Origin of the sequence: Chloroflexus sp. (assembly GCF_034432675.1) — a bacterium.
Classification (GTDB): Bacteria; Chloroflexota; Chloroflexia; order Chloroflexales; family Chloroflexaceae; genus Chloroflexus.
Genome location: NZ_DAOUBI010000041.1, coordinates 1 through 54,268 on the forward strand (window position 1 = coordinate 1; position 54,268 = coordinate 54,268).

General features: G+C 55.0%; 44 protein-coding genes and 1 pseudogene. 27 read left to right on the plus strand and 18 right to left on the minus strand.

Annotation, left to right across the window (positions count from 1 at the left end; all coding sequences use genetic code 11):
• The first annotated feature begins 309 nt into the window (after window positions 1–309).
• The 3 genes from VAE55_RS03370 (at window position 310) to VAE55_RS03380 (ending at window position 2,811) form a co-directional block, all read left to right on the plus strand.
• Window positions 310–789, plus strand: a complete 480-nt coding sequence (locus VAE55_RS03370) for a hypothetical protein (RefSeq protein ID WP_322814402.1) — start codon at window positions 310–312, stop codon at window positions 787–789.
• 12 nt (window positions 790–801) lie between these two features.
• Window positions 802–1,908 (plus strand): PHA/PHB synthase family protein, encoded by a 1,107-nt coding sequence (locus tag VAE55_RS03375; RefSeq protein WP_322814403.1) that lies wholly within the window; start codon window positions 802–804, stop codon window positions 1,906–1,908.
• A gap of 162 nt (window positions 1,909–2,070) precedes the next feature.
• A complete protein-coding gene (locus VAE55_RS03380) occupies window positions 2,071–2,811 on the plus strand; it encodes a beta-ketoacyl-ACP reductase (protein ID WP_322814404.1) in 741 nt (246 codons plus the stop codon).
• A gap of 143 nt (window positions 2,812–2,954) precedes the next feature.
• Here VAE55_RS03380 and VAE55_RS03385 read toward each other — a convergent pair whose 3' ends face one another.
• Window positions 2,955–4,754, minus strand: a complete 1,800-nt coding sequence (locus VAE55_RS03385) for a 5'-nucleotidase C-terminal domain-containing protein (protein WP_322814405.1) — start codon at window positions 4,752–4,754, stop codon at window positions 2,955–2,957.
• 374 nt (window positions 4,755–5,128) lie between these two features.
• Here VAE55_RS03385 and VAE55_RS03390 point away from each other — a divergent pair, with 374 nt between their 5' ends.
• The 11 genes from VAE55_RS03390 (at window position 5,129) to VAE55_RS03440 (ending at window position 19,903) form a co-directional block, all read left to right on the plus strand.
• Entirely contained in the window at window positions 5,129–5,998 is an 870-nt protein-coding gene (locus tag VAE55_RS03390; protein WP_322814406.1) for a J domain-containing protein, read from the plus strand.
• 660 nt (window positions 5,999–6,658) lie between these two features.
• Window positions 6,659–11,260 (plus strand): glutamate synthase large subunit, encoded by a 4,602-nt coding sequence (gltB, locus tag VAE55_RS03395; protein ID WP_322814407.1) that lies wholly within the window; start codon window positions 6,659–6,661, stop codon window positions 11,258–11,260.
• A 445-nt stretch (window positions 11,261–11,705) separates the two neighbouring features.
• A complete protein-coding gene (locus tag VAE55_RS03400; RefSeq protein ID WP_322814408.1) occupies window positions 11,706–13,130 on the plus strand; it encodes a sugar transferase in 1,425 nt (474 codons plus the stop codon).
• Window positions 13,130–14,602 carry an O-antigen ligase family protein gene (locus VAE55_RS03405; RefSeq protein WP_322814409.1) on the plus strand — a complete coding sequence of 491 codons (1,473 nt, stop codon included), beginning with the start codon at window positions 13,130–13,132 and terminating at the stop codon, window positions 14,600–14,602. The genes VAE55_RS03400 and VAE55_RS03405 overlap by 1 nt, the downstream gene beginning before the upstream one ends.
• A complete protein-coding gene (locus VAE55_RS03410; protein WP_322814410.1) occupies window positions 14,599–15,561 on the plus strand; it encodes an NAD-dependent epimerase/dehydratase family protein in 963 nt (320 codons plus the stop codon). Before VAE55_RS03405 ends, VAE55_RS03410 begins: the two co-directional genes overlap by 4 nt.
• An 88-nt stretch (window positions 15,562–15,649) precedes the next feature.
• Window positions 15,650–16,705 (plus strand): lysylphosphatidylglycerol synthase transmembrane domain-containing protein, encoded by a 1,056-nt coding sequence (locus tag VAE55_RS03415; RefSeq protein WP_322814411.1) that lies wholly within the window; start codon window positions 15,650–15,652, stop codon window positions 16,703–16,705.
• 2 nt (window positions 16,706–16,707) lie between these two features.
• Window positions 16,708–17,862 carry a glycosyltransferase family 1 protein gene (locus tag VAE55_RS03420; protein WP_322814412.1) on the plus strand — a complete coding sequence of 385 codons (1,155 nt, stop codon included), beginning with the start codon at window positions 16,708–16,710 and terminating at the stop codon, window positions 17,860–17,862.
• 11 nt (window positions 17,863–17,873) lie between these two features.
• Entirely contained in the window at window positions 17,874–18,515 is a 642-nt protein-coding gene (locus tag VAE55_RS03425) for a phosphatase PAP2 family protein (protein WP_322814413.1), read from the plus strand.
• A gap of 60 nt (window positions 18,516–18,575) precedes the next feature.
• Entirely contained in the window at window positions 18,576–19,403 is an 828-nt protein-coding gene (locus VAE55_RS03430) for a methyltransferase domain-containing protein (RefSeq protein WP_322814414.1), read from the plus strand.
• A 17-nt stretch (window positions 19,404–19,420) separates the two neighbouring features.
• Window positions 19,421–19,642 (plus strand): hypothetical protein, encoded by a 222-nt coding sequence (locus VAE55_RS03435; protein ID WP_322814415.1) that lies wholly within the window; start codon window positions 19,421–19,423, stop codon window positions 19,640–19,642.
• A gap of 45 nt (window positions 19,643–19,687) precedes the next feature.
• Complete coding sequence (locus tag VAE55_RS03440) at window positions 19,688–19,903, plus strand: helix-turn-helix domain-containing protein (RefSeq protein ID WP_322814416.1); 216 nt, start codon at window positions 19,688–19,690, stop codon at window positions 19,901–19,903.
• Here VAE55_RS03440 and VAE55_RS03445 read toward each other — a convergent pair.
• The 3 genes from VAE55_RS03445 to VAE55_RS03455 all read right to left on the minus strand — a co-directional run bounded on the left by VAE55_RS03445 (window position 19,900) and on the right by VAE55_RS03455 (window position 23,225).
• Window positions 19,900–20,832: a sortase gene (locus VAE55_RS03445; RefSeq protein ID WP_322814417.1), complete on the minus strand. Its 933-nt coding sequence runs from the start codon at window positions 20,830–20,832 to the stop codon at window positions 19,900–19,902. The two genes, VAE55_RS03440 and VAE55_RS03445, sit on opposite strands and share 4 nt — an antisense overlap.
• A gap of 659 nt (window positions 20,833–21,491) precedes the next feature.
• Entirely contained in the window at window positions 21,492–21,980 is a 489-nt protein-coding gene (locus VAE55_RS03450) for a plastocyanin/azurin family copper-binding protein (RefSeq protein ID WP_322814418.1), read from the minus strand.
• A 117-nt stretch (window positions 21,981–22,097) separates the two neighbouring features.
• Entirely contained in the window at window positions 22,098–23,225 is a 1,128-nt protein-coding gene (locus tag VAE55_RS03455; protein ID WP_322814419.1) for a pseudouridine synthase, read from the minus strand.
• Window positions 23,226–23,390: 165 nt separating this feature from the next.
• On the opposite strand from VAE55_RS03455, the gene VAE55_RS03460 reads away from it, so the two are divergent.
• Complete coding sequence (locus VAE55_RS03460; RefSeq protein WP_322814420.1) at window positions 23,391–26,843, plus strand: AAA family ATPase; 3,453 nt, start codon at window positions 23,391–23,393, stop codon at window positions 26,841–26,843.
• A gap of 24 nt (window positions 26,844–26,867) precedes the next feature.
• Here the strand turns inward: VAE55_RS03460 and VAE55_RS03465 are convergent, their stop codons facing one another.
• The 3 genes from VAE55_RS03465 to pdxH all read right to left on the minus strand — a co-directional run bounded on the left by VAE55_RS03465 (window position 26,868) and on the right by pdxH (window position 28,844).
• A complete protein-coding gene (locus VAE55_RS03465) occupies window positions 26,868–27,359 on the minus strand; it encodes a septum formation initiator family protein (RefSeq protein ID WP_322814421.1) in 492 nt (163 codons plus the stop codon).
• Between the two features lie 71 nt (window positions 27,360–27,430).
• The gene (locus VAE55_RS03470; protein ID WP_322814422.1) at window positions 27,431–27,847 is read right to left on the minus strand and encodes a polymer-forming cytoskeletal protein; all 417 of its coding nucleotides are present in this window, start codon (window positions 27,845–27,847) and stop codon (window positions 27,431–27,433) included.
• 361 nt (window positions 27,848–28,208) lie between these two features.
• On the minus strand, window positions 28,209–28,844 hold the full coding sequence (gene pdxH, locus VAE55_RS03475; RefSeq protein ID WP_322814423.1) for a pyridoxamine 5'-phosphate oxidase: 636 nt from the start codon (window positions 28,842–28,844) through the stop codon (window positions 28,209–28,211).
• A 185-nt stretch (window positions 28,845–29,029) separates the two neighbouring features.
• On the opposite strand from pdxH, the gene VAE55_RS03480 reads away from it, so the two are divergent.
• Entirely contained in the window at window positions 29,030–29,470 is a 441-nt protein-coding gene (locus tag VAE55_RS03480) for a hypothetical protein (protein ID WP_322814424.1), read from the plus strand.
• 14 nt (window positions 29,471–29,484) lie between these two features.
• Window positions 29,485–30,717 (plus strand): glycosyltransferase family 4 protein, encoded by a 1,233-nt coding sequence (locus VAE55_RS03485; RefSeq protein WP_322814425.1) that lies wholly within the window; start codon window positions 29,485–29,487, stop codon window positions 30,715–30,717.
• Between the two features lie 640 nt (window positions 30,718–31,357).
• On the opposite strand, the gene VAE55_RS03490 is transcribed toward VAE55_RS03485, so the two are convergent.
• The 4 genes from VAE55_RS03490 to VAE55_RS03505 form a co-directional block, all read right to left on the minus strand.
• On the minus strand, window positions 31,358–32,107 hold the full coding sequence (locus tag VAE55_RS03490) for an amino acid ABC transporter ATP-binding protein (protein WP_012259082.1): 750 nt from the start codon (window positions 32,105–32,107) through the stop codon (window positions 31,358–31,360).
• 89 nt (window positions 32,108–32,196) lie between these two features.
• Window positions 32,197–33,429: an amino acid ABC transporter permease gene (locus VAE55_RS03495; protein WP_322814426.1), complete on the minus strand. Its 1,233-nt coding sequence runs from the start codon at window positions 33,427–33,429 to the stop codon at window positions 32,197–32,199.
• A 12-nt stretch (window positions 33,430–33,441) separates the two neighbouring features.
• Window positions 33,442–34,644: an ABC transporter permease subunit gene (locus VAE55_RS03500; RefSeq protein ID WP_322814427.1), complete on the minus strand. Its 1,203-nt coding sequence runs from the start codon at window positions 34,642–34,644 to the stop codon at window positions 33,442–33,444.
• A 225-nt stretch (window positions 34,645–34,869) separates the two neighbouring features.
• On the minus strand, window positions 34,870–36,030 hold the full coding sequence (locus tag VAE55_RS03505; RefSeq protein ID WP_322814428.1) for an amino acid ABC transporter substrate-binding protein: 1,161 nt from the start codon (window positions 36,028–36,030) through the stop codon (window positions 34,870–34,872).
• Window positions 36,031–36,322: 292 nt separating this feature from the next.
• Between VAE55_RS03505 and VAE55_RS03510 the strand changes: the two genes are divergently transcribed.
• Window positions 36,323–37,339 (plus strand): hypothetical protein, encoded by a 1,017-nt coding sequence (locus VAE55_RS03510; RefSeq protein WP_322814429.1) that lies wholly within the window; start codon window positions 36,323–36,325, stop codon window positions 37,337–37,339.
• A gap of 573 nt (window positions 37,340–37,912) precedes the next feature.
• Here VAE55_RS03510 and VAE55_RS03515 read toward each other — a convergent pair.
• From VAE55_RS03515 to VAE55_RS03535, 5 genes are all read right to left on the minus strand, one after another.
• A complete protein-coding gene (locus VAE55_RS03515) occupies window positions 37,913–38,680 on the minus strand; it encodes an MBL fold metallo-hydrolase (RefSeq protein ID WP_322814430.1) in 768 nt (255 codons plus the stop codon).
• Entirely contained in the window at window positions 38,680–39,336 is a 657-nt protein-coding gene (locus VAE55_RS03520) for a response regulator transcription factor (RefSeq protein WP_322814431.1), read from the minus strand. Before VAE55_RS03520 ends, VAE55_RS03515 begins: the two co-directional genes overlap by 1 nt.
• Before the next feature lie 77 nt (window positions 39,337–39,413).
• Window positions 39,414–41,609, minus strand: a complete 2,196-nt coding sequence (locus VAE55_RS03525; RefSeq protein WP_322814432.1) for a GAF domain-containing protein — start codon at window positions 41,607–41,609, stop codon at window positions 39,414–39,416.
• Between the two features lie 47 nt (window positions 41,610–41,656).
• Entirely contained in the window at window positions 41,657–42,403 is a 747-nt protein-coding gene (locus tag VAE55_RS03530) for a ScpA family protein (protein WP_322814433.1), read from the minus strand.
• A gap of 3 nt (window positions 42,404–42,406) precedes the next feature.
• Window positions 42,407–42,895 carry an HDIG domain-containing metalloprotein gene (locus VAE55_RS03535; protein WP_322814434.1) on the minus strand — a complete coding sequence of 163 codons (489 nt, stop codon included), beginning with the start codon at window positions 42,893–42,895 and terminating at the stop codon, window positions 42,407–42,409.
• A gap of 554 nt (window positions 42,896–43,449) precedes the next feature.
• On the opposite strand from VAE55_RS03535, the gene VAE55_RS03540 reads away from it, so the two are divergent.
• The 3 genes from VAE55_RS03540 (at window position 43,450) to VAE55_RS03550 (ending at window position 45,314) form a co-directional block, all read left to right on the plus strand.
• Window positions 43,450–43,701 carry a nucleotidyltransferase domain-containing protein gene (locus VAE55_RS03540; RefSeq protein ID WP_322814435.1) on the plus strand — a complete coding sequence of 84 codons (252 nt, stop codon included), beginning with the start codon at window positions 43,450–43,452 and terminating at the stop codon, window positions 43,699–43,701.
• 219 nt (window positions 43,702–43,920) lie between these two features.
• Window positions 43,921–44,466 (plus strand): TlpA disulfide reductase family protein, encoded by a 546-nt coding sequence (locus tag VAE55_RS03545; RefSeq protein WP_322814436.1) that lies wholly within the window; start codon window positions 43,921–43,923, stop codon window positions 44,464–44,466.
• Window positions 44,463–45,314, plus strand: coding sequence for a DUF2085 domain-containing protein (locus tag VAE55_RS03550; protein WP_322814437.1), 852 nt, complete (start codon window positions 44,463–44,465; stop codon window positions 45,312–45,314). Before VAE55_RS03545 ends, VAE55_RS03550 begins: the two co-directional genes overlap by 4 nt.
• Before the next feature lie 20 nt (window positions 45,315–45,334).
• On the opposite strand, the gene VAE55_RS03555 is transcribed toward VAE55_RS03550, so the two are convergent.
• On the minus strand, window positions 45,335–45,775 hold the full coding sequence (locus tag VAE55_RS03555; protein WP_322814438.1) for an Rrf2 family transcriptional regulator: 441 nt from the start codon (window positions 45,773–45,775) through the stop codon (window positions 45,335–45,337).
• Between the two features lie 232 nt (window positions 45,776–46,007).
• Here VAE55_RS03555 and VAE55_RS03560 point away from each other — a divergent pair, with 232 nt between their 5' ends.
• From VAE55_RS03560 to VAE55_RS03585, 6 genes and pseudogenes are all read left to right on the plus strand, one after another.
• On the plus strand, window positions 46,008–48,428 hold the full coding sequence (locus VAE55_RS03560) for a 3-hydroxyacyl-CoA dehydrogenase/enoyl-CoA hydratase family protein (protein WP_322814439.1): 2,421 nt from the start codon (window positions 46,008–46,010) through the stop codon (window positions 48,426–48,428).
• 267 nt (window positions 48,429–48,695) lie between these two features.
• The gene (locus VAE55_RS03565) at window positions 48,696–49,874 is read left to right on the plus strand and encodes an acetyl-CoA C-acyltransferase (RefSeq protein WP_322814440.1); all 1,179 of its coding nucleotides are present in this window, start codon (window positions 48,696–48,698) and stop codon (window positions 49,872–49,874) included.
• A gap of 161 nt (window positions 49,875–50,035) precedes the next feature.
• Window positions 50,036–50,332 (plus strand): annotated as a pseudogene (locus tag VAE55_RS03570) (hypothetical protein); the annotation flags it as partial.
• A gap of 813 nt (window positions 50,333–51,145) precedes the next feature.
• Window positions 51,146–52,318, plus strand: coding sequence for a galactokinase (gene galK, locus VAE55_RS03575; protein WP_322814441.1), 1,173 nt, complete (start codon window positions 51,146–51,148; stop codon window positions 52,316–52,318).
• 300 nt (window positions 52,319–52,618) lie between these two features.
• Window positions 52,619–53,557 carry an alpha/beta hydrolase gene (locus VAE55_RS03580; RefSeq protein WP_322814442.1) on the plus strand — a complete coding sequence of 313 codons (939 nt, stop codon included), beginning with the start codon at window positions 52,619–52,621 and terminating at the stop codon, window positions 53,555–53,557.
• Between the two features lie 25 nt (window positions 53,558–53,582).
• Entirely contained in the window at window positions 53,583–53,807 is a 225-nt protein-coding gene (locus tag VAE55_RS03585) for a hypothetical protein (RefSeq protein WP_012259545.1), read from the plus strand.
• Window positions 53,808–53,999: 192 nt separating this feature from the next.
• Here the strand turns inward: VAE55_RS03585 and VAE55_RS03590 are convergent.
• The coding region (locus VAE55_RS03590; protein WP_322814443.1) for a hypothetical protein at window positions 54,000–54,268 on the minus strand (269 nt) is incomplete at its 5' end.

The window sequence follows — 54,268 nt, forward strand, 5'->3', positions numbered from 1 at the left end:
CATCCGCGTGTGGCGTCGTTTGGAGTGCGGCAGCCATGCTGCCGCGCCAGCCGTGCTCACGATCTGGTGCGTGTAACGTCGTTGACCCGGCTGGTCACAATGAGATACCTTCCTTCATAGTAGATGTTTTTTGAAACAGGTTCTACTCACTCTACAGCTCCTCAACCCTGCGTGGACAGAGCTTTACCACACCCCGCCCCGAGAAGTGTATACTGCATGTAACCATCCTGTAACTACATCCACTACCCTACAAGCAGAACCGCGCATCTCAACGCGCCTTTATGGCGTGTCATTACAAGGAGATTGGCAATGACTCAGCCGCCAAATGGCTTTGATCCGAATGATCCCATCGGGAGCTGGCGCGCCTGGCGCGACGCCAGCCTAGAAGCATGGGCAAAAAGCCTGACCTCGATAGTCAATACCGAAACGTTCTCGCAGGCAATTGGCGCCCAACTCGATGCGCTTCTAGCTATCTCAGGGCCGGTACAGCAGGCCGTTCAACAGTATATGGAGCGCTATCTGGCTCAGGCTCAGCTTCCCTCCCGTAATGAGGTAGTGACCCTGGCCGAACGATTAACAAACATCGAATTTCGGCTCGACGACATGCAGGCTCAACTCGATGAATTGACTGACCTGGTGCGCAAGCTGGCAGTTGCGCAAACACCCACCGCAGTTGACGTTGGCGTGATTGATGAACGCCTGCGGGGTATTGAGGCACAACTGACCGCTCTTACCGCCGTCCGTCCCTCCGGTCGTAGCCGCAAGGCAACGACTGAAGACAAAGAGTAGGAGTATTTGATCATGACCAGTTCTGATGCTGCGCCAATCGATCTTGAGCGGATGACCGAGCAGTTGCTGAAAGAGATCGAGCGCACAACGAAGAGCAGTGATATGGCTGCTCGCATCGCTACCAATCGTATTCGGGTTGCTGTCGGTCAGACGCCTAAAGAGCAGATCTGGGCGTTGAACAAGATGCGTCTTTACCATTACTATCCGCAAGTACCACCGGAGCAGCGCAAACCGGTACCGATCTTGCTCGTCTTCGCTTTGATCAATCGACCGTATATCTTCGATCTGCGCCCCGGCAATAGCTTCGTAGAATACCTGCTCCAGCACGGCTATGAAGTCTATCTGCTCGATTGGGGTCGTCCAGGATTGGAAGATGCCCATTACGATTTTGAAGATTATTCGCTGAAGTTCCTGCCACGGGCAATCCGGGCGATGCAACGGCACAGCGGCAAGCGTGAGTTCTCGATGCTCGGATGGTGTATCGGGGCCACGATTGTCACAATTTACGCTGCGATGCGCCCCGATGACGGCCTGCGCAATTTGATCCTGCTTACCGCACCGCTCGATTTCAGCGACAAAGAGGGAAGTACCTTCAGTCGTTGGCTCAATACCGAGTATTACAACGTTGATGAACTGGTTCGCCAATTTGGCAATGTACCGGCAACCGTGATCGAATACGGCAACAAGATGCTCAAGCCGGTCGAGAACTACATCGGTACCTACCTCAAGCTATGGGATAACCTCGACAACCCAGCAGTCGTCGAGGCATGGCTGGCGATGAACACATGGGTGACGGATAACGTCGACTTTCCGGGTGCAGCATTCCGTCAGTGGGTCGTGGAATTTTTCCGCGAAAACCGCTTGATGGAGAACAAGCTCATGATGGAAGGGCGTGTGGTTGATGTAGCAAATATCAGGGCTAATCTCTTGAATGTGATTGCCGATAAAGATCACATCGTGCCCAATTGTCAATCACGCTCAATCATGGATCGGGTCGGAAGCAAAGATAAGAAATTGATCGAATTGAAAGGTGGTCATATCGGTATTATGGTCGGCAGTGGTGCCAGCAAACGTGCCTGGCCACTGATGGAAGCCTGGTTGAGCGAGCGTAGCACCTGACATCCCCTCATTTCGTTGATACGCACAGCGGTTGACATCGTCATCAGTAATGCTGACGATGTACCGTTTTGTGCTGTCAAGCTTTCATGCTTGCCGGTCTTTTCACCGGTTTAGTCTTTTGTGCCATTTTCGGCGTGGTTGCTTACTGAAAAGGAGAAAACAATGCGTCTCAGTGGCAAAGTAGCCCTGATTACCGGTGCTGGTCAGGGAATTGGACGGGCAACCGCCCTGTTATTTGGTCAGCACGGTGCCAAAGTTGCCGTTGCCGATATTAATGAGGAAGCAGCCCGGGCAACAGCACAGGCAATTGTCGACGCTGACGGAGAAGCCAAAGCGTTTTTCATGAACGTGGGCCAAGCATCCTCGGTGGAAGCTGCGGTAAAAGCAGTTGTTGAGTGGGCCGGTAGAATTGATGTATTGGTGAACAATGCCGGCATTACCCGCGATGCCCGGATGATCAAGATGACTGAAGAGCAATTTGATGCCGTGATTAATGTCAACTTGAAAGGCGTCTGGCTCTGCACCAAATACGTGGCTCCGATTATGATCGAGCAGGGTGGTGGCTCCATTATCAATGCAGCTTCCATCGTGGCGTTTGAAGGTAATTTCGGTCAGACCAATTATGTCGCTACCAAAGCCGGCGTAATTGGAATGACCAAGACCTGGGCCCGCGAATTTGGGCCGAGTGGCATCCGCGTCAATGCAGTTGCGCCTGGCTTCACCCAAACCGAGATGATTGCACACGTACCGGAAAAGGTACTCGAGGAATTCAAAGGCCGTACACCGCTACGTCGGTTAGGTACCGCCGAGGATATGGCCTACGCCTATCTTTTCCTTGCATCTGATGAGTCGAGCTTTATCACCGGTGAGGTATTACCGGTTGATGGAGGTCTCACACTTTAAGCGTAGTCACGAGCCGAACAGAAGTGGTACTGGCTTACCGTCAGTACCATAGCCTGGTTGTATCGGATTCCAGCCGACACCAGGCGTGGAAGAGCAGAGGGCGCGACTCGCGCCCCTCTGCCGTTGTTACGAACCAAACCACTTTAGTGAACTGTCTCTACGTCTGCGTCAGCCGCTTCCTTTTCGTGGCTTTCAGCGGCGGAGCGCTGCAAGGCCGCACCACCGGCCAGCGCGGCTGCACCCAATCCGGCCAGCCACGCCAGCGGTGCCAGTGCACCACCGGTGTTGGGTAACGTCGCCGGGGTCGGTGTAGTCGGCTGCGCTGGGGTGGTTACCGGTGCAGCGCCAACTACAATCCGGCCATCGACTGTCGGATTAAGCGGTGAGTTCGCCGCAATATACTCCTCTACCACATCGGCCAGGATAAAGCCAGTGTCTACCTGGTTGCGCCCACGGGTAAAGACGCTGTAGCCATCACCGCCTGCCAACAAAAAGTTATTAGTCACCACGATATAGTCGGCACCTGGATCAATCGGCGAGCCACCTACTGTTACGCTGGTAACCCGGCCACTTGCCGGGAGAGAAGGATCGTAAGTGAAGCGAATGCCGGCAACCTGCGGGAAGCGACCGGCACCACTCTCCACCTGGCTCACACCATTATTCAACGCCTCTATCACCTGCGCACCGGTCAGGGTGACCAGCGCCAGAGTGTTACCGAATGGCAACACTTCTAGGATTTGACCAACGGTGACCGGGCCGGTTGGGATCGAGGCACGGATACCACCACCATTCATAATCGCAATCGTAGCACCCGAATTGCGTGCTTTAGCCAGCATCGCATCGGCGATCAAATTCCCCAGATTGGTTTCACGCGAACGCACATTCGTCCGACTACCATCAAGCTCAACCGCTGTAGAGCCGACCACGCGTGCCCGCAGTTGCTCGATTGGACCACGGAAGACGGCGATCCGGTTCTCGAAACCCTGATCGGCGGTGAGTGATGGCACGATTTCGGTCGGGTTACCCTGCAGATCGATCACGGTACCGGAAGCGTTGAAGGCAACTGTTATATCACCCAACCAGCGCCCCCACTCCCAATCGGTCACCACAACCACTGGCTTCCCATCGGGACCGGCAATCAGTTCGGGGTACGGCGGTGTCTTAACATTGTTCATCGGTGCCATCGGTGTATGGGAGTGACCGCCGATAATCATGCTCATCCCCCCGACTTCACGAGCAATCTGGCGATCAACGTTAATTCCCACGTGGGTCAGGGCAATGATGGTAAACACCCCTTCGGCTTTCAAGGCAGCCACCTGTTGGCGGGCGGCTTCAATCGCCGACGTAAAGCTGACACCCGGCCCGGCATTTGAGAGCACACCGGTATCTTCCGGGGTCAGGCTGAAGATACCAATCTTCCTGCCATCTTTTTCAATAATGGTGCGTGGCTTGATCAGACCGGCCAGCGGATTACCGGCGGCAACGCTGATATTGGCGCTCAATACCGGAAAGTTGGCCCGGGTGATGAAATCGACCAGTGCCTGTGGCCCCTTATCAAACTCGTGGTTGCCAATGGCCATAGCCTCGTAGCCCATGGCATTGTAGAATTCGAGGTCGGCCATCCCATTGTACTGATTGAAGTACAGTGTTCCCTGAAAAACGTCACCGGCATCAACCAGCAAGGTTGGTAGTGCTGTTTCCCGGCGAATCTTGTCAATCAGTGCTTTACGACGTGAGACACCGCCGTGAACCGGGTTATTCCCGCTGAATACCGGTTCGATACGGGCATGGTGGTCATTGGTATGCAACACCCGCATACGAAAGACCGGATTCTCCTGCGCTAATGCCAACCGAAAGCTGCCGTCGCTATAGATCGACAGCAATGCACCAGCTCCCAGAGCGACCGTCCCCTTGAGAAACCGCCGACGCGAGATCTTTTCCATAGGACATGCTCTCCGTTTCAAGTCACGAACAACCAGAATCAGCCCTGACCACCAGGTGATAACCGATAGCCAGGCCGATCTTCCCAAGACACGCAAACCGCAAGGTGCAAACCGACGTTAAACCGAAGTGGGCATGCGCATAGTACCGTAGATGTGTCATTTTGGCAAGTGATAGAGAGACAATTTTTCTCTTTCTAATGCGCTTAATCTGTTTTTAACAGCGCTTACCGGTTCATACCTGTCTTGCCGAATATACACATATCTAACACAGGTTGTCTTGACGAGTGTGCAAAGCCTCTCTACAATCAAATGTAAGCCCTCAGCAGCCCAAGCCCGGTATGCTGCTCTTCTGTATCACGGTACGAGGCACATCTATGAAGGACTATTATCAGGTACTGGGGGTAAGCCGAACCGCCAGTGATGAGGAGATTAAGCAGGCGTACCGCCGTCTGGCGCGTAAGTACCACCCTGACGTCAATCCGGGCAATCCACAAGCCGAAGCACGCTTCAAAGAGATCAACGAAGCCTATCAGGTACTATCCGACAAAGAGCAACGTGCGAAATATGACCGCTTCGGCAGTGAATTTCGCCGTTATGAACAAACCGGGTTTGGTGGTTTTGATTACGGTAGTCAGGATTTTGCTGATTTATTTGAGACACTCTTTGGTCAGCGCCGCACAGCCGGTAGTGGGTTCAATGTACGTCTCGATGGGCAAGATATTGAACAACCGGTTGAGCTGACGCTTGAGGAAGCGTATAACGGTACCCAACGTACAGTTCAGTTTTCAAACCCGAATGGTACACCACGCACGATCACCGTAAAGATTCCCGCCGGCATCGATACCGGCAAACGGGTGCGCGTGCCTGGGGAAGGTGCGCCTGGTCTCAATGGTGGTCGGCGTGGTGATATCTACCTGGTCGTGACCGTCAAACCGCACGAGCGCTTTGAACGTAAGGGAAATGACCTGCACACGACTATCCCGGTGAGTATGTACACCCTGTTGCTGGGTGGACAAACCCAGATTCCACTGCTGTCAGGCAAAACCCTGACCCTGAATATTCCATCGCAAACCCAGAACGGACGGGTGTTTCGTATTGCTGGTCAGGGGATGCCGCTGATGCACAGCCACCAGTATGGCGATCTCTATGTTACCGTCAGTGCAGTTTTACCGACTAACCTTTCGCCACAGGCACGTAAGCTGGTGGAGGAATTGCAACAACTGACGGAAGGAGATAGGAGATAGGAAAGAGGTTTGTCTATCTGGGTAGCACGTAATTCACGGCGACACCCATTCCCGCACCGAATCCCACGTGTCACGTTCAGGCTCTAACCTGCATACAGGGCGCTCACCAACACTTCTCTTCGTGCCGGGTCACCATAACGTGTCGTTGCGCTCGTGATCGGGTATGGTGCGGTTGCGGCGGGTGACACCGTCTCGATCACGCTGTCTGGCACGCATTGATGAAACGCTGCTAACCAAAACCTCTGCCATTCAGTGATAATCGTTATGCCTCCATGATCAGCATAGACACGGTTTCCATTTGGTACTTTCGCACAAAATCGCTTGACATACTTGCCCAATATGCTGTATAGTATCTGGTAATAATCCACAATAACAGCGATGTATAATCGTACCGAGTGGTACAACACTCACACTCAAAGAAGTAGTGTGACTTGTTGAGAATACTTCCTTACTTTATCATCATAGTTTATCAAAATAATTAAGATTGGCTTGGTAGCCATTACGCATCGCCGTTGCAATACGGTAGATACGTAATACTTTACTGATTTAAAGAACGAGAGCGCGCTCGGCCCTTACCTCGCTGGAGAGGAGTGGTGAGCGCGTTTTTGTTATCTTTCATTACCTGGTATCCGTTGTATTTGTAACAGCAAGGAACGAGCAATGTATCTTCCCGCGCGAGACCCTGCCCGACTGTACGATCCACGCTTCGAGCACGATGCATGCGGGATCGGTTTTGTCGCTCGTGTTAATGGTCGGGATAGTCACTATATTCTTGAGCTGGCCCTGACGGCCCTGGGTCGCCTTGAACATCGCGGTGCCGTAGCCGATGATGCACGTACTGGTGATGGCGCCGGAGTGCTCACCCAGCTTCCCCGCCGGCTGTTGCGCCGGGAACTGGCGGCTAAGGGTATTGCGATAGCCGATACCGATCTCGCGCTGGCGATGCTTTTTCTGCCTACCGATCCCGATCAGTACGCGACGGCTTGCACGCTGGTTGAAGCAGCTCTGACGACCCACCGGTTACCATTGCTGTGTTGGCGTGAGGTGCCGGTTGATCCCGACATGCTGGGTGAACGGGCACGGTGCGCGATGCCGGCTATTCGCCAGGTGATCGTTGGTCGTCCGCAAGGTATGGACGACCGGACATTCGAGCGTACTCTGTTCCTGGCCCGCAAGACGATGGAGCGGAGCTTCCGCGATGCCGGTTTACCGGCATACGTACCCTCGTTTTCGTCGCGCACCGTTGTCTACAAGGGCTTGCTGTTAGGTTCACACCTGGCCGATTTTTATCTCGATCTGCGCGATCCTGACTTTACCACAGCTATCGCTGTCTACCACCAGCGTTACAGCACCAATACCTTCCCAACCTGGGAACGGGCGCAACCGTTCCGCATGCTGTCGCACAACGGTGAAATTAATACGTTGCAGGGTAATGTAAACTGGATGCGCGCCCGCGAACAGGCGATTACGCTCCCAGACGACTTTCTGCCCGGTGGCGCCCCGCCGATGCGTAACCTGCTCCCGGTTATTGATGAGAGCGGTTCTGACTCGGCAATGCTCGACAATACGCTGGAGCTGCTGGTGATGGCCGGACGCGATATTCGCCATGCGGCAGCGATGCTGGTACCGGAAGCCTGGGAAAAGATACCCGACATCGATCCTGCCCTGCGTGCGTTTTATCAGTATCACTCCTGTCTGATGGAACCCTGGGATGGCCCGGCAGCCCTGGCGTTCTCTGATGGCACCATTGTTGGGACTGCGCTCGACCGCAACGGGCTGCGTCCAGCACGCTATATCGTGACTGATGATGGCCTGGTCGTGTCGGGATCGGAAGTTGGCGCGGTACCGATTGCTGAAACCCGCATTGTCTGTAAAGGCAAACTCGGCCCCGGTCAGATGCTGGCTGTCGATACCGCTCAGGGTCAGATTTACACCAACAGTGAGGTAAAGGCGCTGTTAGCGGCACGTCGGCCTTACGCTGAATGGCTCAACGAGCATTTGTGTTATCTTCCGGCGAACTTACCCACTCTGCCTGCTGACACGGAAACTGATTGGCAACCACTTCAGATGGCGTTCGGCTATACATCGGAAGAACTGAATGTCATTCTCAAACCAATGGGCATGACCGGGCACGAACCGATTGGATCTATGGGAGACGATACGCCAATTCCACCACTCTCACAATGGGAATTAGGCCGTCCGCTCTTCCACTTCTTCAAGCAGCGCTTTGCCGAGGTCACCAACCCACCCATTGATCCGCTACGCGAAGAGCTGGTGATGTCGTTGAGTGTAGGCATCGGTCGCCGCCGCTCGATCCTGCTTGAAACACCAGAACACGCCCATCTGCTTCAACTTACGTCGCCCATCCTGACCGATGCCCAGTTGCAGGCAATCCGCACTTACCCTGATCCATTGCTCAGTTCGGTGACAATCAGTTTGCTCTTCCCGGCCAATCACATCTCGGCTAAGAGCCTGTTGCAGGCACTCGACCGGATCTGCACCGAAGCAGCAACCGCGGTTGAGCAAGGGGCGGCAATTGTTATTCTCAGCGATCGTGGCGTTGATGCTGACCATGCTGCCCTACCCATCCTGCTGGCAACCGGCGCCGTCCACCATCACCTCATCCGCACCGGCTTGCGCTCGCGGGTCAGTCTGCTGGTGGAAACCGGCGAAGCCCGTGAAGTCCACCACATAGCGGCATTGATCGGTTACGGCGCCGAGGCGATCAACCCATATCTGGCCCTGATCAGTGTTCGCCGTATTGCGCTTGAGCGTGATGCCGTGCGCCAGCGCGCCGAACACGGGGTCGAGCGGGATGCGAGTGATCCACGAGCGTTTACGCTCGCGGATGAGGCTGAGCACCACTACATCCATGCCCTGAAAAAGGGTCTGCTGAAGATTATGTCGAAGATGGGTATTTCGACCCTCGACAGTTACTGTGGTGCCCAGATTTTTGAGGCGGTTGGATTGGCTAACGAAGTGGTCGAGCGCTGTTTTACCGGTACACCTTCGCGCGTGGGCGGGCTTTCGTTTAGCCGGATTGCCCGCGATCTGGCTGCTCGCCATGCCCGTGCCTTCCAGACCGGTCGCGTGACCCTGCCGCACCCCGGGTTCTACAAATTCAAGAAAGACGGTGAATATCATGCTTTCAGCCCGGCAGTGGTGCATGCCCTGCACAAAGCTGTACGCAACCCGCACGCCCTCAACGGCGATAGCACCGGGCCATCACTCAGCAGCGAAGGCTACGCCACCTACCGGGCTTATGCCGAGCTGGTCAATAACCGACCGCCGGTTGAACCGCGTGATCTGCTGGAGTTCGTACCGGCTGGGCCGCCCGTGCCGATTGATGAAGTTGAACCAATTGAGTCGATTGTCAAGCGGTTTTCGACTGCGGCGATGAGCCACGGCTCAACCAGCTCAGAAGCTCACGAAACCTTATCAATCGCCATGAATCGGCTGGGGGCAATGGCGAATAGCGGGGAAGGTGGTGAAGCACCGGAACGTTACCACGACGAACGCAATTCCCGCATTAAGCAGGTGGCATCAGGTCGTTTTGGCGTGACCCCTGCCTACCTGGCCAGCGCCAGTGAATTGCAAATCAAGATGGCGCAGGGAGCCAAGCCCGGCGAAGGCGGTCAGTTGCCCGGCCACAAGGTGAACGAGGAGATTGCCCGGATTCGCCATACGGTGCCCGGTGTAGCACTGATCAGCCCGCCGCCACACCACGACATTTACAGCATTGAAGACCTGGCCCAGTTGATCTATGACCTCAAGCAGGTGAACCCGAATGCACGGGTTTCCGTGAAGCTCGTGGCAACAGCCGGGGTGGGAACCATCGCCGCCGGAGTGGTCAAGGGGTATGCTGACATCATTCTGATCAGTGGTCATGCCGGTGGAACCGGTGCGTCGCCGCTGAGCAGTATCAAGAATGCCGGTGTACCGTGGGAATTGGGCTTAGCCGAAACCCAACAGACACTCATTCTCAACGGCCTACGGGAGCGAGTACGCCTTCGCGCTGATGGTGGGCTAAAGACAGGTCGGGACGTGGTTATGGCAGCCTTACTCGGTGCTGATGAATTCTCGTTCGGCACGGCTGCCCTGGTCGCCGAGGGGTGTATTATGGCACGGGCCTGTCATAACAACACCTGTCCGGTCGGTATTGCTACTCAACGGAGCGATTTGCGGGCAAGATTTCCCGGCAAGCCCGAAATGGTAATGGCCTTCTTCCGGTATCTGGCCCAGGAAGTACGCGAAATTCTGGCGAGTCTTGGGCTGCGCTCGATTGAAGAGGCTGTTGGGCGCACCGACCTATTACGTCAGCGTCATACCGATCACGAAACAGCCGATCTGCTCGATATGACACCGGTACTCGGCGCGGCAACGCTGGTCGGGCAAGGACCGATCCGCCATGGCGGTAAACCCAATGCCCTTCCTGCTGAAGAGAGCCTGAATGACCACATCATGGTTGATGCCGCCAACGCACTTGCCGCCGACGGTCCCGTCCGTCTGCATTACCAGATCAACAACTGTGATCGCTCGGTTGGCGCTCGCCTGTCAGGAGCGATTGGGCAACTGTACGGTGATAAAGGTTTACCACCAGACACCATCACCATCACTTTCCACGGTCACGCCGGCCAGAGCTTTGGTGCGTTCAATGCACCTGGTGTGACCCTCCACCTCATTGGTGATGCCAACGACTATGTAGGGAAAGGAATGGCCGGTGGTCTCATCACCATCGCGCCATCACCGCAAGCACAGTACGTCTGGCACGAGAATGTCATTGCCGGAAACACCATCCTGTACGGTGCCACTGGCGGTGAACTCTACGTGGCCGGTCGAGTCGGTGAGCGCTTTGCCGTGCGAAATTCCGGTGCAACAGCCGTCGTTGAGGGAGTTGGCGATCACGGATGCGAGTATATGACCGGTGGGGTGGTTGTTGTCCTTGGACCAACCGGCCGTAATTTCGGTGCCGGCATGACCGGTGGTGTTGCGTATGTTCTTGACGAAGCCGGAACGTTTGCGCAACGCTACAATCCGCAACTGGTTGAGCTACGTCCCCTCAGCGAGCGAGATGAAAAGCGACTGCGCGATCTCATTCGCCGCCATGTCGTATTGACGAAGAGTCCACGAGGGAGTGAGATTCTGGCCCGTTGGGACTATTATCGCACTGTCTTCCTGACTGTCAAACCGCGCGATGTCGTAGCGCAGATTGAGGCCGCTGCGGAAGGGACTGAAGAGCCAACCGCTGCCCGTGCAGCATAAGAGCCTGCTAAGATACCGATAGACGGGACACAAACGGTCCCGTCTATCATCTTTTTATCAGCTTACACAACGAGCAGGTTGTGGTAAGATAAGGCGCTACGTCATGATGCGCAGTAATGATTGCAGGCATATCGATTTGTACAAGGGGAAACGTTGCGTATGCTCTGGATAAGCCTGATTGCACTCATGCTTCTAATCGCAGCTTCACCGGGCATTATGCTCTATGTCGAACATCGCCAATCTATTGCTGGTTATTCAGAGCAACCGGGAGACACCTCTGCTTATCATCAAGACGTTACCTCATCGTAAATAGTTGCACTAATCAGGTACACCGTTGTCAGCTTACGCAAGCAGACAGCTAGATGTTCGCATGATTGAATATCCGCCAGTATCTGACAGCTCACTATCCACCTCTCACCAGCGCATCCAGCATCAACGGCGTTGGATGAATGTCGGATTGTTTCTTATTGATCAGTTGCTCATCTTCAGCGGCTTTGCGCTGGCATATCTGCTGCGCTATCAGGTAAGCTGGCCATCACCTCTTGATCGGATTGTTGCTGAAGTAGCAACAGAAAATCTGGTACCTTTTCGTGCCTTCCTGCCAATTGTCATGATACTGCAAGTCTTGTTAGGCTTGCGGTTTATCGGGCGAGGATTTTATCGGCCCAGTCGCCGAATAACCATGATGGACGAAGCCACTGCCATTACAGGAAGTGTGATCACCACGATCGCACTCCTGATGGTAGTAGTCTTTCTGTATCGGCCATTTTTCTACTCGCGTCTGATCTTTGCATTCGCTGTCGTTACAATTATCGCACTCCTGCTTAGCTGGCGTTTGTTGCTGATCGGCATTCGCCACTGGTTCTGGACACGTGGTCTCGGTCGCGAGCGTGTACTGGTGGTAGGCGGCACCGGCCTGGGCCAACTGGTAATGCAATCGCTCACGGCTTCGCCAGGTGTCGGCTATACCCTGGTCGGCTACCTGAGTAACGAGCCAATCATTACCGGCAACCGGGCCCGCGTTTTTCAACACCTCGGCAATCTTGACGATTTTGAAGAAGTCATGACACAACACCGGATTCAGCACGTCATTATTGCTCTGCCGTTTTGGGAATATGACCGTCTCCCGGAACTAGCTGCTCGTTGCCATGCCCTGGGTATCGAGTATCAGATTGCACCCGACATCTATCAACTCAACTTTGACCGGGTTGATATTATGCATTTGAGTGGCGTTCCACTCCTCCAACCGAAAGAGATTCAACTCCATGGTTTGAATCTTGCCCTGAAACGCATCTTTGATTTGACGATGGTTCTGCTCAGTTTACCACTTACTCTGCCGCTCGCAATTATCATTGCGGGGTTGATCTGGCTCGACTCAGGGCGTCCAATCATTTTTCGTCAGCAACGGGTGGGCAAGCATGGCCATCTGTTTACCTGCTACAAATTCCGCACGATGGTACCGAATGCCGAGCAGCGTCGTCAGGAACTACTGGCCCATAACGAAGCTGATGGACCCCTGTTTAAGATGCGCGCCGATCCACGTGTGACGCGAGTTGGTCGCTGGTTGCGCCGCACCAGCCTCGATGAACTACCGCAATTGTTCAATGTGCTACGCGGTGATATGAGCCTGATCGGGCCACGACCAGCGTTACCAGAAGAGGTGGCGCGTTATGAACCATGGCATCGACGCCGGCTAGAAGTACTTCCAGGACTGGCCTGTCTCCCACAGGCCCTTGGGCGAAGCGAGATCTCATTTGATGAGCAGGTTCGGCTTGACATTTATTATGCCGAAAACTGGTCAGTGAGCCTTGATCTCCGTATTTTGATGATGGTTATTCCGGCTGTGTTATCCGGTCGCGGTGCGTGGTAATGCAATTTCCTGCTCACATCACCATCTACCGTGAGCATCGCCTGTGGATGTGGCTGATTGGCGCAGCCATCACCGGTTGCATTCTGGGATTCACCCCACCTCTCGTAGCGGTGAGCTGGTTGCTTGGCCTCGCAGCCCTTTGCCTAACCTTCTGCGATCCGGTCTGGCCGGTCGCGCTGGCCGTGCTCTCGGTACCGTTTCAGCAACTGGTCATCTTACCCGGAGGCTTGAGCCTGACCCAGGCTTGTTTCATCCTGGTTGTGCTGAGCCTCATGGTACGTCTCCATCAACCCTGGCCAAAGCTAACAGCACCTGGCCTCGCTCTCGCTGTCCTGGTCTGGTGTCTTGCCCTCGCTGCTGCTGCAACCCCGCTGAGTCGCACTGAAGGCTTAAAAGAGACCCTCCGCTGGGGAACGGTGCTGCTGATCTACATCGCTACCGTGTGGGTATTGCAGGATCGGTCGCGTGCTGCATGGCGTCGAACCGTATTAGTCACGTGTTTACTGGTGGCTCCGGCCATCACTGCCCTGATTGGCGTGACGCAATTTGTCAATGGTATCGGGCCTGAGAGCTTTGCAATTGGCGGTGGACGGGTGCGGGCATACAGCACGATTGGGCAACCGAATTCCTTTGCCGGCTATCTGAATCAGTCCTGGTCACTCGCCGTTGGGATGCTGATAGCGCTGATAGAAACCCGTCAGCACCACATTCGGTTCTGGATGCTGTTCAATATCCTGCTGGTAGCGACCGGCAGTCTACTGGGAGGGCTGCTGGCAAGCTTCTCCCGTGGTGGCTGGATTGGCGCATTAATCGGCGCATTGGCAATGGGCATTGCCTTTGGCGGGCGGTACGGGCGCACCATGCTGATCCGTGTTGGGATAGCTGTCCTCCTTGTTGGTTTGAGTAGTCTTTTGTTGATCAACAGTGGACTGTTGCCAACTACGCTGAGCAATCGGGTGGTATCTATCATCGCCAACCTGCGCCCATTCGACACCCGTAATGTTGAGATTACCCCTGAAAACTTTGCGGTTGTGGAGCGGATGGCGCATCTTCAGGCAGCATGGCATATGGTTCAGGAGCAACCTCTCCTCGGTGTCGGTCCCGGTAATTTTAGCATCGCCTACGAACGACTGGTCTACAGTGGGCAAAGCCCAACCTGGATCAAGCCATGGTATGATTCTCGTGGTCATGCACACAACTACTACCTGCACATTACTGCGGAGAGTGGTCTGATTGGCCTGAGTGCGTATCTGGTTTTTCTCGGCAGCATCTGGTATTGTGCGATCAGGGCGTTACGCCAAGCGCAAACCTGGATGATCCGCGGCATAACGCTCGGTGGTATCGGTGTAGCAGGCGCACTCAACGGACACAATCTATTTGAAAATCTGCACGTCTTGAACATGGGTGTTCAATTTGGCGTCATTATTGCCATGCTGGCAACCATTGGCGCTGAGCGTAAAGAGGAGTTATGACCTATCTTGTTACCGGTGCAGCCGGTTTTATTGGTAGTCATCTGGTGGATCGTCTGCTGGCACGGGGCGAACAGGTAATCGGTTTTGACAATTTTGTTGATTATTACAATCCAGAACGTAAACGGCGCAACCTCGCGCAGGCGATGCAACAGCCGGGGTTTACATTGATAGAGGGCGATATTCGTGATCCCGATACGGTAGCACACATTTTCACTCGCTACCGTCCACGTTTCGTTGCCCACCTGGCTGCGATGCCCGGCCCACGCCCATCGATTGCCAATCCGCAGCTCTATGAAGCCGTCAATGTTGGTGGTAGCCTGGTAATTCTCGATTATGCCCGGCGTAGCGGCGTAGAAAATCTGGTTCTGGCATCTACCTCATCGGTATATGGGAAGACAAACCGGGTGCCATTCCGTGAAGAAGATAACACTGACCGGCCTTTATCACCTTATGCAGCGACCAAAAAGGCGGTTGAAGTTCTGGCATATACCTTTCACAGCCTGTACGGCATTCCCACCAGTGTGGTGCGCTTCTTTACCGTCTACGGCCCACGTGGGCGGCCCGATATGACACCATACCTGTTCGTGGAACGGATGGTACGTGGCCAGCCGATTACCCTCTTCAACGGTGGCGAAAATCTGTTCCGCGATTACACCTATATTGACGATATTGTCAGCGGGCTGATTAACGCCCTTGATCGACCGCATGCCTACGAAATCTTCAATCTCGGTCATTCGCAGCCGGTCGAGCTGCGTCGCTTTGTCAACCTCCTGGAACAGATTACCGGCTACCCGGCCCAGATCGAGATCAAGCCATTACCGGCCACAGAGCCACCGATCACCTATGCAGATACGACCAAAGCCGGTCAGATGCTCGATTTCGCACCACGTGTAGCCATTGAAGAAGGATTGGCCCGCTTCTGGGCATGGTATTGTGACGAACATCAGCCGCAACGCTAATTCAGGTTGCGAATATGCTATCTGCCAGGTACGATAAGAGCAGAAGTCATGCGAATAAACTACCAGGGGCGGGAAGGTATATCAGGTTATGAGCGATCAGCAAATACCGGTCAATTCATCAGTTGACAAAGAAGACATCCCCAGCGATGAGCGTGGCACATTTTCGCTCGACCAACGATTGCGCCAGCCCCGCACGCTGATCTCGTTTGGGCTTGCAATAGCGATCATTGTCTTTGTAGTGCGTGGCCTCGATATCGATCTAGCAACGACATGGCAATATATGCGGTCAGCCGATCCGTGGTTGCTCGTTGCTGGACTCATTGTCTTTTATTTAACCTTCCCGCTCCGTGCGTTCCGCTGGCGCATGCTCCTGATCAATGCCGGGGTGCCGGTACAGGCAGGGAAGCACTCATGGGCATCATTTTCGGCGCTGATCGAATATATCTACCTCTCGTGGTTTGCCAACTGCATCGTACCGGCCAAACTCGGTGATGCCTATCGCGGGTATTTGCTCAAGCATAATGGGAATGTCTCGTTCTCGGCAACGTTTGGTACGATTTTTGCCGAACGCCTCCTCGATATGATCGGCCTGTTCGGTTTACTGGTGATCTCCGGTTATCTTACATTTGGTGCCCAGATGCCAGAAGGCACCCAAATTGTCTTTGGTTTCGGCGGCTTGCTGGTCGTCGTCATCATCAGCGGATTAATCAGCATGCGCTGGCTTGGCCCGCAAATCCGCTGGTTCATTCCCAACCGTCTGCATCGCGTCTACGGCAATTTTGAACAATCAGCGTTGAGATCGTTTACACCGGTGATCTTGCCACGGTTATTTCTCCTTACCGGTTCAATCTGGTTGCTCGAAGGGTTTCGGCTGTGGTTCGTGATCCAGTCTCTCAGCCATACGGGTCTCAACTTAACGCTGGCAGCCATCATCTTTGTAGCCCTGGCGTCATCGTTACTAACCGCATTGCCGGTGACACCGGCAGGGCTTGGGGTTGTTGAAGGAACCATCACCGTTGTCCTGACCTTTTTCGGGATTGCAAGCAGCCTGGGGAGCGCAGTGACGTTGCTTGACCGACTGATCAATTTCTGGAGCATCGTTGGGTTTGGCTTCATTCTCTACCTGTTCAGTCGGCGAAAATAACTATGCGAATCGGTGTTGATTACACAGCAGGAATCTGGCAGGGTGCTGGTATTGGCCGTTACACGCGCGAGCTGATACGGGCTGCTGTGCAGGCCGGCCCTGACCTCGATTTTCAACTCTTCTATGCTGCTGATGGCCTGGATGCACAAAGCCCTTTTACCCGCTATGCCCACAATCTAGCAGCCACATATCGCAATATCACCCTACGACCACTATCAATCAGTCCTCGTCTGCTCACCATCCTCTGGCAGCGATTGCGATTACCGTTACGGGTTGAGTGGTTTACTGGCCCATTGGATATTGTACACGCACCCGATTTCGTTCTGCCCCCAACGAAAGCGCACACATTGCTCACAATTCACGACCTCACCTTTCTGGTTGAGCCGGCCTGTGCCGAACCGAACCTCCGTCGCTATTTGAGTATGGCTGTGCCACGTTCATTACAACGCGCCAACCTGATCATTGTCGACTCAAAGGCCACTGCCGGTGATCTTGGTCGCCTCTACGGCATCCCCCGGCAACGGGTTCGCCTGCTCTATCCGGCAGTCGATGAACGGTTTCGACCATTAGCTGGCGACGCAGTCGTGAGTGTACGTGAACGACTTCATCTGCCTGCACGATTTTTGCTCTTTGTCGGAACCCTCGAACCACGTAAGAATCTGGTTCGCCTACTGCAAGCCTTTGCGTTACTCCAGAACGAGTATCCCGATCTGCACCTGCTACTAGCCGGACGAAAAGGATGGCTATACGATGACATCTTCACGGCGGTCGAACAGTATCACCTGAGCGAACGGGTTCGTTTTCTGGATTTTGTTACTGACGAAGATTTGCCGGCATTGTATAATCTAGCTGAAGCCTTCGTCTACCCATCGTTATACGAAGGGTTTGGCTTTCCGGTACTCGAAGCACTCGCCTGTGGTACGCCGGTGGTCACTACAAAAGTGTCCAGCCTGCCGGAAGTCGCCGGAACAGCCGCGATATTTGTTGATCCGCTAGAGCCGGAGGACATTGCTGACGGCATTCGTATTGCACTGAGTAATCCGGCTTTGCTACGAATGTCCGGCCCACAGCAGGCAGCCGCATTTCGCTGGGAACGGACCGGTCAGGAGCTTGTCGCTATGTATCGTGAGCTTGTAGCTACAACTACAGCTCACTGAGGGTTGTGAAGATGATGCCACCGAATGATCTAACAGCCGAAGCACTGCGTCGAGGGGCATTACCAGGCCGCGGGTATGCGATTGCCCGCCGTATTTCACAGATACTGCATCCAGTACCGCTTGGTATCGTCAGCATTTTCATCGTCGGTGTGCTCAGCAGTGAAAACCGCATACAGGGCTTATGGTGGGCGTTGGTTTGTACACTAATCCACGTTGTCCCACCAACAATCTTCTTCAACATTCGCCTCCACCAGGGTGCATACAGTGATGATGACATTTCTATCCGAAGCCAGCGCAATGAACTATACCTGTTTGGGATGCTTAATGTCACTATTGGCACACTCCTACTCTGGTTACTCAATGCACCATTGCCACTACTCGCCATGCTTGTGTCTGTGTTAGTCATGAACCTAATCTCATTTTTCATCAACCTGTTCTGGAAAATCAGCATTCATTCCGCCAGCATTGGCTCGTGTGCAACCCTGGCTAGCATCTATCTACCCGCGCTTGGCAGCATCTGCTGGATCGCCGCCGCCGTATTGGGTTGGGCCCGTCTGCGCACCCGTAACCACACCCTGATGCAAGTCATTGCCGGGATAAGTCTGGCGGTGGTGTGTGTTCTGGTCGTATATCGGTTGTTTGGGTTGATCTAGAGCTTTTACGACATAACAAGTAATACAAGTCTTGTCTCTATTGCGTTTACGAGTGTTACGATGCGTCAAAACTTACTGCACTACCTTCGATGCCCGCAGTGTCGATCACGGTTGTCCCTATCAAAGGCAATAGTCGCTAACTGGATTGAACAAGGTCAGTTGCTCTGTACTCAGTGCCAGCATATATATGCGATAACAAAAGGTATTGCATACCTGTATGTAGAAAATGAGGAATGGAAGCAACTTGCAGCAGAAGCAGCCGGCTGGGTGCAGATGGCAAAGGATGCTGGTTGCTATGATCAGACAGGGATTGATATTGATTTTCGCCTGCCGTATGTGCCAATTCCACCCTGGATTGACATCGCACGTGCGTTTGACATCGTGCTCAATATTGTAAGACCTCACCCTGGTGCTATGGTTGTTGACATTGGTGCGGGAAGGGGCTGGGCAGCGAAACAATTTGCGATACGTGGTTGTTACGCAGTAGCGGTTGAGATCAATGATGATGATCAAATTGGACTGGGACGATCACTTGCACTTATGCAACACGCAAATGTGCAATACGATCTTCTGATTGCTAGTAGCCAGAGACTACCCCTTGCCAATGAGAGCTTTGACATTGTTTTCGCCTCCGCCGCTCTCCATCACTCAACCAGTTTGGAAACATTGCTGAGCGAAGCAGCACGTATTTTGCGCAGACGTGGTAAGCTGATTGCCATTCATGAACCTTGTATCGCCGATCACGTTACACCCGAGCAGTATGCACCAGATATTGCTCAGGAAACAGCTTACAACATTCACGAATCGCGGCCTAAACTCGACGACTACCGTCACGCACTCCGGCATGCAGGATTACAAGAACTAGCCTTATTCAATCACGAACTCTAGGTGCCTCTATCGAGGATATGCAACAATGGGCAGCAAATTACCGGCTATCATTACTTACGGCTGATCAGATTGCAATGTTGCGTCATAAACGAACACCTGCTTTATGGCAAACCATACGGGTTCTCCTAAGCCGTTTACAGCAATTACCTGACACTACCCTCGTGCCACCACAGGATTGGATGGATCAATATTATCGACACATTGGTGGTAGCCTGACGATCATTGCCCAAAAGCCCTGAAACGCACACACTTCCGAAGAGTTATTACCTGCAAAGGAATATCTTATGGCGCGCCGTGAAGGAATCAACCCTGATGCAGTCTACTCTCGTGAAGAGGTTGCCCGTCTGCTCGGTGTGAGCCTGAGCACGGTCAAACGCCTGATCAGTAGCGGGCAACTGGCCGCCAGCCGACCTACAGGGCTACGACGGGTTTTCATCCGCGGAGCCAGTATTCTGCAGATGCTTGAGACAACTCAAATCAACGAAGTACACCACGATTAAGGATGGCTGCCAGGAGCAGGCGTATCATCATCGTCTGGCGTTACCGGTAATGCCCGTATAATCACCCGCTGCTTGAACTTGTTCGGCCCACTTGGTGGCCAACACGTTACCATCGTCACCACTTCATAGCCGGTGGGAGCAATGTAGCGCGCATTCGCCAACCGCTGCTCGGCGGGTACGCCCTCTTCATCAACGATAATGCGCTCATGAACGATATAGCGATAGGGCTGACCACGACTGTACACAATCACTTCATCACCGGGTTGGAGATAAAAGAGGTCTTTGAAGACCCGACCATAGCCGCCAACGTGACCCGCCAGTACAATGTTGTCGCCATCACCGGGATTGGCCGAGCCGCGATGTTGACCGACAGCGAATTCGGCAACCTGCCAGACCGAAATCAACTGGCCATTTTCCTCAATCGTCTCCCAACCCACCTCGATAACTTTCGAGTCAACGTTAATCTTCGGAATAACCAGCCGTTCAACCGTCGCTACCCAATCGGTTTGCACCGGTGCAGGTGGTTCAGAAATCAGCAAGCCGATGTCCACACCGGCAAAGGCGCCGGTTGAATGTGGCACCACCGCCTGAACACCATTCGCAACAGCCGTTGGATTAATCATGCCACCGACGGCAGTCGGTGCAGGGGCAGTCACTGTATCATCAGTCAAGAGCGGCAACGGGCGTGCATCAGCCGGACGGAAGCCACTGGTGGTCAACTGTGGCGCAGGTAGGGGCGAGTCACCGCGAGCCGCCCATCGATAATATTCTATCTGTAGCGTGGTAAACAAGACATAGATTAACAAGCCGGCGCCAACAAACATCAAGACCGTGCCGAGCAGCCAGAGCTTACGGCGCGGTGGCGGAATACGATGCCAGCTTACAAAGTTACCAATCCGTTGGTTTAGAAACGGGATGCGATGAAACATGATGGCTAACCCTCATATCACAACTCTTGTGTTCAGTATATCACGTCCCTATGTGTCCTGATTGATATACGTATGATCGCTGATGTGGGATGTGGGTTGTGAGTATGGATTTGGGGGATTAGGAGGTAGGAGATAGGAGGTAGAAGGGAGAGGAGAGAGAAAGAAAGATTATTTTATACAAAGTTTATCTTGGCTTGGCTGGATAATACAATCTGCCGGTGGCAGGCAGGCGAGCATAGGCGACAGGATGGTGTGGATGAGCACGGCGGTTGTAGAAGTTTGGCTGCTGCACGCTAAACCATGCAACACGTTTGTACGGAGCGTACACAATATCCCATTTAGCACGTGATTGTATGCGGCTGACGCCGGTAGGGTCCCTACTGCCATGCCGGCGACAACTCTCCCAGACGGCGTTGTCCAACGCCCGTATCTAGATGCATGCCGTGACCCTATTGCATCCCGACGATAACTCACCGACTTGCCGTTGGCACACCTGAACGACGGATATTGTTGAGCAAAGGTTGGTATCAGAAGAACGGCGTGAAGATTGAAGAGTGAGGTATAAGAATTGTATAGCGTTCCGTTTGAATTCGCCAACAATAGAAAACCAGGGCATGTAGTCATGCCCTGGATTCCGGTGTTTCAGCGAAACCGTGTTTTTAGTTAACGACCAGCTTACCCTGCATCAGTGGATAGTGACCGGGCACCGTACAAATGTAAAGGTACGTACCGGCAGCCGGGGCAGTGAAGGTGACCTCTACCGTCTCATTACCGTTAGCCAGCGGCGACTCGGCAATGATGTTGCTCTTGTCAGCCGGCAAATAGTTGGCCGCCGGGCCGGCGCTCAGACCGGCGTTAGCAATCGCGGCAGCCTCGGCCTCACCACCCTTGACCAGAATCCAGTTGTGCTGCTGAACAGCCGAGTTATTCTTAAAGCGAATGGTTACAGTTTGACCGGCAGAAACTGTCAACTCTGTTTTGTCAAAGGCAAGCTCTTCACCCTTTGAGCCAATTTCAATCGTTACCGGACCGCTACCGGAACCACCACCGGTAGAGCCACCGCTACTCCCGCCACCGCCGCAGGCAGCCAGCACCATTGCCATCGCCGTTAATACGGCCAGGACCATCATGCGCAATGTAATCTTCATCGGTTGCTTCCTTCCTTGTGGCATCTATCACAAGCATACACACCAACATTTATACCACTATCTTAACCATTGTCAAGCTGATCAGCACCGCTCTTTTAGAATTTATACGCATTGAAGTTATTCCTGATCTTTCTCTTTGTTACGGCCTGAACGTTCGTTAGGCCGCTGATGTTCCCCTCCGCTAGAGCGCTGCTGTTGCGAAGATCGTGCTGATGGTGGTCTACTTTTTGGCCCACTGCGAGACGGCGTTGAACGAGCGCGTTCCTCACTGCGTGCCCGTGGTTCTCGCTCAAACTCCCGCCCCCGCTCGCCGCTCTCGCGCCGCGCCCGTGGTTCACGCTCGAACTCCCGCCCCCGCTCGCCGCTCTCGCGCCGCGCCCGTGGTTCACGCTCGAACTCCCGCCCCCGCTCGCCACGTTCCCCACGTGATCGAACATCGGGCGTGCGATTGGATGATCGCTCGTCATCACGATCACGTACCGATAATGGAGCCATACCTGGCGATTGCTCGACCGAAGGGCGGCGTCTCGTAATGTGAGCACGTAATGCAGCTACCTCCTCATCAGTCAGATACCGCCAGGCCCGTGGTGGCAAATCACCGAGCACCAGATCACCTTCACGCACGCGGATCAATCGACGCACCTCATACCCAAGCAGCTTTGCAACCGCTCGAATCTGGCGCTTCCGCCCTTCGCGGAGGACGATCCTTGCCCATACGCCTTCTGGGGCAGTACCAATCAACTCAACCCAGGCCGGTGCGGTCATTTCACCCTCGAGCAAAACCCCGTTACGCCAGCTACGCAGCGCTTCCGATGACAATGCTCGATCAAACAGCACCCGGTACTCTTTCTCAACTTCAAAGCTGGGATGGGTCAGTGCATAGGCCAGCTCACCATCATCGGTAAGGAGAATCAGACCCTCGCTATCCATATCAAGACGTCCAACCGGAAACACCCGTGCTGGTACATTTACCAGATCAAGCACGGTTAGACGACCATGCGTATCTTCTGCGGTTGAAACGACTCCTGCCGGTTTATGCAGCATAATATAGGTGCGTTTAGTCGGCATCTGTAACGGTTGACCATCAACCAACACTTCATCGTGATCGAGATCAACCCGTGTCCCCGGCACAACAACGACCCGACCATTCACCATCACGCGCCCGGCAGCAATCAAGGCTTCGCAGTCACGTCGAGATGCGATACCAGCGCTGGCCAATACTTTTTGTAGACGTTCAGGACTCACAGACAACCTTTCTGTATCTTAAACAACACCCATCTGCTTAGAGACTTGCGTCTTCACCTTGTGTAAGAAATACTGTTATCATCGTTTGACAGTATACCATACCGATTTTTATAGCCTGATTTAAGGTACAATAAAGACAGGCGATAAATATCATCTCCCCGAACCATGGAACAGCAGACATCGAGCCAACTATTTCGCGCTTATGTACCCGCTACATTACATAACCAGCTCAGTGCCGGCCTGCTACGCGCAGGTCAGATACAGACCTACCACGGCACGATTCTCTACACTGATCTAAGCGGATTCACCCGCCTGACAGCAACATTCGCCACGCTGCCCGATGGCGCTGAGCATCTACATGGTATCTTAACCAGCTATTTTGAGATCATGATTGCCACTATCGTTGCTAACGGCGGTGACGTTATCCACATCGCCGGTGATGCATTAACAGCCTGGTGGCCGGGCATGACCGATCCTGCACTGGCGATTCACTGTGGTCATGCTCTACATAATGCAATTGCTGCTCTCAATCCAATCGCGACTCCCAACGGACCCTTTACCCTTGAAATTCGAGTTGGCGTAAGCGTTGGGATCGTCCATCTATTACTGGTTGGGATTCCCAATCAAGGTGTCCACCCGGTACTGATCGGCGCACCAATTGACGCGGCAAGCCTCGCGGAACAACAAGCCAAACCAGGGGAGGTACAGCTCTTATTACCGTCGTCGCGGCCAACCCGGTTCTGTGATTACCGGCCGCCACCCGAAACACCCATCCTGACGTGGGAACATTTCCTACCACCCAGCTTTGCCCGTCGTCTCCGTTTAAATACGCTGGTAGCCGAGTATCGCTGGTGCGTACCGGTATTTGCGGCTTTTGATCTACCTGACGACCCAACAGCATTACAACCCCTGGTTATGCAGGCACAAGCAATTGCTATGCGGTGGGGTGGCTGGCTCAACGAAATTGAAGTCGGTAATAAAGGCGCAGTAATGGTCTTTCTGTTTGGGGCACCGGTTGCTCACGGTGACGACACCAGCCGGGCGGTGGGATGTGCAGTAGAGTTGCGTGACCGAGGCATCATTCGCAAGGCAGGTATCACTGTCGGCTCAGTCTTCGTGGGAGAGGTAGGGAGCCGTTTACGACGGGTGTATACCGCACAGGGTGAAGACATGAACCTGGCTGCGCTCTTAATGGAACAGGGACAACCCGGCGATGTTGTCATTTCTGGGCGGGTGAGGCAAGACATCCTTGGCCGGTATCGCACATCGCTGCCACAACAGTTGAATGTAAAGGGCTACAGTCGCAGCATTCCGACGGCGGTTGTTTTGGCAAAACACACCTTCACCGATGAACGCCCATTTTCGTCACTCAAGGCTTCGCTACCCGACAACACCGAACTGATCGGGCGTGCTCAAGAGCGCCAAATGATCGATCACATCCTTGATGTCGCCAGGCAAGAGGGTCAGGTATTATTGATCGAGGGTGAAGCCAGTATCGGTAAATCGAGCCTGATACACCATCTGAGTGCCAGATGGATTAAGGACGGCTATCAGGGTTTCCGAGGTGAATGTCGAAGTGGCATGCAAGAATGGCCACTGCATCTATGGCGTAACATTCTCAGTGAACTATGTGATATTGATGATAGTGCACCAATGCAGGTTCGTCAGGCACGTTTACAACATATCGCAACCACCTTCTCATCAGCCCGGCCACAACATATTGCAACACTAGCGCACCTATTTAAAATCGATGGCTTTGACAGCACAACAAAATCGACCGATATCAGTCCGTTGGTAGTAGACCTACTGCTGAGTCGTTTAAAGCAAGAGCCACTCCTGATGGTGCTTGAAGATATCCATTGGGCTGATACTGCCTCATTGAAGCTGGCTCAAGATGTTATTGAAGCCTTGTTACCTCAACTCCCCCTGCTGGTTGTTATCTCTTATCGACCGGCACCCAAACATCTGGCATCGTTCACGAACCATATACGACAGTACCCCTTCACAACACACCACGTTTTGGAACGATTGCCCGTTTACGAACGGGCAATTCTTATCCGGCAACTAATTGGGGTAAAAGATATTGATCATCGCCTACTCCACTATCTTGAACGATATGCCGCCGGTCAGCCGTTGTTTATTAAAGAATACGTGCGCCTCCTATTGCAAAAAGAACTGATCGCTATTGAGAATGACACAGCACGCCTCTTGAGACCATTACCACCGATGCAACTCTCAAGTTCGGCATTGGGGATTGTACAGGCACACATAGATCGTATGGAGGAGCGTACCCGTCTTACCTTCAAAGCCGCAGCGGTCATTGGGCGCAGCTTTCCCTTGCGCTTGTTACACCATATTCACCCAGCCCGTATCACCGAGAGTGAACTGCGCGAAGATATTAAAGCGTTGCTGCACGATCAACTGATTGAGATGGAGATGGCTGAACCAGAGCCGGTATACCGATTTATCGACGGTATTGCTTACGAAGCGGCATACACAAGTCTCCTCTTTGCGCAACGCCGGCATCTCCATCAGGCGATTAGCAACTGGTACCTGTCCACATATCAACAGGAATTAGCCGAACAGGATGCGCCACTGGCTGTGTATGATGTGATCATCGACCACAGTATACGCGCCGAGTTGTGGTCTACAGCTGTCGATCACTGCTGGCAGGCAGCGTTGATCTGTGCCCGGCGTTCGCTGTTCCACAGCGCACTTCGTTACATTGAACAAGGTGTAGGCTTGGCCGGTCCTGCCAGTCGGCGAATCGACCTGATCGGTTTACGTATGCTGCTTAATGATCGCATCGGTAATCATATTTACCAGGAAGAAGATTTTCACCTGATCCAACAATTGTTAAACGAGCAGGCACAGCCGGCGATACAGGCATTGGCCGCAGTGCTGTACCTCCATCACGTCCTTGTGAGCGGGCAGTTCGCCCTGATTGATGAACAGATGACATACGCGCAAGCTACGGTACGTCAAGGACACCACCATGCCGGCTTTAGTCGACTGTTACAAGCCTGCATCTGGCTGATCAATGCGCAATACCTGGCACTCCAGGGGCAATCGAGCCAGGCTCTGGAGATACTCCGTCGGGTCAATCGATTATGTGCACTGGTACCCCGACAGGTATCAACACCCCAACCGCTAAGCGATCTGATACGCCCCGACATCATCATTGCCCAAAGTTACGAACTGGAGGGCTGGATACAATTTGAGCTTGGTGTATTCCAGCGTGCAACAAGGAGATTCCAGCAAGCCATTAAGCTGGCACGTGCTGCTAATGACTGGATTGTTGAGAACCGCGCCCTGATTGGATTATGTCATGTAATGCTATTCAGTAGCCAGCATGAGATAGCAGAAGAGCAATTACCACATACCCTCTACGTTGCTCGTGCGATTAACGACCGTTATGGTCAGGTGCTGGGATTACGCACCCAAGCGCTCCTGCACGTAAAACGCAATGACATACGCACAGCACGTCGGCTGATCTGGCAAGCAATTGCCATCGCCAATAGTTCACAAATCGGTATTCTTGAGATCGTGTTGTTGAATGATCTTGAAAAAAGTGCACTCGTAATGGAGCAAGACTCAAAGACAGATCGTGCGGATTGAGAGGCAGTACGTATAACCCGTCTTTTACGGAAAAAAAGCCTGCCACCAGCGTTGCCAGTTCGGAAGCGGTTGGGAGGTAGGTTCTGGTGTTGGAGGAATAGTGGGCGTGGGCGGAAGAGGCAATGTGGGCACGTGCTCCGGTACAACAATAATATCACCATCACGTGCCAACCCTAAATCACGCGCCCAGGCTTCAGTTGCTGCATCGGATTGCTCGTATTCAAGCTGCGCCGCTAAAGCTTGAGTCGTCGCCTGCAATGCCTCGATCTCAACCTGCGCTGTAGCCAGCTCCTGCTCAAGATAGCGGGCAATAAGAAGCTGGTTCACCAGATTAACCAAAATACTGCCGATCATGACAAGCAAAATCGCCATGATCGTCAGCGAAGTGAGCGTTCGTCCACCACCGGGGAAAGTCGTCGTCAACCAACGACGGAAGTGCCCACGCATCATCGCCCAGTTCCGGCGCAATGCGGTAAAGTTGAACGATTGCCTTAGCGATGAGCGATAACGGCGCATAAGGGTATTCGCTTGCACGACAGCGAACAAAACCTGCTATGCAAGCTTCAGCACGTAGTAATCAAAAATGATCACGACTCGGTAGTCGAGCGCGGTGGTTCAAGCAGCAGCGGTTCGTCAATGTTAGTGGTCATCGAGCTTTGACCACGAAAGAGACCACCCGGTTCGATATGTAGCGCAGCCGTGGTGATGTCACCCCATACTTTACCGGTAGGTGAGATCTCCAACTGTTCAAGAGCAGTGATCTGCCCCTTCACTGCACCAGAAACGTGAACGTTGCGCGCTTTTATGGTTGCAATCACCCGACCCGTCTCACCGATGATCAGATTACCAACGACTTCAATATCGCCTTCCAGAGCACCATCGATGCGAACATTTCCCTCAGCATTTAGGGTACCGACGAAACGTGTGTTGGCACCGATCACCGTCTCTGGCCGTCCATTCACAACTGTCGGCGGCTGGGCGGGTTTGCGGTTTGTACCAAACATGCGTGCGATCCTCCTCCACATAGCCGGCCACCTGTCTGTATCACTATATGCGGGCGAGGCCGGAAGACACCCCGATAAACCGGGAAATCATTGCCGACATTATAAACGATACCGGCAATTAGAGCAACGTATAGCTAAATAGTACCGGTTACCTGTAAATCATCCATCATCGTGCGCGAGGCATGGGTAGACGTTGTAGCTCACGCATGATCTGCAAGCGCTAACACATATTACCCATCACTCCCACCACCACCGGTCGTGGAGCGGATCAGCCCCCATCTATCTCCCGCACAACGAACGATTATGCGCAGGATGATTTGGATTCGGAGCTGTTCTTTCACGCATCCGATGGATGCTTTTTCTATGGCGCAAGCCGTTCACGGTGCCAACCATGTTCGGTGCGTGTATACAAGAGTCGGTCGTGCAAACGCGACGGCCGCCCCTGCCAGAATTCAATTCGGTCGGGGATGACCCGATACCCACCCCAAAAGGGTGGTCGTGGTGGTTCTTGATCGGCAAAGCGAGCAGAGAATTCGGCTACACGCTGCTCCAATTCAGACCGATGGGCTATCGGTTGGCTCTGTGGTGAAGCCCAGGCCCCGATCCGGCTATCGCGTGGCCGGCTGGCATAGTAAGCATCTGCCTCATCATCGGCCACTCTCTCGACAGAGCCTTCAATCCGCACCTGCCGTTCCAGTTCCGGCCAGTAGAATACCAGAGCTGCAACCGGACAAGCAGTCAGTGCCCGCCCCTTCCGGCTTTCATAGTTGGTAAAAAAGACAAAACCGCGCTCATCAATGCCTTTCAGTAAGACCATACGCGCAGAAGGCCGACCGTCAGGATCGATAGTCGCCAGCGTCATTGCATTCGGTTCGATTAATCCCGCGTCAGCAGCTTCACGTAGCCAGCGCGTAAACTGAACAATTGGATCGGGATCGGCCTCTGCTTCAGATAAACCACGTTGGGTATACTCTTTCCGCAGTTCAGCAAGATTCATAGCAGACACTCCATTTGCACAGGAACAATGACTGACGTACAATAGCGCAGATGATGAACAATAGCGCAGCCATTTATGTTGCTCACCCAGACCATGCCGTAGTAGCAGAAACCCTGCTCACCCTTCTGATCGAACAGGGTTTTAGCGCCACGCAGCGCGTACCGCACGACGTGAGCTGTATTATTATGATACCTGATAAACCCACGCGCCACTTCTTCATTGCGCCATCAGCGCAGGGTTGGGTGGCAATTTGGGAAGACCCACGTTACTTTGCCGACCGCACACTTGCGCAGGCACTGGCCAGACATCTGCAAACATGGAGTGTCTGGATCGAGGTAGGGGGAAATGGGGTAAGCTGGGCGCGTGGCCTGTACGAAGGGTCTACCGTTTGTGAAGAGCGCTTCGAGGCGGTTGAAACGACCTTCTACGGGGAACGAGGCGTCGTCTACCTAACATTCGATCCCGATACGATGCCTGACGAATGGATTGCGCAACTCGGCTTACCTGATCCCGATCTCCATTACGAAGCCATTCTTGCCGGCGCCCAACCGTCAGCCGGGCCACCGTTGTACCTCGTCGTGCAACGTAGCAACAGCGACATGTCGTCTGCTGCTGCGGGTGGCTGATGCCATGTACTGCTATGCCATACAATATTTTGATGATTGCCTCGACGAGCTTCTTCTCCGATTACGGCAACCACGTCCGCATTCTGGAAGAGATTCGCGCACTCCAACGTCGTGGTCACCGCATTGTTCTGGTTACCTATCACAACGGTGATGATATTCCGGGTATTACGATCTATCGGTCGTGGGATGTGCCATGGATCAAGCGGGCCGTTGTTGGTTCATCGCGGCACAAACTCTATCTCGACATCGGTTTAGGATGGCGTGCCTTGCGGACTGCACTCCGTATGCGCCCGGATATTATTCACGCTCATACCCACGAAGCGGCGGTCATTGGGTTGCCACTCCAGCGTTTGCTCCGCCGACCACTCATTCTCGATTATCAGGGTAGTATGACAAGTGAGATGCTCGATCATGGCTTTATCCGGCGGAGTAACCCTCTGTTCATCCCGCTGACTCGTTTGGAGCGCATGCTGAATCGCGCCGCTGATGCCGTGATGACCTCAACCCACAATGCTGCGAATCTCTTGCGTCGTGACGGCTCTGTCCCTGAAGATCGTCTCTTCACCATTGCCGATGGCGTAGATACCGAGCGGTTTCGCCCGTTTGACGGCTCGCCAGAATGGACAGCCCAGCGCGCCGAATTACGTGCGCAGCTTGGTATCCCCCCCGACCGGCGCATTGTTGTCTATATCGGTCTGCTTGCGCCCTATCAGGGCACCAATCTGCTCCTCGACGTCGCCCGTCAGATGTGTCAGGTCTACCCAGACCTTCATTTCCTGATTATGGGTCATCCCGATCCGCAGAGCTACCGCAACCTGGCCGCCAGTCTGGGGATCGCAGATCATGTCACGTTACCGGGCCGCATTATCTACCGCGATCTACACAGTTATCTGGCACTGGGTGAGGTGGCAGTCGCGCCAAAGATGAGTCTGACCGAAGGAAATGGCAAAATCGGCAATTACATGGCAATGGGCTTGCCGGTAGTTGCCTTCGATACGCCGGTCAATCGCGAAATACTGGGGCCATACGGTTTTTACGCCCGCCTGGGTAATGCCGCCGATTTTGCTGCCCAGTTGGAGCTGGCACTCACCAACCGGGAGCTGGCAGCCGAGCGGGCAGCCGGTGCCCGTGCGCTTGCAGTGGCTGAACTTTCGTGGGAACGGGCGGCTATCGCCATTGAAGCTATTTACGCTGCGGTCATTGCCCGGCGCCAGGAAGCCGCAGCAGATGATGAAGAAGAGGCGTAGTAGAACCTGTCTTGTATATCGTCAGACCGACAACCCAATACGTCTTCCTATGCATAGCGAGTGCGGAAGGATAACCAGGTTGCCACTTTATTGTCACCACAGAGACACGGAGGACCCAGAGGAGAGGTATACTCTATGTTACTACTGTGAGGCGTGACGTAGCACGTCCATGGAGACTGGCTGCCATCCACATTAGAACCTGTTTCAAAAAACATCTCCTATGAAGGTATCTCATTCATTGCCGACTAAATTCCATGATCGTGACGAGCACACTGGCATCCGCGTGACCAGCCGGGTCAACGACGTGACACACGCTGGATCGTGAGTACGGCTGGCGCGGCAGCATGGCTGCCGCACTCCAAACGACGCCACACGCGGATGATAAGCGATCAAGGCAACCTATTCAGCGCGTGATGGCACCGGAGATAGTTATGAGAGCGCGATAGTACAGCTTTTTATGAAATAAGTTCTTTTCATGTGGCTACGCCACACGGTGTTAAAGGCAACGTCGTGCTGTTATCAGCCTCAATGGCCTGCTGACAGCATAAGTGGCAACTCGAGTGCGGAAGGCTAGGTTCCGCACTCGCGCTACTTTGTATGCGCAGGATATGCGCCGTCTGATCATCGCCGACCGGCACCGTCACAAAATCTGGCTCAAGAACAGCTTCGTGCGCTCGTTGCGCGGATTCGTGAAGAACTGATCAGGAGTACCCTCTTCAACAATCTGCCCCTGATCCATAAAGACAATCCGGTCAGCCACTTCACGCGCAAAGCCCATTTCGTGCGTCACACACAGCATGGTCATACCACTGCGGGCCAGCGTCTTCATTACATCGAGCACCTCTTTCACCATCTCAGGATCGAGGGCCGAGGTCGGCTCATCAAAGAGCATGATCCGTGGCTCCATTGCCAGCGCCCGGGCAATCGCAACCCGCTGCTGCTGACCACCAGAGAGCTGACCGGGATATTTGTATGCCTGCTCCTTGATCCCAACCCGCTCGAGCAATTCGAGAGCCTTCGCTTCGCTCTCTTTGCGCGTCTTTTTCCGCACCCAAATCGGGGCCAGCGTGATGTTCTGCATCACCGTCAGATGCGGAAAGAGGTTGAATTGCTGGAATACCATCCCTACTTCACGCCGGATGGCATCGATGTTGCGAATATCGCTGGTCATTTCAATGCCATCGACGATAATCCGGCCTTCCTGATGCTCCTCAAGCCGGTTAATCGTCCGAATGAAGGTGCTCTTGCCACTCCCTGACGGCCCGCAGATAACGACCACTTCACCACGTTTCACGCGCAGGCTGACATCTTTGAGGGCATGAAAATCACCGTACCATTTATTAACGTTTTCGCAGATGATGATATACTCACTGCTCCCATTGCCACTCATACGATATTCCTTTCACACCGGGTTCACATCTCAAAGGTATGTCAAAGCTCATCAGAACGGCAGCTAACCGACTCTTACGAGGCACATCATCAATGCCGGCTGCGAGCGATCTGGTCTTCAATGCGCTTACTGATGCGTGACATGGTGAAGCTGAAGACCCAATAGATAGCAGCGATCACAAGGAATGTTTCGCGCCAGACCCCGCCCGGCGTGCCGAGCCACTGCGGTTGACCAACGATATTTTGCGCTGCGCCGAGAAGATCGACCAGACCGATGATCACGACCAGTGAGGTGTCTTTGAACAGGGCGATGAACTGACCAACCAGCACCGGCACCACAGCCCGCAGCGCCTGCGGCAACGTAATGAGCAATGTGGTCTGAAATACATTCAGACCAAGGGCCCGCGCTGCTTCGATCTGCCCTTTGGGAATCGACTGCAAGCCACCACGCACATTTTCGGCCAGGTAAGCTGCGCTAAACAGCGTCACCGCGACAATTGCCCGTACCAGCGCATCAATACTCTCGCCGCCAGGGAGGAAGAGCGGCAGCAAGAGGGCACCCATAAAGAGCACTGTCACCAGTGGCACACCACGGATCAGCTCAATGTAGAGCACGCAAAACACGCGAATGACCGGCAATGAACTCCGGCGTCCCAATGCCAGCAGCACCCCCAGCGGAAACGAGAGCACGATACCACTGATCGCCAGCAACAACGTCAAAAGCAAACCGCCCCACAGCTTTGTCTCAACGATTGGTAGACCAAGGCCACCGCGCAAAATCAGAATGACGATAGGATAAGAGAGGACCCAGGCAATAATCAGTGGCCAGCGCAAGCGACTACCCAGCCGACGTGCCAGTTGATCGCCACCCACCAGCAACCCGGCACAGAGAAACATAAATAGCCAACCAGGTAGCGAGGTCTGATCCGGCAAATCGGGGAAGGTAAAGGCGGCAAAGCCGATTCCAACACTGATTGCGGCTGCCCCTAAGGCAACCATACGCACGACCCCACCCCACACGCCGGCACTCAATCCCAGCAGCAGTAAGACCAGCGCCATAGCTGCCTGCGGTCGCCAGAGCTGGTCGACCGGATACGTCCAGGTAAGTAAGAGCTTAATGTTCGTGAACGCAGCCGGCCAGCCAGGAGCCGTCACCATCCAGGAAACAAAACTGGTTACGGCCTGGATCACAATGTACAGGAGGACGATAGTAATAATCGCGTTGTACCAGGTTGAAAAGAGATTTTTGCGCAACCACTCGATCAGACCAATCTGCTGACGCGGTACACGACGCGAAGTTGGACGACTAACTTCAGTTGCCACAGGCGTCTCCTTTTATCGCTCGACAAGCTGGATGCGACGGTTATACCAGTTCATAAACAGCGACGTCAGCAAACTGACTGAAAGATAACTGGCCATGAGCATCAAGATCACCGGTACGGCCTGGCCAGTCTGATTGTTAATCGTATTGGCGACGTAGAAGAGATCGGGATAAGCAATTGCAATTGCCAGACTGCTATTCTTGGTCAGGTTGAGATACTGACTGGTCAGTGGCGGAATAATCACCCGCAGCGCCTGGGGCAGAATCACCAGCCGCATCGTCTGTCCGGGGGTCATACCAAGGGCACGCGCTGCTTCACGCTGGCCTTTGCTAACAGCCAGAATACCGCTGCGCACAATCTCACCGATGAAGACTGCGGTGTAAATCACCAACCCAATCAACAAGGCAGCGAAGCTGTTCGTGACTGTTACGCCGCCTTCAAAATTGAAGCGCTGCAACACCGGAATGGAAAGGCTCACCGGCCAGACACCGTCCACCAGATAGGTCACCAGAAAGCTGAGCAGCACGATACCCAGCGCGATGAGCAATGCATACGGCAAGGCAACGCCGGGTCGATCACGACGCACGAATTGAATTCGGCGCACCACGTAGAAGACGATCCCAATCACAATACCGGCATAGACCCACAACATCCAGGCATCGAAGCTACTACCCGCCTGCGGCCAGGCCAGGGTAATGCCGCGATTATGCAGAAACATCAGTCCGCCGACATCAATACTCTCTTGAATGCGAGGAAAAAGTCGGGTAAGCGAAAACCAGAAGATTAATTGCAAAAGCAAGGGAACATTCCGCACAATTTCAACATAGACCAATGCCATATTACGCAACAACCAGTTATCAGAGAGGCGAGCAATACCGAGAATTAGCCCCAGTAGCGTAGCAAGAATAATACCGATCACAGCTACACGGACGGTATTCAAAATACCAACAACAAACGCTCGCCCATACGTCATGGAAGGATCGTACTCTATAACACTTTCAGAAATAGGAAAGCCGGCCGGCACAGACAGAAAAGAGAACGTAGGCAACAGATTAGCCTGGCGCAGGCCATTAATCATATTTGAATACAAAAACCAAACCAGTGCGATCACCAAAATAGCAAACACCACTTGAACAATGATCGCAATAATCCGCGTATCACGATAAAAAGGAATATTTATTTTGCCGGGAGGAACCGATGGCGAACCAACAGCCATAACTTTCTCCTGAAGGGTAAGACCTTGAGGCACCGATCCACATAAACGCAGATTGCATTTGGAACAGTGCTTCGACTAGATAGCTTGACAACACCGCGAGTAGAATGTTGTGACAGGATAGCAGGCCATCAACCAGACAACTGAAGGAATGGCATAACTGACAATAGACCCTTCCTCCATATGGCAACGGCGGAGGATGTATCTCCTCCGCCGTTGAGGTGATGCTTAGCGGAAGGGCGGTGAGTAGAGCAGACCACCCTCGGTGTACAACGCATTCAGGCCACGGGGTAGGTTGAATGGCGTATCGGGACCGAGATTACGGTTGTAAATCTCAGCATAGTTCCCGACGTGGCGGACCACGCGAGCAGCAAAATCGTTGGACAGACCGATGCCAGCGCCCAGCTCACCCTCGATACCGAGGAAGCGGCGAATCTCCGGAACGTCGCTACCCAGGAACTGATCGAGATTTTGCGACGTAATGCCATACTCTTCAGCCTGGAAGGTAGCGAAGACGATCCAGCGCACCGCATCGAACCACTGCGGATCACCCTGACGCACTGCCGGGCCGAGCGGCTCCTTCGACATCGTTACTTCGAGAATCTTGTGATCGGCCGGATTCGACAGCAGGGTCAAGCTGGAGATGAGTCCCGACTTGTCAGTCGTAAAGCCATCACACTGGCCCGCATCGTAGGCAGCGCGCGTCGAGTCACCATCGGGGAAGACCACTGGGGTGAAGGTCAGACCACGGGCACGGAACTGATCGGCTAGGTTCAACTCAGTAGTGGTACCGGTCTGCACACAGATGGTTGCGCCATCCATGTCTTCAAGTGTATCAATACCGCTGTCCTTGCGCACCATCATCCCCTGACCATCGTAGAAAGTGGTGGGAGCCCAATCTAGACCAAGGGTTCCATCACGGCCCAGCGTCCAGGTGCTATTGCGGATGAGAACATCAATTTCACCGCTCTGCAATGCAGTGAAGCGCTCCTGAGCACTCAATGGACGGAACTCAACTTTCGTCGGATCGTCGAAGAGGGCAGCAGCAACAGCACGGCAGAAATCGATGTCAAAGCCGCGGTAGACACCAGCCGAGTCGACCGATGCAAAACCGGGCAGTGGGTTATTGTTGACACCACAGATCAGAGTGCCACGGCTAAGAATTCGTTCAATCTGACCACCGGCAGCCGGCTGATTGGTGGTGCCACCTGCCGGAGCTGAAGTTGCTGCCGGCGCAGCAGTCGGCGCCGGCGCTGCGGTTGGTTGTTCAGGTGCCGAGGTTGCCGGCTGAGCCGGCGCCGTTGTAGGTGCCTGTTGGGCTTGACCACCACAGGCGGCCAGCACTAGGCTGAGTAAACCTGCCAGAACCAGAGTAATGTGTTTGCGCATGTTCTCTCCTGTATCATCTGAATACGGTTATGCGAATACACCGGACCTTCCGGTGCTGCAAACCGTGCGGTCCCATTGAAATAAGGCGATCCACTACCTGCGGCCCCATTGCACAGCATTGACTTCATATCGTTCGGATCACGGAAATGATACCATGTTCTTGTAGATCGCGCAAATGGCTATGGTGGAAGATGGGCCGGAGCTACGGGTTTTCTTTGATCTTTACAACAATTGAACATTTTAATGTTCAATTGAGCGTTAGTAGTGAATGTAACAAATTGGGAAGCAGAACATGAGACTTTTGTATCAATGGCTCTTTGTGTTTACACTCCTTCTGACCGCATCGCCGACAGTCCTAGCACAATCCGACCAACGATGCTTTCCGGAAACCGGTTTTTGTATTAGCGGGCGCATCCGTGAGTTTTGGGAACAAAATGGTGGTTTACCCGTTTTTGGGTTTCCAATTACACCCCAGCAGGAAGAGATTGTAGAAGGAAAAGCTGTCCAGGTACAATGGTTCGAGCGTTATCGCCTCGAGCTTCACCCAGAAAATCGACGACCATACGACGTTCTCCTCGGTCGATTGGGTGCTGATCGCCTAATGCAGCAAGGGCGGGACTTTCAATCCTTTCCAACCAGCCAGCCCCAGCGCGGCTGTCGCTATTTTCCTGAAACGCAGCACAATGTGTGCGGTGACATTTTGAACATGTGGCGATCTAACGGCCTGGAGTTCGATGGTCGCCGGGGTAAGAGCGAAGCAGAAAGTTTGGCTCTCTTCGGGTTACCTCTCTCCGATCTGATGATTGAAGAGATTGATGGTCGGGTACTGCAAGTTCAATGGTTTGAACGAGCACGTTTTGAGTTGCATCCTGAGAATACACCACCGTACAACGTTCTCTTGGGGCTGCTGGGCAACGAGGTACGAGCAAGCATAAGTACGCCACCACCACCACCATCACCACCATCACCACCATCACCACCACCACTGCCACCACCTACCTTCAACAACTGCCAAGCAGACCCTAATCCAGGTGCTGCCCCAAACTATCCGGTCACAATCGTCAGGATCGACAAGCAAAGAGAGACGGTAACGTTGCGAAATGTTAGCCCTGATCCGGTCGACCTGACCGGCTGGCAAATGTGTAGTATTCGCGGTAATCAACTCCATCCGATTGGTGGTGTGCTCCTGCCCGGTGAAGAACGCTCGTTCTCTGGGCCGGAGGGCAATATCTGGAGTAACAGTCAACGCGATGACGGCGCGTTGTATGATGCAGAAGGTCGTCTGGTCAGCTATTACGTAGACCGTTAATACATGTACTATCTTCTCCGTAGCCTTGGAGGGGTTTGTCCGTCGTCTGAGAGGGCTTCAGCCCGCCTGATCCGGTGGGTTGAAGCCCTCCTTCAATTCCCGGAAATCTCTACGGGGCTGACCTGACGGCAGGGAGTAGTTCCGTGCGTGGTACTGTATAATCCCAGCAGGACTTGCACGTCATCACTCCTGCCATACCCAGGGCAATCCCTTCTGGAATGAGGCAAACCGATACATCATACCATCTACCATCTGACCGGGGGCAGGTGTAAACGGTTCAGGGTGGGTCAAGAACACGTGGTGGATCAGGTGTCGGGCGAGTGTCGGAGGCTCGCACTCCCAGGGGTAAAACAGCGTTGGCCCTGTGTCATAACTTCTACGCTATCAATTTTGACATGGTGCCACATTAGGGCGGAATGGAGTACAGGAAGCGCGGAAGTTATGTTCCCACGCTTCAAGGTAACGCGGCAATTGCTGCAAAGCTACAATACACTCCAACCTGATGGCGTTTGCACTCCAGATGACGCCAGGCGTAGTTAACCATATTGTGGGATATGGATGTAGGTGGACAACCTACCTCTCCGGAACTAGAATCAACTCCTGTAAATCTACCCCTACTGCTGCGTCACCATGAAAACCGCCGGCAGCAATTTCGGCCAACGCCTGGGCTACCGGCATTGTCCAGCGTGGACTGAAATGTACCAGGATAAGCCGACGCACGCCGGCAGCAGCGGCCACGGCACCGGCCTGACGCGGGGTGGTATGGCCGGCAAATGGTTCAGCAGTGGTCGCTTCGTGGATCAATATCTGGGCGTCGGTGGCCAGATCGACGACTGTCGGACACGGTTCAGTATCAGAGGAATAGCACACTGCTGGCACGTTCGGAGCTGCAAAGCGTAGAGCAAGACAGGGTCGACTGTGCGCGGTTATTGCCGTCGTGATGACCAGGCCATCACGAAGCTGTAGGGGTTCGCCGGGGGTAACTGGTTGCCAAATGACCGGTGTGGCCCAATCTTCCAGACCCGCTGCGGCCAGGAAAGCAGTAGCCAGTTCGATGGTTGCCGGTAGACTGTAGATCGGTAACGGTTCGGTACGCCCACCCAGCCGGAGGCTGAAGAGGAGCGCCGGTAAGCCGTTAATGTGATCACAGTGGCTGTGGGTCAGGAGAACGCCGGTGAGCCTCTGTGGATCGATACCGGCCGCCAGCATGCGACGGTAGCTTTCACCACCGACATCAACCAGGAATGGCCCACCCGGCCCATCCCATACCAGATGCGTATACGCTCGATTAGGATCGGGCAAACCTGTTCCGGTACCCAGTAATACAACCCGTGCTGTCATCATTCCTCCTCATCGATTGGGACAAGCCGCTTGCGGAGGGCGTAGATCGCTACCTGGGTACGGTCGGCCAGGTGCAGCTTTGAAAGAATATTGCTGATATGGGTTTTGACCGTCTTTTCTGAGACGACCAATGTCTCGGCAATCTCCTTATTCGACATACCCTTCGCGACCAGCCGCAGCACATCCATCTCTCGCGGGGTGAGCTGCTCGACCGGTGCTTCATTTGGGCGCGGCCTATTGAACTCCTGCATCAATTTGGCCGCCACATCGGGATGAAGAACGGCTTCACCGCGACACGCCGCCCGGATCGCGTGGGCCAGATCTTCGGGTGAGATGTCTTTGAGCAGGTATGAGATTGCGCCGGCTTTGATAGCAGGAAAGACCTTATCGTCGTCGGCAAAACTGGTCAGGACAATTACCTGTGACGAGGGGCTAACCGCTTTCAAGCGGCGTGTGGTTTCGACTCCATCAATACCGGGCATGACGAGATCCATCAAGACCACATCAGGCAGCAATTCACAGGCCAACTTCACGCCTTCGACACCGCTACCTGCTTCCCCGACTACCTCGATATCGGGTTGTAATTCCAGAAAATCGCGCAACCCCTGGCGTACCACGCGATGGTCATCAATGAGCAGTACTGTGATCTGTTCCATCCACCTACCCCTTCTTGCTACCCTTCCCTGTCGCTGATTGTGTCAAACGACCGGTATTATCTGTCTCGCATCTCATGTTACTCGGGTCGTTCAATATTGACATGACGACCACGTAGGGGGACAACAACCACAACCTCAGCACCGGCCCCAGGCCGAGAATGAACGGTGAACGAACCACCCAATTCTGCTGCGCGTTCGCGCATGCTAAGCAAGCCGAGATGCCGGCCTTCGCCAGAGGGACGAGCTGTTGGGTCGAAACCCTGACCATCATCAATAATGCGCATCGAAACCTGATCGGCATTGAATTCAAGCATTATTTGCACATTGCGGGCGGCTGCATGCTTCACAATGTTATTGAGCGCCTCCTGGACAATCCGAAAGAGTGGTTGCTCAATTCCTCGTGTATGGCGCTCATCACCGATAACGTTTAATTCTATCCGCAATCCTTCACGATGAGCCAAATGCTGGGCATGTTGTTGAATAGCAGCGACAAGTCCCTGGTCGCGCAGTGCTGGCGGGCGTAACTGAAAGATCAAGGCACGCATTTCGGCCAGTGCCGCAGTTGCCGTCTCGTGTAGCCGATCAAGTAGGGCTGGAACACGGGCCGGGTTTCGCTCGAATTGTGCTTGTGCAGCCTGTGCGGTCAGAGTCATACTGAAGAGCTGCTGACTAACGCTGTCGTGTAATTCACGGGCAAGGCGATTGCGTTCCTCCAGGGCGGCAGCCTGCTGCGCCCGCTGGTAGAGGCGTCCATTCTCTACGGCACCGGCCAGCATGTCGGCAACGGTCTCCAGTACTGCGGCATCCTCTTCGGTCAGGCCGGCTCGTTCGGGCGATTCAATATTGAGTACGCCCAACGTCTTGCCATTGGAGATCAGCGGTACACACAGCTCTGAACGGATATCGAGCCGCTCGCTGAGGCCGAGATAATCTGCTTCCGTCGCTACATCCTCGGTGCGCACAATCCGACCACTGCGCGCCGCACGTCCAACCAGTCCCAGATTGATATGCTGGCGATAGCCAACCCGCTCTGGTGCATAACGACCGGCGGATGCGACCAGGATCAGCTCATTGGCCTCTTCTTCAAGCAGGAAGAGGTCAACCTGCGGGTAACCAAAACCGCGCTGTATCTGCTGCGTTGCCAGTGGCAGCGACTCGCGCAGATCGAGCGTTGCGGTAACGATGCGGGCAATCGAGTTGAGCACAGCAAGCTGATCGGCACGACGCTGCACCTGCGCTGCCAGCCGTTGCGACTCGGCGTAGAGGCGTGCGCTGACGACCGGCCCACTCACCTGAGCGGCAATTGCCTCTAGCAGATCAACATCTTCGTCACTGAACACGCTGGCCTGCCGGCTAACTACACTCAGCATCCCGATCACCCGACCACCACTTCGCAACGGGGCGATGATACACGACGCGATGTCGGGGCCGAACAGAGCCATGTCCGGTGCGTGCAAGCGACAATCGTCTACTACAAACGGCTGACCACTCTGCACTACCCAGGCCAGTGAGCCGGAGAGTAACGGCAATTGCCTGCCGATCAGTGCATCGAGCGGTGGTGCCGCAGCCACGACCGTTAATGTCTCTTGATTATCGAGCAGTGCGACCAGCCCACTGCCGAATGCAGCAGCCAGCCGATCAATCGTCTGACGCACAATAGTATCCAAATCAAGCGTTGCCCCAACCGCACGCCCCAGTTCGGCCAGCAGTTGCTCTTTCGCCAGCAAGCGGGCGCTCCGTTCGGCCAGGCGAACATTTTCAACTGCCAGCGCCGCCTGACGGGCAATCGCTTCGACCATGCGTATAGTGACCTGGTCGGGTTGATCGGGCCAGGCCAACACAATGACGCCAATCAAGCGGTCTCCCCGCCCGCGCAACGGCGTTAACAATGCTGAGGCTGGAATAATCGCTTCGGTATCCGGCACATCAGGGGGGAGCACTGCTGCCGGAATCAGATATGAACTACTCTGCCGATATTCCGGGCGTAGGAGCGGCTGGTAGATTGCCGGCCCAATCGGTGTGGCACGCAAACGTTCGACCAGTGTTGCATCAACACCGGCAAAGGCTACCGCGTAGAGCGTATCGCTGTCGAGATCGCGTAAGCGGGCATAGACTGCCGGACTACCAACAATCCGGCGTAAGGTCTCGACAACCTCAGCAAGCAGGCTCTCAGGCGTATCGTCGGCACGTAACGCATCGCCAAATGCCAGCAGATCGCCTAACGGAAGCGTGCGATGAGTAGAATCAGCCGCCATATGCGCAGAGTCAGTCATGATTACCTCGTTATGATCATTCACATTGTCGCATATGCCGCCGGCAATTACAACTCATCTTCGTCAGCCGGTTCGGTGACAATGGGTGCCATTCCTCGCCCAATGAGAATAGGCCCGAATAGCATTGTCTGTTCAACGACAATCGCCCGTCGCTTAAGCAGTTCGAGCATCGCCCAAAACGAGACGATCACCTCTTCAGTCGTTGGGTCATTACTCAGCAGATCGGTAAAATCAAACCAGGTCGCTCGTTCCAACCGCGCACGAATCCGCTCCGCCACTTCGGCGACCGTCAATCGTGGCGCGAGTACAATCGGTTCAGGCTGTGTCAGTGGCAACTGAAGCTGACGTCGACGTTCAAGCGCGTGGAGCAGATCGGTAACACGATAGCTGACGGGGGCAGGAGCAGGGAGTAGCGGCGGTGGAGCCAGACGGACAAACGTGCTCCGGCCCTGATCCTGCCAGAGACGCAGGACTTCGGCAGCCTGTTTGAAACGGCGATACAACTCCAACTGGACCACAAGCTGTCCTGCATCCTCATCACCCGTCTCAGCAGGTACAGTTGGTGAACGGGGCAGTAGCGCTCGCGACTTGATCAAAATCAAGCGCGCTGCCATGCTCACGAACTCAGCCAGTTCACGCGGTTCAACCTCTGCTAAAGTACGGACGTGGGCCAGGTACTGGTCGGCGACACTGGCCAGGGCGATGGTCGTGATATCCAGTTCGGCCCGTTCTATCAAACGCAACAGCAGATCGAGGGGGCCAGTGAACTCCGGTAGCGTAACGGCGTAAGGCATCGATCAGTTTTGCTCATCGGCCCACTGTAGGCGGGCAGCACGACCACGGGGGTTGGGATCGTGGTAATGACGGATGGTTTCAACAATTTCCGGCGGACAACCGGCGGCAGCAGCCATCTGGGCTCCACGGGCGGCATGGCCGGCATAGAGAGCAATAGGCGGAAGAAAACGGGCGGCGATCAGGTACAGGGCCGGCCAGCGTTTGAGAATAGTTGCCAGCACGTACCAGCCAAGCGCCATTGGCCTTCCGTGATCGTCAACTTTACCACAATCGTGGTACAGCGCGGCACGCAGAAGAAACTCATCTTGTTCAGCTGCGTCGACCAGCGTGTAGTACACGTCCAGGCAGTGCCGCTGATCGTAACGTGGCATCTGATCGAACAAGCGCTGCTCTGCCGGCGTTAACAAACGCCGTACCAGATCGTATTCTGCGGGCGTGATGCAGGCATGTACAGCGCTCCGAAACTGTCGAATGCGATACGATAATGACATAGGTGACCGGTTGCCGATAAGAGATGTATCGGTTATCAATTCGGATATTATAAACCAGATAGGGCAGTATGTCCGACGCACCAATAGTAATGAGGCGGGTTGGTAGAAGTTATCCCAGTAGTTCCTGACAGAATGTATCGTGACGAGCACACGCATCATCCTCGTGACCGGCAAGGTGAATAGCATGCACGCGCTTGATCATGGGTACGGCCGTTGCGGCCTTGAGAGCGGCGATAGGGGTATAGGCAGTATGATCAATGACACACGCCTGATCATGAGCATGGCCGGTGCGGCAGCGTGGTTGCCGCACGCTACACGATGCGACATGCGCATGACAAGCGGTTAAGGCAATCAATTCGGCGGGTGATGGCACTATCGCCGATAGTCAGTGCTGCTCGCTTCCCTACCGATGTGTCGGGAGCAGAATAGACAGTTCTTAGTGATCGGCAAGCGTTTATGAGCCTGTGTGACAGACTGCTAACACGAACGCACAGCTTTTCGTGTTGGGATGGGCATACAGCCCAACCCGGCGGTACTTAAAGATGCCATCCAATATGCCGAAGCCATTCTCACCTGCTGTCGTCATCAAATCAATTGATCGCGCTCGTATCGAGCAGGCGGTTGAGCAATACTTAGCCCGACTGCGATCAGAACACCCGCAGATTGAGCGTGTGATCTGGTTTGGTTCATGGACGAATAGTTTACCGTCCCCGGGTAGTGATGTTGATCGCTACCTAATCGTCTCTGCAACCGACAAGCCGCCATGCGAGCGAGTCGCTAATTTTTGCCGATGGGATTTCCGGTAGGCATTGTGCTATTTGTTTACCCTCGTGAAGAATTCGCGCAGTTGCCGGAAGTACATCCCGGCCAGCATGCGAGCATTATTGCCGGACGAGAACTGTGAAGATTGTCGGTAATCACCACCGAACACGCAACCCATTCCTCCGTGAAGCTGCACCTGCCACAGCAAACATGGTACAATGAAACCTAAGAGCGTACGAACTACAGACGTAACTAATTGCACGATGAAACGACTAATCATTCTCCTCAGCCTGATCCTGGTTGCCTGTGGCACCACAGCAGCGCCCAATCAAGCGCTGGTAGTTGGTAATACACCAATAGCGGCGGAAAGTCGTCTGATCGACACTCGACCGGACTGGGCGGCTATTCCCGGAGAGATGGCCCCCGACTTTAGCTACACCCTGGCCGATGGCACATACAAATTGAGCGATCTGCGGGGCAAGCCGGTGATTGTCAACTTTTGGGCAACCTGGTGCCTGCCGTGTGTCGAAGAGATGCCGACGCTCGACGCGGCGCGACGTACCAATCCCGACCTGGTCATTCTGGCGGTGAACCGCAATGAATCGACCGAGGCGATCAGTGCGTTTGCGCCGAAGGTCGGAGTCAGCTTTCCGCTCATTACCGACCGTGATGGCGTCATTGGTGAACGGTATGGGGTGATCAATCTGCCGACGACGTTCTTTATCAACAGCGACGGCACGATTGCTGTTCGTCACGTAGGGGCGCTTACAGCCGAACGACTGGCCGAACGATTAGCGGAGGTACAGTGAGCAAATATACACCCGATGAGATTCTGCAGATGGCACGAGAGCGCATTGCAATGCGCCAGGCCGCAAGCCGACACTCGCTGCCGTGGGGGGCGATCTTCGCTGGTAGTTTCAGCGCACTGCTGATCGCGCTCCTCTTCAGTCCGGGGATGCCGCTGGAATGGAAGATGTATGCGGTTGTGCATGGTATCTGTGCACAGCAGCACAACATCTTTGTCGGTGGGTTACAATTTCCGCTTTGCGCACGTAACAGTGGTATCTACCTAAGCTTCATGCTCACCTTCATCTACCTCTACGCGATTGGACGGGGACGGGCCGGAGGGCTGCCGCCGTGGCACATCTCGCTCACCCTCGTGGCATTTGTGGCAATTATGGCGGTTGATGGCTTCAACTCGCTGTTTCTCGATCTTGGCTTGCCCAACTGGTACCCGCCTGACAACTTCTTGCGCACGCTCACCGGGATGGGAATGGGGATCACGATTGCGACAATGCTCCACATCGTGCTCAACAACACGCTGCGCCAAAACGTCGATCCGCAGCAGCCGGTCTTCACCCGCTGGACAGAACTCCTCGGTATCATCGCCATCGACCTACTGGCGCTGGCGGCAATTTACGGCAACCTGGGCATCACCTTCTGGCCGTTGGCCTTTCTCGCTTTCTTCGGCATCCTCGGTGTGCTCTACCTGGTGTGTCTCTTGGTAACCAGTCTGTTTATGGGGTATGAAGGAAAAGTGACCAGTATTCGCCAACTGGCGCGACCGGCAACGATTGCCCTTATCCCAACCCTGCTGATTGCCGGCACAATGTCATGGCTGCGCTTCTGGATGGAGAGTATGGGTCTTGTTATATAGATGACGAGACCGTTCGCTTTTCAGATGTAATACATCACCGTACCATCCTGGCTGCGCTTACGCTGGCAGAGATCATCAAGTGTGATGGCAGCCAGGCGGCGTTCGATGGTGGTGCGCAACTCGCTCCAAATTTCATCGATCACAGCGCGATCTGACGGCTCGGCAGGCTGAAGATCATCGCGACCACCTTCAGCAGGTAAAATAGGGCCTTCGAGGACGGTCAGCACCTCCAGGAGCGTAATCGATTCGGGGGAACGAGCGAGGAGATGACCACCCTGCGGCCCACGGAGACTCTCGACTAAACCGGCCCGTCGCAAGGTGATGAGTAACTGATTGAGATAATTGACCGGAATGCCCTGGCGGATGGCAATAGCTTCGCTCTGGATCGGCCCCTCGCCGTACCGTTGCGCCAGATCGAACAGAGCACGCAGGCCATAATCGCCTTTACTTGAGATACGCATGCATCCCTCCATATAGTCAAGTAGATCACTCAACAATTGTAGCAATAAGCCCGGCATGCGTCAACATTCCCTCTTTCCAACAAATGCCAACTTGTGGTATGATATGGGTATTCCATGACGCAGTGCGTCTAAGGGTTAGGTCGCGACCAACCATCAACCCGACTTGTGCGTCACGATGTGGAGAGCGCTTTCGCTTGTGGAAAGCGCGGCTGCAATGGTCAAGGAGGACCCAATGACCTATCAGATCAAGCGCGTTGGCGTGATCGGCGCCGGCACAATGGGTGCCGCAATTGCTGCTCTGGTGGCCGGAACCGGCATTCCGGTCATCTTGCTCGATGTCCCACCCTCTTCACTTACCGCAGAGGAAGAAGCGAAAGGTCTTACCCTCAACCACCCGCAAGTCCGCAACCGGATTGTGCAGCAGGGTTTTGAGCGGATGCGCAAGGCTCGGCCATCAAACCTCTACAGTGAGCGGAGTGCCGAACTAATTACGTTGGGCAACACTGAAGACGATTTTCACCGTTTGGCCGAATGCGACTGGATCGTCGAAGCGATTGTCGAGCAAATTGGCCCTAAGCAGGCCTTGATGGCGCGCCTAGAAGAGGTGCGCAAACCGCACGCCATCGTCACCACCAACACATCAGGTATTCCGATACGAATCATCGCGGAAGGGCGGAGTGAATCCTTCCGCCGGCACTTCTTCGGTAGTCACTTCTTCAACCCACCACGGTACCTGCGGCTACTCGAAATTATTCCCGGCGATGATGCCGATCCGGCTGTGGTAGCAGCGTTCCGTCAGTTTGCCGAAGAGCGGCTAGGCAAAGGGGTAGTTATCTGCAAAGATCGCCCCAACTTCATCGGCAACCGTATCTTTGTGTATGCCGGACAGGTTCTGATCAATTATGCCCTGCAACACGGCTACCAGGTTGAAGAGGTGGATGCACTCACCGGCCCGCTGATCGGGCGCCCAAACACGGCAAGCTTCCGCCTGCTCGACCAAGTCGGGATCGATGTGATGGCTTACGTCGCCGCAAATCTGTACGACGCGATACCCGACGACGAGAGTCGTGACGTCTATCGACAGAATGATCTGACGCAAAAGCTGGTGGCTGCCGGCAAGCTGGGGAAGAAGGTCGGCCAGGGCTTTTACAAAGAGATGCGGCAGAATGGGAAACGTGAATTCTGGGCTCTTAACTTGCAGACGCTCGAATACGTACCGCCCCAGGGAACCGCAGCAGTTGATGAACTGATCAGTGCAGCGCGTAAGATCAAAGCACTCCCCGAACGGCTGCGCTTCATTCTCGGTCGGGCCAACGAAGGTGATCGGGGTGCCCAATTGGTCGCCGCTGCCGTCTACCCAATGATGGCCTACGCCGCCCGCCGCTTACCTGAGATTGCCGATAGTGTTGCCGACGTTGACAACGCCATGCGCTGGGGTTTTGCCCACGAGCAGGGACCATTCCAGCTCTGGCAGGCAATGGGAATCGCGGAAACGGCGAGCCAGATGCGAGCCTTTGGCGAGAGTCTCCCAGCATGGGTGGATCAACTGATTGCCACCGATGGCCGTTTTTACGGTGAGATCGACGGCACGCCGGCGGCCTTTAACGTTGCAACAGGCCGACTGGAACCGATCCAGCGTGACTCACGCGCAATCGATCTGGCTGCGCTCAAAGCGGCTGGACGTGAACTGCATGGGAATGAGAGTGCCAGTGTCATCGATCTTGGTGATGGGGTGTTGTGCTTTGAGCTGCACTCGAAAGCGAACACCATTGGCGGACAAGTGATCGAAATGCTGATTAAGGCTCTCGACGAACTGGATCAGGGGCCGTGGGTTGGCATGGTGGTCGGCAATCAGGGGCCACGCTTCTCGGCAGGTCTCGATCTTAACGATGTCGGTGCAGCGGTAATGACCGGGGCCTGGGACGATATTGACGAGTACGCAGCCCTGGTTCAACAGACGTTCCGGCGCATGCGCGATAGCGCCAAACCTATTGTGAGCGCTCCGTTCGGCCAGACATTAGGCGGCGGGGTTGAACTTTCGATGCACAGTGCGGCCTCGGTTGCGGCTGCCGAAACCTATATGGGCTTTGTCGAATTCGGTGTGGGGGTGATTCCAGCCTGGGGCGGCTGCACCGAGATGAACCGGCGGATTATTGCCGCCGCCGTGCGCAACGGCAGTGATCCGCTGAAAGCCTTCCAGCAGGTCTTCGAGACGATTGCGCTGGCGAAGGTCGCTACCAGTGCTCACGAAGCCAAAGAATTGGGCTTGCTACGGCCAACCGACCGGATTGTCTTCAACCCGGACTATCTGATCGGTGAAGCGAAACGCGAAGTGTTACGCCTGGTTGCCGAGGGATATACACCGGCAGTCACGGCGAAACCTTGCTACGCACTGGGGCGGGATGGTCTGGCAGCGGCACGCATTGCCATCTATCAGATGCGTGAAGGCGGCTTTGCCACGCCATACGACGCAGTGATTGCCGACAAGCTGGCCTACGTGCTGTGTGGTGGCGAACTGAGCAGCCCGCAGTGGGTTGATGATGTGTATATGCATGCGCTCGAACGGGCGATGGTTCTCGAATTGCTTAAAGACCCGCGCACACAGGCCCGCGCCCAGCATATGCTCGAGCACGGTAAACCATTGCGGAATTAAGCCGGATGTATTTTTGAGAGACGTTGCCGTTGAGATGATCGTCCACACGGCAGAGGCAGCAGTTATACCGGAGACATCAGGAGAAGGCATCTTCAAGACCATTAGCCGGGAAACCTGACAGTTCTCGTGCCGAACGGCAGGGTAGCACAGGATGATAGCCTGTGCTACAAAGGCAACAAGATATAGACCTGTTTCTTCGTAACCGAAGCAGAAGTGAGACCCGTTCCCGGTTCTCATGGCACTCACGATGAACAAAGGAGTATCACAATGCGTGAGGCAGTGATTGTTTCTGGAGTACGCACGGCAGTTGGCAAGGCCGGTCGAGGTGCGCTGCGTACTGTTCGTCCCGACGATCTGGCAGCGATCGTCGTGAAAGCGGCTATTGAACGGGCTAGCATTGATCCGGTATTGGTGGAAGACGTGATTATAGGCTGTGCCATGCCTGAAGGTGAACAGGGCCTGAACGTTGCCCGGATCGCCGCCCAACGCGCCGGCCTCCCCGACAGCGTGTGTGGCGTTACCGTCAACCGGTTCTGCGCTTCGGGATTGCAGACGATTGCGATGGCGGCCTACCAGGTTATGTCAGGGCAAAGTGATGTTGTAGTGGCCGGCGGCACCGAAAGCATGAGCATGGTGCCAATGAGTGGTAATAAGTTCTCGCCGAACCCCTATCTGGCCCAGCACGATCCGGCAGTGTATATGAGCATGGGCTTAACCGCCGAGCAGGTAGCGCGGCGCTTTGAAATTGATCGTGAAGAGCAGGATGCCTTCGCCTTGCGATCCCATCAGCGCGCACTGGCAGCCCAGGCTGCCGGACTATTCGACCGGAGCATTGTGCCGGTGGAAGTGGAGCTGGTCGAGCCAGGGACAGATGGTCGCCCACAGCGCCGTGTCCTGGTCTTCGGCCGTGATGAGGGACCACGTGCCGACACCTCAGCCGAGGCCCTGGCGAAACTGAAGCCGGTCTTTGCCGCCGATGGTACCGTTACCGCCGGCAACTCATCCCAGATGAGCGATGGTGCAGCTGCTGTTGTCGTGATGAGTGCTGAACGTGCCGCAGCGCTAGGCCTGAAACCAAGGGCACGCTTTGTGAGCTTTGCAGTCGGCGGGGTAGAGCCAGAAGTAATGGGGATTGGCCCCGTCGTTGCCATACCTAAAGCGCTGAAACTGGCCGGCCTGACCCTTGCCGACATTGATCTGATCGAACTTAATGAAGCCTTTGCTGCCCAATCAATTGCAGTGATCCGCCAGCTCGATCTTGACGAAGAGCGGGTCAATGTCAACGGCGGTGCAATTGCGCTAGGACATCCGCTGGGATGCACCGGTGCCAAATTGACCGTCCAGATCCTCGATGAACTCGAGCGGCGCGGCGGTCGTTACGGCATGGTGACGATGTGCATCGGGGGAGGTATGGGTGCCGCAGGCATTTTCGAGCGGATTGGCTAAGGCACGACGCCTGTTGCAATCAGGGTGATCAATAACAGGGCGGGGGCTATGCCTCCGCCCTGTTGGTAGGGCTACGGGTGCCGGCCGTCCAGGCCGGCCACGTCCCAATCACGGCGACGAATCGAGCGTCTACCGGCCAAACGCGTGACGCCAGTGGATTGGTGTATTATTATGCACGATACGACGATCCCGCCATCGGGCGGTTTCGCTCCGCCGACACCATCATTCCCGGCAGCCCGCCGCTCACCGTCTGGCCGAGCGATGCGACAGCGCAGGGGATGTGGCGCAGCGCCGGCAGCGGCCCGGTCAATCCGCAGGACCTGAACCGCTATGCGTATGCGCTGAACAATCCACTGAAGTACACCGACCCGACGGGGCATCTGCCACTGCTGCCGGTGCTCATCGCTGGCGGGCTGGCGCTGCGGAAGGCGATTGACGACGGCTGGACGGCGTGGAATACGACTCACCCTTCCCTATACCCATACCTCTAGATCGGTACGTGCTCCGCGCACACCTCTCAGCCCTTCTACCTTCACTTATCAGCGGCACCATCCGCGATAACGCGAACAATCTGGGTACCTGGCGGCTTCTGGAGTGGCGTGCGGGATTGCGGTTTGCAACGACAGCGTGATCAGTCTGGTGATCGACGCAGGCGCCACGTTCCAGCGATACCCCCACCCCGCCCTACCATCGCCTATACATCACCCAAATGTCACGCTGCGTTAGGCGGGGCTACAAGCGCTCCCCGTGGCGCAGGCTTCCAGCCCGCGTGCCAGCATCACCGCCACCGCCGGCAGGTGCTGACCATGGCCGCTGGTGGGCAGGCACGAATCTGGTGCAACCACACGTCTATGCGCAGGTAGCGTATTCATGCCTGACCGACCCAGCACCCCCGTGACCAGGATGGGTAACAATGTACCACGCGCTGGATCGTGAGCGCGGCTGCCGCGGCAGCATGGCTGCCACACTCCACGCCGCGCGACACGCGCATGACGAGCGGGTACGGCAATTCATCCAGCACATGCTGGCACAGCCAGAGCGGCGCACTGTCACATGGCCAGTCACCCAAAACAGCACCTATGGCGATCATACCCGTTGATGCGCAAATGGTTAACGCTATATGATAGTTGTTGGTAATGCATAGCCCACCACCACCAAGCGTCGCAACACTCCCCACTCCCCATCTCCTATTTCCTCAAAAAGTGATATAGTACGCAAGACAACACAAAGCGCTCGTATCACTCGCGGGGTGTTCCTGCTGGAGTAAGGTTATGTACGAATTATCTAAGTTGTACGCTGCATTTGAGCAGTACTTCGGTCATCCACCAACCCGCATCGCTCGCGCTCCTGGTCGGGTGAATTTGATCGGCGAGCATACCGATTACAACGATGGTTTTGTCTTCCCGATGGCACTGGATCGCGCTACCTATGTGGCGGCCCGGCCACGCAACGATCAGATTGTGCGGGTGTTTAGTATAAAGTTCCGCGACGAGGATCAGTTCGATTTACAGCAGATTGTGCGCGATGAACGCCGGCAGTGGGTGAATTATATTCGCGGTGTGGCAAAAGGGTTACTGGCCCGTGATTTGCCGCTGCGTGGTGCCGATTTGATGATCGATAGCGATGTCCCGGCGGGGAGTGGCCTCTCGTCGTCGGCGGCACTGGAGGTGGCGGTTGGGTATACGTTTCAACTGCTGAACAATATCAACCTGCTCGGTGAGGAGCTGGCGCTGGTGGCGCAGGGCGCGGAGCATACGTTTGTTGGGGTCAAGTGTGGGATTATGGATCAGTTGATCGCTGCCCTGGGTGAAGCCGGCCATGCGCTGCTGATCGACTGCCGCGACTTGAGTTATCGTCCGGTACCGATTCCCGCCGAAGCGCGGGTAGTCGTGTGCGATAGCGGTGTACGCCATCGCCTGGCCGGTTCGGAGTACAATCAGCGCCGCGCCGGTTGCGAAGAAGCGGTGCGCCTGCTCAAGCCGGCGTTGGGGAAGATTCAGGCACTGCGTGATGTGCGTTCGAGCGATCTGGCTACGTATGGGCACCTGTTACCGCCCGATGTGCTGCCGCTGGCCCGCCATGTGGTGAGCGAAAATGAGCGCACGCTGGCGGCTGCCGAGGCGCTGGCCGCCGGCGATCTGGTGAAGATGGGCCAGTTAATGGTCGCTTCGCACGTAAGTTTGCGCGACGACTATCGGGTGAGTGTACGCGAACTCGATACGCTCGTCGATCTGGCGCTGGCCGCACCGGGTTGCTTCGGCAGTCGCATGACCGGCGGTGGTTTCGGTGGTAGCACAGTGTCGCTGGTAGCCGCCGATCACGTTGATGCGTTCGTGGCAGTGATGGTAGACGGCTATGCCATTCGTACCGGACGCAAACTGCAACCGCTGGTCTGCACCGCTGGCGCCGGGGTGTCGTGTGTCTACGCCAGTGAAGAGGAATAGGGTCTCACCCTGCGGATGGTTCGCCTGCGCGGGGCAAGCCGGCAGAGCGGCCATCCGCTGGTGGTGCGGAATCGCCACGGGGCAGGCAGGTGCAATTCAGCGCTGACCCACTCTCGCCAATTGCACGACCGCCCTGCCTGCCGGAGCGTAATCTATAGCGGAAATATCGTATCGCCGACCGGCAAATCGTCAATCATCCATCCGTTTATCCCTATCAGGGGGGCTCGCGCCGGTGCCGGCGGAATAAGGCTGGACACGAGGCGCCCAAGGAGATCGTAAGTACCCTTGTGGGAGGAGCGTATGCTGGGTCGCATCTTTGCACCACTGTCAACCGTTTCGCTGCCGTTGGTGTATGGGTTGAGCCATCGCGCACTGCTGCGTATGGGGGCAACCAGCCAGGAGCGTTGTCTGAACGGGATTCGTGCTCACTATTACGCTATGCCGGCCCGTGGGACGGGCGATCTGCCGGTGCTGCTGTTGCACGGGATCGCTGACCGCGCCCAGACCTGGTCGTTTGTGATGCCGCAATTGACCACGATTGGGCCGGTGTATGCGCTCGATCTGGCCGGGTTTGGGCTGAGTGGGTTTCCGCCCGGTCAGCACTACGCCACCATCGAGCAGCAGGTGGCACTGGTGCAGGCGTTTATTCGCGAGGTGATCGGACGACCGGCGTTACTGGTCGGCAACTCGATGGGGGGGTGGATTTCCATTCGGGTCGCGCTGGCCACGCCAGAACTGGTGGTTGGGCTGGTGCTGCTCGCGCCGGGGGGCGCAATCTTGCGTGGGCGCGAGTCGTGGGAGCCGTTTCTGCACACCATCGAGCTGGCCGATGCCCGCACGGTACGGCAGGCTCTGCGCCAGATGTATGGCCGGCCACCGCTGCCGCTCTACCTGGCCGGCCACGGCCTGCGCTCAATCTTTCACCGCGACTCGGTGACCCAATTCATCGCCCATCTCGACGAACAGGCGATGCTGCGTCCCGCCGACCTGCAAGCGCTTCAGGTGCCGACGGCGCTGATCTGGGGCGAGGCCGACCGCTTCCTGCCGCCCGAATCACGCGAGTTCTTCTGCGCCAATCTGCCCAACCCGCGCCTGCTGCTCTTGCCGGGCTGCGGTCATATGCCGCAACAGCAACGGCCACGCCAGGTTGCCACCTTCATCCGGCGTTTTGCTCAGGAGATAAGCGACCAGGCGCCGGCAACAATAGCCCAGCGCCACAGCCAACACAGCGCAGGGTAAGCAAAAGTACAGAGAGGAAACCGCAATGATTCTGTCCGGCACTCGTGAAGCGGTACTGCTGAGCGTGCAGCGGATTGATATTCACGGCACAATCTTCTACGACGTCACCTTCCACCACACCGGTGAAACGCAACCGATCCGCGCTCGGATCGGGGCCGAGAGCGTCTATCCCAACCCCCAGCCTGGCGATCAGGTGCTGGTAAGCTACGTGGTGGGGGTGGTGACCAACATCACCCCACGCCCGTCATAAATCAGCCTTTGCATAGGCCGCCCGGTGTTCGACGGCCCGTAGGAGGGAGAGAGATCGTCCACAACTTACCGAATCGGGGCGTACACCCGATACTTGCTCAACCATCGTCAGCGTGCGATGTGGTTTTACCTCCGCGTTGCTGGCAAGGTGGAGGTTTCAGCATATTCTCTCCAGGATTCCGTAGCGCAACGTTTAGAGTGCGGCAGCCATGCTGCCGTACCTGGCACGCTCACGGTCAGGGGCGTGTCGGAGCGGTAAGCCTGATGGTAACGGGTACGACATGGAGCGAATGACCAGATAGTGTCCTCGACGATAATGAACAGTATCGATCCAGATTTGATGTGACGACCATGCATACTCGCAGATACTGAACATCAGCAAGTTGTAAGCCAGCGCTACCCCACGGCTGGTTGGTCGCAGCACGGCTGGCGCGGCCGCATGGCTGCCGCACTCCATACTGA

Coding starts and splice junctions, on each gene's coding strand:
- VAE55_RS03520 (WP_322814431.1), bottom strand. CDS start 39,336: ATGGAACAGATCACAGTACTGCTCATTGATGACCATCGCGTGGTACGC.
- VAE55_RS03485 (WP_322814425.1), top strand. CDS start 29,485: ATGCCATACAATATTTTGATGATTGCCTCGACGAGCTTCTTCTCCGAT.
- VAE55_RS03440 (WP_322814416.1), top strand. CDS start 19,688: ATGGCGCGCCGTGAAGGAATCAACCCTGATGCAGTCTACTCTCGTGAA.
- VAE55_RS03425 (WP_322814413.1), top strand. CDS start 17,874: ATGATGCCACCGAATGATCTAACAGCCGAAGCACTGCGTCGAGGGGCA.
- VAE55_RS03540 (WP_322814435.1), top strand. CDS start 43,450: ATGCCGAAGCCATTCTCACCTGCTGTCGTCATCAAATCAATTGATCGC.
- VAE55_RS03465 (WP_322814421.1), bottom strand. CDS start 27,359: ATGCGCCGTTATCGCTCATCGCTAAGGCAATCGTTCAACTTTACCGCA.
- VAE55_RS03430 (WP_322814414.1), top strand. CDS start 18,576: ATGCGTCAAAACTTACTGCACTACCTTCGATGCCCGCAGTGTCGATCA.
- VAE55_RS03535 (WP_322814434.1), bottom strand. CDS start 42,895: ATGTCATTATCGTATCGCATTCGACAGTTTCGGAGCGCTGTACATGCC.
- VAE55_RS03510 (WP_322814429.1), top strand. CDS start 36,323: ATGAGACTTTTGTATCAATGGCTCTTTGTGTTTACACTCCTTCTGACC.
- VAE55_RS03420 (WP_322814412.1), top strand. CDS start 16,708: ATGCGAATCGGTGTTGATTACACAGCAGGAATCTGGCAGGGTGCTGGT.
- gltB (WP_322814407.1), top strand. CDS start 6,659: ATGTATCTTCCCGCGCGAGACCCTGCCCGACTGTACGATCCACGCTTC.
- VAE55_RS03380 (WP_322814404.1), top strand. CDS start 2,071: ATGCGTCTCAGTGGCAAAGTAGCCCTGATTACCGGTGCTGGTCAGGGA.
- VAE55_RS03400 (WP_322814408.1), top strand. CDS start 11,706: ATGAATGTCGGATTGTTTCTTATTGATCAGTTGCTCATCTTCAGCGGC.
- VAE55_RS03565 (WP_322814440.1), top strand. CDS start 48,696: ATGCGTGAGGCAGTGATTGTTTCTGGAGTACGCACGGCAGTTGGCAAG.
- VAE55_RS03375 (WP_322814403.1), top strand. CDS start 802: ATGACCAGTTCTGATGCTGCGCCAATCGATCTTGAGCGGATGACCGAG.
- VAE55_RS03500 (WP_322814427.1), bottom strand. CDS start 34,644: ATGGCTGTTGGTTCGCCATCGGTTCCTCCCGGCAAAATAAATATTCCT.
- VAE55_RS03585 (WP_012259545.1), top strand. CDS start 53,583: ATGATTCTGTCCGGCACTCGTGAAGCGGTACTGCTGAGCGTGCAGCGG.
- VAE55_RS03390 (WP_322814406.1), top strand. CDS start 5,129: ATGAAGGACTATTATCAGGTACTGGGGGTAAGCCGAACCGCCAGTGAT.
- VAE55_RS03530 (WP_322814433.1), bottom strand. CDS start 42,403: ATGCCTTACGCCGTTACGCTACCGGAGTTCACTGGCCCCCTCGATCTG.
- VAE55_RS03470 (WP_322814422.1), bottom strand. CDS start 27,847: ATGTTTGGTACAAACCGCAAACCCGCCCAGCCGCCGACAGTTGTGAAT.
- VAE55_RS03415 (WP_322814411.1), top strand. CDS start 15,650: ATGAGCGATCAGCAAATACCGGTCAATTCATCAGTTGACAAAGAAGAC.
- VAE55_RS03515 (WP_322814430.1), bottom strand. CDS start 38,680: ATGACAGCACGGGTTGTATTACTGGGTACCGGAACAGGTTTGCCCGAT.
- galK (WP_322814441.1), top strand. CDS start 51,146: ATGTACGAATTATCTAAGTTGTACGCTGCATTTGAGCAGTACTTCGGT.
- VAE55_RS03490 (WP_012259082.1), bottom strand. CDS start 32,107: ATGAGTGGCAATGGGAGCAGTGAGTATATCATCATCTGCGAAAACGTT.
- VAE55_RS03445 (WP_322814417.1), bottom strand. CDS start 20,832: ATGTTTCATCGCATCCCGTTTCTAAACCAACGGATTGGTAACTTTGTA.
- VAE55_RS03525 (WP_322814432.1), bottom strand. CDS start 41,609: ATGACTGACTCTGCGCATATGGCGGCTGATTCTACTCATCGCACGCTT.
- VAE55_RS03460 (WP_322814420.1), top strand. CDS start 23,391: ATGGAACAGCAGACATCGAGCCAACTATTTCGCGCTTATGTACCCGCT.
- VAE55_RS03555 (WP_322814438.1), bottom strand. CDS start 45,775: ATGCGTATCTCAAGTAAAGGCGATTATGGCCTGCGTGCTCTGTTCGAT.
- VAE55_RS03505 (WP_322814428.1), bottom strand. CDS start 36,030: ATGCGCAAACACATTACTCTGGTTCTGGCAGGTTTACTCAGCCTAGTG.
- VAE55_RS03580 (WP_322814442.1), top strand. CDS start 52,619: ATGCTGGGTCGCATCTTTGCACCACTGTCAACCGTTTCGCTGCCGTTG.
- VAE55_RS03560 (WP_322814439.1), top strand. CDS start 46,008: ATGACCTATCAGATCAAGCGCGTTGGCGTGATCGGCGCCGGCACAATG.
- VAE55_RS03450 (WP_322814418.1), bottom strand. CDS start 21,980: ATGAAGATTACATTGCGCATGATGGTCCTGGCCGTATTAACGGCGATG.
- pdxH (WP_322814423.1), bottom strand. CDS start 28,844: ATGAATCTTGCTGAACTGCGGAAAGAGTATACCCAACGTGGTTTATCT.
- VAE55_RS03545 (WP_322814436.1), top strand. CDS start 43,921: ATGAAACGACTAATCATTCTCCTCAGCCTGATCCTGGTTGCCTGTGGC.
- VAE55_RS03480 (WP_322814424.1), top strand. CDS start 29,030: ATGATACCTGATAAACCCACGCGCCACTTCTTCATTGCGCCATCAGCG.
- VAE55_RS03405 (WP_322814409.1), top strand. CDS start 13,130: ATGCAATTTCCTGCTCACATCACCATCTACCGTGAGCATCGCCTGTGG.
- VAE55_RS03370 (WP_322814402.1), top strand. CDS start 310: ATGACTCAGCCGCCAAATGGCTTTGATCCGAATGATCCCATCGGGAGC.
- VAE55_RS03410 (WP_322814410.1), top strand. CDS start 14,599: ATGACCTATCTTGTTACCGGTGCAGCCGGTTTTATTGGTAGTCATCTG.
- VAE55_RS03435 (WP_322814415.1), top strand. CDS start 19,421: ATGCAACAATGGGCAGCAAATTACCGGCTATCATTACTTACGGCTGAT.
- VAE55_RS03385 (WP_322814405.1), bottom strand. CDS start 4,754: ATGGAAAAGATCTCGCGTCGGCGGTTTCTCAAGGGGACGGTCGCTCTG.